Source organism: Pseudomonas sp. DR48 (assembly GCF_019823085.1).
Taxonomy (GTDB): Bacteria; Pseudomonadota; Gammaproteobacteria; order Pseudomonadales; family Pseudomonadaceae; genus Aquipseudomonas.
In genome coordinates this window covers 5817848-5875518 of sequence record NZ_CP081946.1, presented here as the reverse complement: position 1 = coordinate 5875518, position 57671 = coordinate 5817848, and the positions used below count along the sequence as shown (strand labels likewise).

Sequence of the window (57671 nt, the reverse complement as noted above, 5' to 3'; positions counted from 1 at the left end):
CCGAAATCGAGCATGAAGCCTGCCTTGGACAAGCCCTCGTAGAAGTCCTTGTCACGCTCCTTGATCGCATCAAAGATAGGTTTATGAAAGCTTGGCATCACCTTGTAGGGAATCGAGGCGAACAGCATGTCGGCCTTGTCCGTGGTCAAACCCGACTCCAGGGCGTCTTCAGAGTACAGTCCGCCAAAGACCAGATCCATCAAGCTGTCTGAACGCACGATGTGGGTGCTGGAGCGTTGCACCATGGTGACCTCGACACCGTTCTCCACCAGGTCGGCGCAGATATCGTGAGCCGAATTGTTCGCACCGATGACCACCGCGCGCTTACCGCGCCAGGCATCTCCGCCGGGATGGCGGCTGGAGTGATGCTGCTGGCCATTGAAAACCTCGGCACCCGGATAAACGGGAACGTTGGGTACGCCGGACATGCCGGTGGCGAGGATCAACTGGGTAGGCTGTAACGTCACACGCTCGCCATCGCGCTGCACTTCAACCTTCCAGGTGCCGCTTTGCTCGTCAAAGCTGGCGCTCACGCATTCTGTACGCGGCCAATAATTGAGCTCCATGACTTTGGTGTACATTTCCAGCCAGTCGCCAATCTGGTCTTTTGGTGTGAAGACCGGCCAGTGATCTGGGAAGGGCAGGTAAGGCATATGGTCGTACCAGACAGGGTCGTGCAGGCACAGCGATTTGTAGCGACCACGCCATTGATCACCAGGACGCTCGGCCTTGTCGACGATCAGCGTTGGCACGCCCATTCGCTTGAGCCGAGCAGCGAGCCCCAGCCCACCCTGGCCGCCACCCACGATCAGGCAGTAAGGTTGGGTGGTGATGCCTAGCGCACCTTCTTCATCGCGACGACGCTCCAGCCAGTTGCGTTTGTCGGCGTGGGCGTGACCGTGACTGGCACCCATTGGACGACGGCGGCCGCTGGGTTCTTCAAAGCCTTTGAGCTCGCGCATGGTCGTCAACAGCGTCCAGCACAGACCGTCCTTTAGGCGCACGTAGCCTTTACCTCGCGCCGCTTCGGTTTCCAGGCTGATCCAACCTTCGAGCACACCGTCATTCAGCGTCGCTTCACCTTCCAGTGTCCATCGCTCGGGACGAGTCTGGTCGAGGCGTGTTTCAAGCATGTCTCGGATCGCAGGCTTGCCTTCGAGGGTCACCAGGTTCCAGCTGAAAAGTAGCAGGTCACGCCAGTGACATTCGTCGGCAAACAATTCCAGTACGCCGTCGACATCACGTTGGGCGAGACGCTCGCCGAGGTTTTCGACCCAAGCCGCGAGCTGAGCAGTTGGCGTGTGCAGAGGTGTTTCAACAGCGATGTTCATGGGGCATCTCCGATCTTGTTGTTTTTGTACCACTTGCCCCAGAGCAAGGCTCGGGCCACCTTCGCGAAAGCCCCGTTTCAGAGCGGCTGCCGGGGTGTTGCTCAGGCTTGGACTCGCAGATCTGTCACGAATATGGAAAGGGCGGGTGACAGAGTGTCACTCGGTGCAAAAAGCGCTGGTTGCGGTCTTTTCATATAAGCTGCAAACAGACCCGTGTCCTGACCGTAACGGAGAACAAGAATAATGAAGCCGGCCTTGATCAACGCCCATGCACAACAAGTGCTGCAAGCCGTGCAGGGCACTCACGCCACCCATGGCCCTATTGCTGACTTGGCCATCACGCGATCCTGGCGCCGGTGCCTGGATCAGTATCAACTCGATCCTGCCAGTCGCCGCGCACCTAGCGTGGTTGAGCATCCACGCTTGCAGGATCACCGCGCGCCACTGGAACACATCATCGCTGTGGCGCACTGGCAGATGAGCAACTTGCACCAACAGCTCGGACGTGATGGCCACGTGGTGCTACTGACCGATGCTCGCGGTGTGGCAATCGACAGTGTGTTTAACGAATCCGAACGGACCGAAGTTCAGCGCTCCGGGCTATGGCTCGGCTCGGTGTGGAGTGAAGATTGCGAAGGCACTAACGGTGTCGGCACCTGCCTGGTCGAGCGAAAGCACGTCACCATCCGTCGTGACGAGCATTTCCGTGGCAAACACGTCGGTCTGACCTGTTCGGCGAGCCCGATATTCGATGCGAGTGGAGAGTTGCTGGCCGTGCTCAATCTCTCTTCCGTAAGAGATGACCACAGCCTTCAGCAACACTTCCAGGCCATGGCGTTGACTAACCTGTCGGCCAAGTTGATCGAGAGCTGTTTTTTCCTGGGGCATGATCCGCAGCGATATTTGCTGCGCTTGCACCCTGAGGCAGGCTTCGTGGGAATGCTGGGTGAAGGTCTGCTCAGTTTTGACGAGAGTGCCCGTATTTGCTCAGTCAACAATGCTGCGCTGGACCTGTTGGGCCTCAGCCGTGATCAAGTGATCGGCCAGTCTCTGACAAGGCTGCTGGAAACACCTATTGAGCAGTTGATGAGCCAGGCCAGCGCTCAGCCGAGTGTCTGTTGGCCAGTGCGGCTGGTGGACGGACGCCAGTTCTACGGGCAATTGCGAGAACCCGTGCACCATGCGCCCTTGGTCATTCCCGCGACCGAAAAAATCAACGACGTGCACGTGTGCCTGGAAGATCCGCGCCTGCAACGCGGCTTTGCTCGCGCATTACGTGTGTTGGAGCGTGACGTCCCGGTGTTTTTGCAGGGCGAAACCGGCACCGGCAAAGAGGCTTTTGCTGCGGCGCTGCACCGCGCCAGCTCGCGAGCGAACCAGCCGTTTGTGGCGATCAACTGCGCAGCGATTCCAGAAACGCTGATCGAAAGCGAGCTGTTCGGCTATCGCGGCGGCAGCTTCACCGGTGCGCGTAAAGACGGGATGATCGGTAAGCTGGAACAGGCCCACGGCGGCATATTATTTCTTGATGAAATCGCCGATATGCCACTGGCTCTACAGACTCGCTTGCTTCGCGTGCTGGAGGAACGTCAGGTGGTGCCCTTGGGTGGCTCGACGGCACGTCCGCTGGATGTTCGCCTCATCAGTGCCAGCCACCAGGATCTGCACGCCTGCGTGGCCGAAGGGCGCTTGCGCGAGGATCTTTTCTACCGCGTTGCCGGGTTCGCCGTGCACCTTCCACCGCTGCGTGAACGTTCAGACAAGGGGCTTTTGCTCGACCTGTTACTGCGCGAGGAGGGGGCAGGGGGCAAGATTCGGCTAGAACCGGGTGTCAGAGAACGCCTGTTGACGCAGCCTTGGCCGGGCAACGTCCGTCAGTTGCGTACATGCCTGCGCACGCTGGCGGCGTTGGCGTTTGAGGGGCGCGTCACCCTGGACGATTTGGCAGAGCTGTTGCCGGCAACGCCAGCATCAGTTGCGCCAGCCGAAAATCCGCTGGGCGTGTCCGAGCGGCAGACACTGCTTACATTGATTGAGGCGGAACATTGGCATATCGCTCATGTTGCCGCTCGCCTGGGGATCAGCCGCAATACGCTCTATCGCAAATTGCGTCATCACGGTATTTCACGACCTGGTTGAATGCCCGATGACAATATCGCCATCGTCTGTAGCGCGATGTTCAGACAGGCCAGCCTCGGAGCCGGATCGACGGCGCGCTCAGGCATTGCAAAGGGGCGGTTGAGCGTGCCGTTGAAGTCGGACGAATCAGCGATTCATCACAACATTGTGCCGCTAGTTTAGGCAGAGCTTTTTCCTAGTCTTTGTTGCCGACCTTGTTCTGAACGACTTCCTTGCTCGCCGCATTCAACTGCGGGGGTTCGAGCTTGACGACAAGTCTGTGCAGTGTACCGGTGAACGCAAACGGCACTTGGTAATCCTTGTCATCCACGGGGGTACCGGTATCGGAGCCGACATCGAAGCTTTCATCGACACCGAAGACGAATGGGACGCTGTGGGGGATCGTATGACTAGCCAGTTGCTTGCCATCCACTGACAGTACGCCGGTGCCGCCTTTGCCGAATCCCGGCCCGGCATATTTGAAATCAAAGCTGATGCTGTGCTTTCCGGGAGTGAGCGCCTCGGTCCCTTCCCAGCGGAATCGCGCAACGCCTTCAAGGTTATAGTTGAAAATCGGCTTGCCTTTCAGCAGGTAAAGGGCGTAACCACCGAAGCGGCCACCGTCGGTCACCAGCACACCGTCGCCGCCATTTTCCGGGACAGTAATGTCAGCCGTAATGACGTAGGACTTGTTCAAGATGCTGGGTTCGTTGCCGGGAAGAATGCCGCTCACTGGCGACAGATAATCGAATTCGGTCCGCCCGGCCACGATGCTCGGCCTCTGCGCAAGGAGGCGCGCCGAACCAGAAGCGTCGAGCGGCAACACTTGGTACTTGTTTGCTTCCACCCAGAACAAGTCTTGCAGCTCCTTGAGTTTTTCAGGGTTGGTGGCTGCAACATCGTCGTTTTGTGTCCAGTCCTTGGTGATGTCGTACAGTTCCCATTTGACGCCATTGACGATGTCCTTGGGTGGCTGGGCGGTGAGGTCCCAAGGTGCGCGGAAGGGCGTCGTTGAAGCCATCCAGCCCTCGTGATAAAGCGCACGCAAACCAAACATCTCGAAATACTGGGTGATGCGTGTAGAAGGCTTTTCGGCACTCTGTTTGTCGAAGAGGTAAGCCATGCTCGTGCCTTCGATAGGTTTTTGCGCAATGCCGTCAACTTGCAGTGGCGCATCAATGCCTGTGGCTTCCAGGATCGTCGGTTCGATGTCAATGACGTGGTGGAACTGGTTACGGATCCCGCCGGCATCCTTGATCCGGTTAGGCCAGGAGATGGCCATGCCTTGGCGGGTGCCGCCAAAATGCGATGCAATTTGCTTGGTCCATCTGAAGGGGGTATCCATGGCCCAGGTCCAGCCCACGGCCATGTGCGGATACGTCTGGTCCGACCCCCAGGCGTCTAGATACTTCAACTGCTCGGCAACCGGTACGTCGATTCCGTTAAAGGTGGTCATTTCGTTTGGCGTGCCGTTAGGGGTGCCTTCTGCACTGCCGCCGTTGTCGCCACTGATGTAGATAATCAGCGTGTTATCGAGTTTGCCCATGTCATCAATTGCCTGGATTACCCGGCCGATTTCGTTATCGGTGTACGCCAGATAGGCTGCATAGACTTCCATCTGGTGGGCATACAATTTTTTCTCGTCCGCCGACAGCTCATCCCATTTCTTCAGGGAGTCAGGCCACTGCGTGAGTTGGGCTTGCGACGGGATCACGCCAAGGCGCTTCTGATTGGCGAAAATCTGGTCGCGCGCGGCATTCCAACCCATATCAAATTTGCCCTTGAATTTGTCAATCCATTCGGGGGGCGGATGATGTGGCGCGTGAGTACCGCCGGGGGCGTAATAAAGAAAGAAAGGCTTCTTCGGATCGAGCGCGTTCAACTCATGGACGTAGCTGACCGCGTCATCCGCCATCGCGGTGATGAGGTTCCACCCCGGTTTGCCGACGTAAGGATGGATCGGCGTGGTATTGCGAACCAGATTGCCCGGCTGCCATTGGTTGGTTTCTCCACCCATGAAACCGTAAAAATAATCAAAGCCCATCCCAATCGGCCATTGATCAAACGGACCGGCCTGACTGGCCTGAAATGACGGCGTGTTGTGGTTTTTGCCAAACCACGACGTTGCATAGCCATTGTCCTTGAGGATTCTACCAATGGTCACCTTGTCCTTGGTGATGACGCTGTTGTAGCCGGGATATCCGGTTGAAGTTTCCGTGATCATGCCGAAGCCGACGGAATGGTGATTGCGCCCGGTAATCAAGGCCGCGCGTGTCGGTGAGCACAACGCCGTCGAATTGAATTGCGTGAAGCGTAATCCGGCTGCCGCGACGCGATCCAGGGCGGGCGTAGGGATGAGGCCGCCGAATGTACTGGGCGCGCCAAAACCGACATCGTCGGTGATGATCAACACCACATTGGGCGCGTCTTTGGGCGGGACGACGGTCGGCGTCCAGTAGGGCGTGGAGTTCGCGGCGTCGAGGTTGATAACGCCGCCGAATGCCGCTGGAGGGTTAGGGAGGTATCGCCCATCGATGGTCGTGGTCGCGCTGGGAGAGCCGGGCGTGCCATTGACTTCTTGTGTCGCTGCATTGGCACAAGAGAACGCAAGCAAGGTAACGGCCAGTCCAGAACAGACTCGCTGGCTCAGCCATAAAGGTTTATTCCAGTGTGCAATGGCCATGGCCAGCTCCTGTAAACCCCCGATCCCCAAACTCGGAGTGTAGAACCGTTTTTTTCTCGCGCCAGTCCATCTCAACGTTGATCCGAATGGCCGTTGACTTTGGAGGAGTGCTGTCTATACCTGATCTTGATATCAGGCAGGTTCAGATTGGCCGCAGACTGAATGCAAGAGGGGCGCAAATGCTTATCAGGAAACCGCATTTTGCTATCGCCATCGTCTGCGCCGGGATCGTGTCGATTTGCCTGGCGTTTGCGGTATCTCAGCATATTCGCGGGCCTAAGCCTTTGACGCTGGGTGATGGGAAAAATGGGCCCCTGGAAATGGTCTGGCTTCCTGCCGGCGAGTTTTTGATGGGGAGCAATCATAAGCAGGCTCGTCCCAATGAGGGGCCGGCGCACAAGGTCCGACTTGAAGGTTATTGGATCGATCGTTACGACGTCACCAACGCCGATTTCGCCCGTTTCATTTCTGAAACGCATTACGTCACCACCGCCGAACGCACACCCAAATGGGAAGATCTCAAAGTCCAGCTGCCGCCGGGGACGCCTGAGCCGAATAACAGCGACCTGGTGGCTGGTGCAATGGTTTTTGTCGGCACAGACAGACCAATCCCGCTCAATGACTTCAGCCAGTGGTGGGCGTTTGTCCCAGGGGCTGACTGGCGTCACCCGCTGGGCCCGAACAGTTCCATCGAGGGCAAGGAAGCCCATCCGGTCGTGCAAGTTTCACATGAAGATGCAGAGGCTTACGCAAAGTGGGCGCATAAACGTTTGCTGACCGAGGCTGAATGGGAATACGCCGCAAGAGGCGGGCTGGAACAAGCGGACTACGCATGGGGGAATGATTTCACGCCCGGCGGCCAAAAAATGGCCAACACCTGGGACGAGGTACAACCGTTTCCAGTGACCGGGGCCAGCAATAAATTCAAGATTGGCACCAAACCGGTTGGAAGTTACCAACCTAACGCTTACGGGCTTTACGACATGTCCGGGAACGTTTGGCAGCGGGTCGCAGATTGGTATCGTGCCGACGCGTTCAGAGTCGGGCTGACGCGTCAGTCTGCCGGTGACATCGTCGTGAACCCAACGGGCCCCTCTGATAGCTATGACCCCGAACTTGGGGTGACGGCCAATGCGCCGCAGCGGGTCATCCGAGGCGGATCTTTTCTTTGCAGCGACAGCTACTGCACAAGTTTTCGAACCAGTGCCAGGCAGGGCGCAGACCCTATGAATTCCATGTCGCATCTTGGCTTTCGCACTGCGATGAGTAATGACCAATGGGAAAAGAACCGCTGACCCCAATTCTGACACTTGCGGATGGTAAATCCTGAGCAATCAGGGTGGGCAGGTTTTCGGCGAGATGATCTGTTACCTGGCTACCATTTTTCACCCATTTGGGGCGCGCTGAGCCATTTCGTAGCACACGGCGAGTCGCACGCTGATCAAAGACTCATCGGTTCCTGAGTCGAAACTCCTTTCCAATGAAGACCTTGAAGCCGTGCTAAGTAAAGTGGCACGGTTTCTGCTTTTTTGAATCCATGGATAATTGGATACAAAACTGCAAAAGGTGACTTTATGCAATTCGCTCCCACCTACGTTGAGCGTCAGCCACTGACCGCCGAGGAAGAGGCTTACAACTTTCTGCTGGAAGCGATCTGTGGCGGTCGTTACCGCAAGGGCGATCGGCTGATCGCGGAGGACATCGCCAGCGAAATCGGCATGAGCCGGATGCCGGTGCGCGAAGCCTTTCGCCGTCTCGATGCGCAAGGCCTGGTCACCCTGAGACCCAACCGTGGCGCCATCGTCAGCGGCCTGAATCTCGACGAATTGCACGAAGTATTCGAGATGCGCAGTGCCCTTGAAGGCCTGGCCATCCGCGTGGCCGTGACCAGGATCGGTGAGCGTCAGCTGGCGGCTCTGGAACGCATGCTGGACGAGATGGATGACTACCGCGACGAGAGCGCCGAGTGGGTCCGACTTCATCGTGCCTTCCATGAACACCTGTGCAGCCTCAGCGGCCGCCCTCGGCTGCTGAAGCAGATCTCGGCGCTGTATTCGTTGATCGAGGCGCCAATGCGCCTGTGGCTGCAACACAGCGAAAAACCCTTGAGCGCTCGCCAGGAGCACGCAGTGATCCTCGACGCCATCCGCTCAGGCGATGCCGAGCGGGCCGAGGCGGTGGTGCGCGAGCACATCGAGGGCACGGTGCCGGCGCTGATCCAGTTTCTGCAATCGGAAAAATAGAATCGGGCATCAACCCGACAGTGTGTTTTGACTTTGAGTGCTGCCCCGTTCCCCAACAAATGGAGTATCTCGTCATGCATAAACGCCAAATGTTACTCGCCGCTATCTCCCTCGGACTCTGTACACAGTGGGCGGTTGCTACGCCACAAGTGCCGGAGCGACTGCAAAAGGCTGACAAACTCACGTATTGCTCGGGCATGGATTCGCCACCCCTGGTGTCTTTCGATGAGGCGCAAAAACCCAGGGGCCTGACGGTCGACCTGGGGCTGGAAATCGCCAAACGGTTGGGAGACAAACCGGTGCAATGGCGGGTCATTCCATTCTCCGGGTTGCTGCCGGCATTGCTCGCCCAGCAGTGCGACATGATCGTGGATCAGCTGTTCGACAAGCCCGAGCGCCGGGAAGTGATCGACATCGTCAACTACATGTATTCCAGCCAGTCAGTGGTCGTTCCCAAAGGCAATCCCAAGGGCATCAAAACCCTGGATGGACTGTCCGGGCACAAGGTGGCCGTGCTCAATGGCTCGACGATCAAAACCTTGCTGGACGCCGAGAACGAAAAACTGACCAAGGCTGGCAAGCCCCCAATGAAACTGGTGGTCTACAACAGTGACACCGACGCCTTTCAGGCGCTGCGCATCAGTCAGGTGGACGCCTACGGTACTACCGTGGAAACCGCCGGTTACTACGCTGCCATGGCGCCCGATCTGTTCGAGGAAGGGGTGCCGGCCTTCAGCCGGATACTCACCGGTTTGGGCGTTCGCAAGGATGATCCGCAGCTCACCGCAGCGGTACAACAGATCATCAGTGACATGCGCAGCGACGGCAGTTACGTGCAGTTGCTGAGCAAATGGCATGTTCCCAGCGACACACTCGACTGAGGCGAACACTCGATGAATTTCAATTGGGATGTGTTCTGGCAATACCTGTTGCAGCCCAGCGGGGTGTACCTCACCGGACTTTGGCTGACTTGCCTGATCAGTGTGCTGGCAATGGCGTTGGGCTGTGTGCTGGGGCTGGCGGCGGCGCTGATGCGCCTGTCGCGCAATCCGTTGCTCAACCTGCCTGTGCGGTTTTATGTGTGGCTGATGCGCGGCACGCCGCTATTGGTGCAGATCGTTTTTCTCTACACCGCATTGGCCGCGGGCGGCATCTTCCGTTTCGAAGACGTGACGCTGTTGGGTTTGGTGGTGCCGGGCAACATCCAGGCAGCGATCATCGCCTTGGGCCTGAACGAGGGCGCCTACATGGCCGAGATCATTCGTGCCGGAATCGGCGCCGTGGACAAGGGGCAGTACGAAGCGGGGCGGTCGCTGGGCATGACCTTCGCCAAACTGATGCGGCGGATCGTTCTGCCGCAGGCATTCCGGGTCATCGTTCCGCCGTTGGGCAACGAATTCAACGTGATGCTCAAGAACACGACACTGGTCAGCGTGATTGGCGTGCAGGAGTTACTGCTGAGCACGCAAATGGTCACGTCGGCGACCTTCCGGGTATTCGAACTGTACCTGGTGGTGGCGATTTATTTCCTGCTGCTGACCACCCTCTGGGGCTTCTTCCAGCGTTGGCTGGAAGCGCGTTTCGGACAGTCCGATCGACCCGCACCGCCAGCGGCTGGTAGTCGCATGTTTGGCCGCGGCACGTTGAAATTGCTGAGGGGGCGTTAAGCATGGCGCACAAAAGTGAAGAACTGATCATCGAGGCGCTGGACATTCATAAGTCCTTCGGCGACCTGGAGATTCTCAAGGGCATTTCCTTGCAGGTGCGGCGCGGTGAAGTCGTGGTGTTGATCGGTGCCTCGGGTTCAGGCAAGACCACCTTCATTCGCTGCATCAATCTGCTGGAGGACATTCAGGGCGGGCGCATTCGCGTCAACGGCCGAGCCATGGGGTATCGCGAACGGGCCGACGGCAGCCTGGTGCGTGACTCCGAACGCAACATTGCTCGCCAGCGTCGGGACATCGGGATGGTCTTTCAACGATTCAATCTGTTCCCCCACATGACCGCGTTGGAAAACATCATTGAGGCACCGATCCAGGTGCTCGGCGTACCACGCGCTGAAGCGTTGGAACAGGCTCGCGCCTTGCTCGCGCGGGTCGGACTGGCGGACAAGGCCATGCATTACCCCTCGATGTTGTCCGGTGGGCAGCAGCAACGCGTGGCAATCGCCCGGGCGCTGGCGATGAAACCTCAAGCCATGCTGTTCGACGAGCCCACGAGTGCCCTCGATCCGGAAACCGTCGGCGAGGTGCTGCAGGTGATGAAGCAGTTGGCCGATGACGGCATGACGATGGTGGTGGTCACCCATGAAATGGGGTTTGCCCGAGAAGTCGCCGACCGCGTGGTGGTGCTCGACCAGGGCGAATTGATCGAGCAGGGACCGCCGGAGCAGATCTTCAGTCGACCGACACACCCGCGAACCCAGGCCTTTCTCAGCCGCGTGCTGTGACCTTCTCATTCGGGTTTTTCACCCGGCATGGAACCGGACACCTGCGGCCAACGAATCCTTGTTTGGAAGAGCTTTTGCCATGTTGAAATTTTCCGCCCACGAATATCCCTATCCCTCGCAACGTCAGAGTGTGTTTGCCCGGCGTGGCATGGTCGCGGCTTCACAGCCTCTGGCCGCCGAAGCCGGTATCGAAATCATGCGCAAGGGCGGTAACGCCATTGATGCCGCAATCGCCACGGCGGCAGCGCTGACTGTGGTTGAGCCTACCGGCTGCGGCTTGGGCGGCGATGCCTTTGCGCTGGTCTGGAGCAAAGGTCAATTGCATGGGTTGAACGGTAACGGACAGGCGCCGGCAGCGCTGACGATCGATGCAGTCAAGGCGGGCGGTCACGAGCAGATGCCGCTTTATGGCTGGACGCCGGTCACGGTACCCGGTTGCCCTTCGGCCTGGGCTGAATTGTCCAAACGGTTCGGTAAGCTGCCCTTTGCCGACTTGCTGCAGCCCGCCATCAGTCTGGCCAGGGATGGTTTTCCACTGTCTCCGGTGGTCGCTCGACAATGGCAGACGGCTCTGGAGGAATTCAGCCCCCATCGAGACCCGGTGCTCGACGCCTGGTTCGACACGTTCCTGATCGATGGCCGTGCACCCAAGGCCGGTGAAATATTTCGCAACCCCGCGCAAGCCCGAACGCTGCAAGAGCTGGCTGACACTGCGTGTGAAAGCCTCTATCGAGGCGCATTGGCTCAGCGGCTGGATGCCCATTCCCGCGCCACCGGAGGTTACCTGCGCGCCAGTGACCTGCAAGACTATCGCGCCCAATGGGTGGACCCGATCAGCATCAACTATCGCGGCTACGATGTGTGGGAAATCCCCCCGAGCGGGCAAGGATTGGTCGCCCTGATGACCCTGAAAATCCTTGAGGGCTTTGACTTCGATCACCGCGACAGCCAGCAGACCTGGCATCGTCAACTGGAAGCCATGAAGCTGGCCTACAGCGACGGCCTGCACTACATCACCGATCCACTGCACATGCGCGTGGCGGTGGCTGATCTGCTCAGCGATGCCTATAGCAGCCATCGTCGCCAACAAATCTCTGATCAGGCGCGTGAACCCAAACCTGGTGATCCCCATGCCAGCGGCACGGTTTACCTGGCCACGGCGGATGCGGAGGGCAACATGGTGTCCTTCATCCAGAGCAACTACCACGGCTTCGGTTCCGGCGTGGTACTGCCAGACAGCGGCATCGCCTTGCAGAACCGCGGACAGGAGTTCAGTCTCGATCCTGACCACGCCAACTGTCTGGCACCGGGCAAAAAAACCTTTCACACCATCATTCCCGGTTTCATCAGCAAAGGTGACGCGCCGGTGGGGCCGTTCGGCGTCATGGGCGGCTACATGCAGCCCCAAGGCCATGTGCAGATGGTCATGAACCTGGTGGATTTTGGTCTCAACCCCCAAGCCGCGCTGGACGCGCCGCGGTGGCAATGGCTTGGAGAAATGAAGGTCGGCATCGAACAGGGAGCATCTCGGGATCTGGCGGCTTCGCTGGCGCGGCGCGGACACCGGATTCAGGTCGATTGCGACCTGATTAATTATGGGCGAGGGCAGATCATCATCCGGGACCCGGAGACTGGTGTGCTGTGCGGCGGTACCGAGCCGAGGGCCGATTCACATATTGCTGTGTGGTAACGAAAGACGACTCGGCCGCTTCTGCACAATCAATATGCTCTGCGTCAGTTCGAGTAACGGATGCAGAGCGTGCCCCTGAGTCTCTGCGAATCTGTTTGGGCGTTCGGCCCGGTTTCATGCATGTCGTAGCGTCGTTGGCGATGCCGGCTGCCGGGCTTCTGTCCTTTCAAATGATTGGCACACGCTGAGGAGATGAAGATGAAAGGTTATCTAGTGATTTTCTTTACCCAGCAGAACCGTCGTTATCAGGGAAAGATGCTGGGCGAATGGATCGTCGACGTGGCTAAAGAGATGGGATTGCGCGGCGCGACCCTCTGCACGGGAATCGAAGGATTCGGGCACACAGGGAAATTGCACTCATCGCACTTTTTTGAGCTGGCGGATCAGCCGACGGAAATTCGAATGGCTATTACCGAGGATGAGTCCGAGAGGTTATTCAAGCGATTGGACGCTGAAGAAATCTCTGTGTTCTACATAAAAACTCCCGTCGAGATGGGCACCGTCGGCAAAAAGGCCAATCCTCCGAATCCTTCCTGACTCCGTGGAGATAAGACGGCCTAAGGGATCAAGTTCATATCGCGCAGTTTGTCGAACACATCGAAAAATGCTTGATCGCTCGCTTGGTAGTCGGTGAAACCCATAGCCCGGCTTTTTGACATATCGGTGACAACTTCGATGGGTCGACCGAGGTCAGCGTCGGTGTGCCACGGGGAGATCAGGCGCCCTATATCGGATTCTTTCAAACCGTGTTCCGCTACGATTTGCGTCCAGGCAACTTGATCGTCAGCCATTTGCTGTTCAAGTGGGGAGAGGGTGGCGGGGTAATCGGCCGGAGGCACGCCGAAATAGTCGGCGATTCTGCTCCACATCCATTTCCAACGAAATATATCGCCGTTGGTCACATTGAATGCCTGATTGGCCGCAGCCGGTGTGGTGGCTGCCCACATTTGTTGTTTCGCCAGCTGACGCGCGTCGGTCATATCGGTGAGGCTGTCCCACTGCACCCTTGATCCTGGAAACACAAAAGGACGACCGGTTTTTTTGCAAATCGATGCATAGACGGCGAGGGTGGTGGCCATGTTCATTGCGTTTCCTACGGCAACCCCGGTAACGGTATGCGGGCGGTGCACGCTCCAAGTGAAGCCGTCCTTTTCAGCGGCGGCGAAGAGTTCGTCTTCTTGGGCGTAGTAGAAATTTTCGATGTCCAGACGACCCTGCTCTTCGCGAAAAGGTGTTTGAGGAAGGCTACCTCTACCATACGCTTCGAACGGGCCGAGGTAGTGTTTGAGGCCGGTGACCAGTGCTACGTGCTCAACACTCTTGGCCGGGCGAATGGCGGCGAGTACGTTGCGTACCATGGCGGCGTTGACGCGAATATTCTCGGCCTCCGTGGCTTGCCTTGACCATGTGGTAATGAATACATGAGTGGGTTTCAAATCCGCCAGCGCATGTTCCAGCGACGCCGGATCCTGAAGATCTGCCGCGATAGGGATCATTCCGGGGGCCTGTGACGGATGCCGCGACAGCGCGGCGACCTGCCACTTGTTGTCGATCAGTAACTGACTGATGGCGCTGCCAACGATGCCGCTGGCGCCCACGACCAATGCTGTCTGAGTCATACGTTTCTCCTGGATGTTGAGTTGGGAGCCCGCATTAGCAGCAGAGGTTCAATCTAAGGCGGATACGCATTGGCGTTCCCTATGTACCTGGCAGATTATTCGCATCGAATAGTCGCTTGGCCAACCACCGCCTTCGAGTCCTGCCTGATGGTGATTGTCGGGTTGGGTACAAAAGGGCCCTTTGAGGGCCCTTGGTTAGTTGGGGAGAAAGAGGAGTACGAACGAGAGTTGGAAAGCAGCGATTGTCTTTGGCGGCCCAGGCAATCTGCGCCGGTGGTTCAGCGCGTTGGGACTATCGATTGAAGCGCTCGACCAACGAATATTGAGTTGCAGCTGTCTTGGTCAACTCCTTGCTTAGTTCTGCTGAGTGATGAGCTTGCTCCGACGTCTGATCCGCCAGCTGGGCGATGGTGGTGATGTTCCGGCTGATTTCCTCGGCGACGGCGGTTTGCTCTTCAGTGGCGGCCGCAATCTGCGTTGTCATATCAGTGATGTTGGCTACGGCTTCACTTATACCTACCAACGCCTTGTCCGCCTCGAGTACCCACGCCACACCTTCTTCGGCTTGACGATGACCTGTTTCCATTGTCTGTACGGCGTTGTTAGAGGAAGTCTGAAGCTTGGTGATCAAGTCATGGATCTGCTTGGTGGACTCAGACGTGCGTTGTGCCAACTGGCGTACCTCGTCGGCCACCACCGCGAACCCTCGACCCATATCGCCAGCGCGCGCGGCCTCGATCGCGGCATTCAGTGCAAGTAGATTGGTTTGATCGGCAATACCTTTGATTACGTCGACCACTGTTCCGATTTCATTGCTGTCCTTGGCCAACTGCGCGACGGTTTCCCCCGTTTCACCCACCACTGCTGAGAGGCGCTGGATCGCTTCGCGGGTATCTCGGGCAATTTCGCGTCCGCGTCCGGTCAGCAGGTTAGCCTCCTGGGTGGCGTCAGCGGTGCGCTGGACGTGGCTCGCAACTTCTTGCGTGGTCGCCGCCATCTGATTGACCGCAGCGGACACTTGCTCGGTCTCGACGCGCTGGCGATCAAGTCCAGTTGAACTCTCGGAGGCCAGTATGTCGGATCTCCCGGCTAGCCCACTGAGTTGCTCTGCGGTGTCTTGCAGGCGTGTAAGGCAGGTTTTCAGGCGCGCGGCCTGGCTCACAAAGGCAGTTTCCAAACGCGCCTGAGGCCCACGCTCATCACTGTACATCTGTGCAATCAACTGATCAGAAGTGGAGGGCTCAGCCATCCGCAACAAACGCATGGTTCCTTGCTTTTGCCAGCGAGAGGTCATCAGTCCGAGCGGAACGGATATACCTACTGTGGCGACAATAGCTATGGATGAATTGAGAGTCAGGCCACTCAAGGTGCCCACCAGGCCCATGACGACGTACGGCAAGCAGTCCAGCAGAGAAGGCAGCCACTTGTCACGAGTGGGAATGGCAGGTTTTCCCTGACTGATGCGCCTGTAGAGGGATTCCGCGCGTCGGATCTGCTCAGCGGTTGGTTTGACCCTGACCGATTCAAAGCCAACCACTTGGCTGCCTTCAAAAATCGGTGTTACGTAAGCGTTGACCCAATAGTGGTCGCCATTCCTGGAGCGGTTTTTGACGATCCCCATCCAAGGGGTGCCTAGCTTTAGAGCGCCCCACATATGGGCAAATACGGCGGATGGGACGTCAGGATGGCGGACGATGTTTTGAGGAGCTCCGATCAGATCAGCTCGGTCGAAACCGCTGATCTCGACAAAGTCATCATTGCAATAAGTAATCACTCCTCGAGCATCTGTTGCTGAGATGAGTTTTTGTTGAGGTGCTAGCGCAATTTCGCGCTGCGTTACTGGTTGATTGTTTCTCATTCCTACTGCTCCTTGTGTCCTGTTAAAAGCCATCGGCAGATGCCAGGAAAAGGTTAGTAGGTGTTTCAAAAAAATCTATTAATAACAATGAGTTGTATTGAGCTTTTTTTGGTTTTGATCGATCCGATTTTGGCCTTTTCTATATTCTTTTTATGTATTAGATAAGCAGCTTTTGGAGTGTCAGAACGCTTTTTTTTGGCCCTTTCGAAGTCCGTAACGAAACGGCGCGCCGTTAGGCAGGCGTCTCCCTTCTCCTGCCAACGTCCTTGTGGACAGCAGTAAAGCCATTCGTGGCGTTAGCCTGGAGTTCGCGATGCAGTGCCAGCGGCTCGGTTTATTGCGGGAGATTTTCGATCTGCTGGACGGTCATCTACATTCGTTGACAATACGAGCATGTGCTCTTAAATTAAATCACATAGGGGCATATGCTCTTATGTTGGATTTTCCAAGGAGCATTAGCTCCAGCTAACCGAGAGAGCCAAGATCATGAGCGCAGCTGAAATTCTTGTTAGTGGTGCAACGGGGCGTACCGGTGGAGCTACCATCGATGAGCTGCTGAAGTTGGGTAAACGTGTCCGCGCTTATGTGCGCAAGGACGATGATCGAGCCGCCGCTCTAAGGGCGCGTGGCGTTGAAATTGCCATCGGCGATTTCACCAATATCGATGACATTCGCTCTGCGATGGAGGGTATCCGTTCGGCCTATTTCCTTTATCCGTTGGCATCGGGAATCATCCAAGGGGCGGCGTATTTTGCTCAGGCCGCGAAAGAGGCCGGGGTAGATGCGATCGTGAACATGTCGCAGATTTCCGCGCGACGCGAGTCCAAGAGTCATCTGGCGCAGGATCACTGGATATCTGAGCGTGTCTTCGACTGGTCGGGTGTGCCAACCACTCATTTGCGTCCTACGTTTTTCGCCGATTGGCTCGCGTACCCTCATTTCGCCAAGGAAATCCGGGCCAGTAAAAAAATCGAGTTCCCCTTTGGAAATGGCCGTCACGCCCCCATCGCTTCGGATGATCAGGGACGTGTGATCGCCCATATCCTGGCCAAACCCGCAGGGCATGAGGGTAAGATTTACACTCTCCATGGCCCGGTCGAGATGAATCAAAACGAAATCGCGGCGGCCATGAGTGAAGTGCTGGGTGAGAAAATCGAGTACGCGCCGATATCGATTTCAGAGTTCGAGCGTAAAATGACGCACGAGTACCAGTTCCCGGCCGCTTTGACACAACATCTGGTTGAGGTCGCTCAGGATTACCAGGTTGGCGTTTTCGCCGGTGTGAATGACGTCGTTGAAAAGATTACCGGTACACCTGCCTTGTCCGTGCAGGCCTTCGTCGAAAAGTACCGGGACGCCTATGCGTAACCAGCCCCGGGCACTTGAAATAATTATCAGTGGTCACGAGGAAATACACACATGCTGCCGGTTAGCCAATCGTTAGGGATCGACCAGTGCAATTGTTCCGCGATAAGGAAAGCCAGCCGGCAGATCACTCGTTTTTACGATGCTCAGCTTGAGCCATCAGGTCTGCGCATCACCCAGTACCTGACCTTGGCCGCTCTCCATGAGATGGGGAGCGCATCCATCAATACCCTTGCTGAGCGTCTCGATATCGAGCGCACGGCAATGGGGAAAATGGCGGGTTTTCTGGAGAAGGGCGGATTAATTTTGGTGAGACCCTCACCCACGGACGGCAGAAGTCGCCTGGCAGAGCTAACCGAGGAGGGCAGGAGCTTGTTCAAACGAACCGCTCCTCTCTGGCAAGAAGCCCAGCGTCAGTTCGAGCAATTGAATGGCACTGAAAACGTGGCTTCGCTCCGGCAGGATCTGGCTCAAGTGAAAGTCGGTGATGTGAGAGGAATTTCGGATGAGTGAGATGCTTCTGGGTGACCAGGTATCCCGTGTCTTAGCGGTGCAAGTCCCCAATCCAGCGCCTAGCCTTCATCGGTGAATTTGGTCACCGCAACCTCGGGGCCGAATACTTCGCGGCGTACGATCTCGTCGTCATGCTGCGCGTCGGCCAGCACCGTTGGCTCGAAGTGCTTGGACTTGAAGATCGGGATGATCTTGTGGTGTTCAACTGGATTGAGGGCATTAGGGCGGAGCGTCTTCGCATAGACGTCACTCCTGTTTTTGAGCCATGGAGCGAGTACTTCAGTTTAGGAGAGGAGTGGCGCAGCGGTTGGTGTTTGACGATTTGGAATCCACGACGACGCTTGCTCAGCGCGATTGCTGCCTGCGGGGCTAGTCGAGAACAGTACGAACGACTTGATCACTTGCGTGATACGTAATGTGACCTTGGGAGGAGGGGATATTAATGCGGGTTACAGCTCGCCCCCCTTTTGGCGTAGTGCTTGTGCAGGCGGGGCCCCTCAAGCCGCCTCGCGCTCCTTGGCCAGGTAGATGGGGAACCAAGTCATAAAGAACCATGTGATCGAGGTTATGCAGTATTGGGCCAGGAAAATCTGCTTGGGATTTTGAAGGGATTGGGACAGTCGACATTGCGAATCACAGAGCTGGCTTGACGTAGGCTTCCCTGGGCGATGGCTCACCATTCGTCAGCAAGAGGCCGTGCCTCTTCTTGACAGCCATGTCGTCTGGGGAAATACTCGTCACAATATTCATATAGATGACTAGACAACAAGGTGAATAAAGTCGATGAATTCTCTATCCAGTGATGTTCGCCTGCCGCTTTACCAACGCCTGCGTGACCACTTGGCAGAGCAAATCGCCAACAATCGCTGGCGTCCGGGCGAGGCCATTCCCACCGAAGCCGCGCTTTCGGCGGAGTACCAACTGTCCACCGGCACTGTGCGCAAAGCGGTCGACGCGCTCGTCAGTGAGGGCATCCTTGAGCGTCAGCAAGGCCGAGGCACTTTCATTCGCCGGCCACAGTTTCAATCTTCCCTTTTTCGCTTCTTCCGTTTTCAGACCGCTGCCGGCGAACGCCAGGTGCCGGAGAGTCGTATCCTGTCGATCGAACCGGTGGCTGCGCCCTCGGCGGTGGCCCAAGCGTTAGGGCTGCCTGCCGACGCACCTGTCATCCGCATTGTTCGCGTGCGTTTGCTGGATGTTAAGCCGGTACTCGCCGAAGAAATCTGGCTGCCGCGCAACCGTTTCCAGCCGCTGCTGGAGATCGACCTGAGCCGCAAAGGGCCACTGCTTTATCCGATCTACGAAGAAGTTTGTGGCCAGGTCGTCGCGTCTGCCGAAGAAACGCTCACCGCCGAATCGGTGAATGAGGTGCACGCGCGATTGCTGCAAGTCCCGATCAACAGCCCTGTAGTAGTGATTGAGCGCCTGGCGCGTGATTACGCCGGAACGCCGCTGGAGTGGCGACGCTCTCGCGGACATGCCGAGCATTTCCGCTACAGCGTGGATATCCGCTAAACCCTTGCCTGGATAGTGGATCGCTCAGCGACGACTCGGTCGTTGCTGATTTCATTGTTTTGATTACCACAACTGGCCCGTAGCGGCGCGGTTTGTTCTCGGCTGCCTCCCGTTCCACTTATAAGGATAAGAATCATGTTCAGCTGGTATCGCCAAATCACTCCTCGGGAGCGCAAAACGTTTTGGGCCTGCTTCGGCGGATGGTCGCTCGACGCGCTGGAAGTACAAATGTTCGGCCTGGCGATTCCAGCGTTGATCGCCGCGTTCGCCTTGACCAAGGGCGACGCGGGGCTGATCAGTGGCGTCACCTTGGTCACATCCGCCATTGGTGGCTGGGTCGGAGGCACGCTGTCCGACCGCTACGGCCGGGTGCGGACGCTGCAGTGGATGATTTTGTGGTTCTCCTTTTTTACCTTTCTCTCCGCGTTTGTCACCGGTTTTAACCAGCTCTTGATCGTCAAGGCGCTCCAGGGTTTCGGCATCGGCGGAGAGTGGGCAGCCGGTGCGGTATTGATGGCCGAAACCATCAATTCGCAGTATCGCGGCAAAGTGATGGGCACTGTCCAAAGCGCTTGGGCCGTGGGTTGGGGGCTGGCGGTCGGGGTGTTTACGCTGATTTACACCTTCGTGCCCCAGGACATGGCCTGGCGTGTGATGTTCCTGGTCGGGTTGCTGCCGTCGTTCCTGATCATCTGGGTTCGTCGCAACGTCGAGGAACCGGACAGCTTCCAGCGTCTGCAAAAAGAAAACGCCATCCCGCAGAGTTTCTTCAAATCCCTGGCAGGCATTTTTCGTCCCGAGCTGATTCGCGTGACGTTGTTTGGCGGTCTGTTGGGGCTCGGTGCACACGGTGGCTATCACGCGGTGATGACCTGGCTGCCAACGTTCCTCAAGACCGAGCGAAACTTGTCCGTGTTGAACTCAGGCGGTTATTTAGCGGTGATTATCCTGGCCTTCTGGTGCGGTTGCGTTGTCAGCGGATTTTTGATCGACCGGATTGGCCGTCGCAAAAATATCGTTTTGTTCGCGCTGTGTTGCGTGGTCACGGTGCAGTGTTATGTGTTTCTGCCACTGACCAATACCCAGATGCTCTTCCTGGGGTTCCCGCTCGGCTTCTTCGCGGCCGGTATTCCAGCGAGCCTCGGCGCGTTGTTCAACGAGCTGTACCCGGCAGACGTACGCGGCGCCGGCGTCGGCTTCTGCTACAACTTTGGCCGAGTGCTTTCCGCGGTGTTCCCGTTCCTGGTCGGTCACATGAGCGACTCCATGTCGCTCGGGTCTGCGATTGGTATCGACGCCGGGATTGCCTATGGCGTGGCGGTGATCGCGGCACTTTGTCTGCCGGAAACCCGTGGACGCAGCCTCGAAGCTTCGAGTGCATCGGTGCCAGCAACGGTCAACGGCAACGAGAGTGCGCGGGCCTGATGCCCTTTACCTTCTATAGATGAACGCTATGACTGACACCTGTTCTACGCCGATCACCGGCATCGACTCCCATGCTCATGTGTTTAGCCGTGATCTATGTCTGGTCGGTGCACGGCGCTATACCCCCGATTACGACGCCACGCTTGAGCAGTATCTGACGCACTTGCACGCTCATGGCCTGAGTCATGGCGTATTGGTGCAACCGAGCTTTCTCGGCACCGACAATAGCTACTTGCTGGCGGCGTTGAGACAAGCGCCGCAGCAGTTGCGAGGCGTGGTTGTGCTGGAGCCAGGCGTCAGTCGCGCCATGTTGAATGACATGGATCAGATGGGCGTGGTCGGCGTTCGCTTGAACCTGATGGGTAAGGCGTTACCTGATTTTCGTAACAGTGCCTGGAGAGAGTTTTTCAGCCACATTGCTGATCTTGACTGGCATGTCGAGTTGCATCGGGAGGTAAAGGATCTGCCGGGACTGATCCATCAATTGACGCCGTTTGGTTTGAAGTTGGTGATTGATCACTTTGGTCGGCCGGATGCCAATTCGGGCGTCGAACAGCCCGGGTTTTGCGAGTTACTGGAGTTGGGATCGAAAGGTTCGATCTGGATGAAGGTATCGGGAATCTATCGTTTGGGAGGTACGCCGCAGCAGAACATCAATTTCGCTCGAATGGCATTACCGCTGCTGGAACAAAGTTTCGGCCTTCGCCAGTTGGTGTGGGGCAGCGACTGGCCGCATACGCAGCATGAGCAAAGCATCGGTTTCAGCACCGTAGTCGATCAGTTGCAAGCCTTGGAGTGTTCGACGCAGGTTAGCTATTCGTTGCTGGTGCAAGCCCCTCGAAGGTTATTCGGTTTTGCAAAAGGCGAAGGCTGAAACTTACGTCTGCATTTGCCGATGACCATTCATCTCACCCATTTAAACGAATACATACAGAACGTTCAAAGTGCGACGTTGCAGTCAAACCTCTCGTGCCGCATCGAGAAGTTCTGCGTAATAGCAGCTATTCCAATTACAAGAGAGTGGTTTCCATGAACACGTCATCCAATGCCGAAGTTAAAAGCCCCCAAACGATGTTTGGTTTATCACGTGCGCCGACAGGCGTTACGGTTTCAAACTTCTCTTTCAAATCTGAGTGCAGTTTGAGCGCCAGCCCAACCGAGATCCTTTCATGACTCCCTTAGATGTAGACCTCTTACTGACCGCATTGGTGAGCGTCCTGGTGCTGGTGGGGCTCATCGTGTCGCGTCTCAAAATGCACCCGCTCCTGGCCCTGCTAGTAGTTTCCGTTGGCGTTGGCTTTGCAACCAGTATGGAGCCAGAAACCATCGTCTCCCACTTGATCACCGGCGCCGGAAAGACACTGGGGGCAGTAGGGGTCGTAATCGCGCTTGGAGCGATGCTAGGCAAAATTCTTGCTGACGCAGGCGTCACAGAGCAGATCGCGGAGGTCATCCTCAAGCGAACATCGGATCGGATGATTCCTTGGGCCATGATGATGGTTGCATTTGTAATTGGCATTCCGATGTTTTTCGAGGTGGGCTTGGTGATCATGCTGCCGCTGATATTCAGCGTGGCGCGAAAGCTGGAAAGCCAGGCTCGCTTCAAAGGTTCAGCGTATGTGTATGTGGGTGTTCCGGTGATTGCGGCACTTGCAGCCATGCATGGGATGGTACCGCCGCACCCTGGCCCCTTGACGGCCATCGCCGCGCTCAAAACCTCGGTTGGGCCCACAATGCTCTATGGCTTCCTTGCGGCTATTCCTGCAATGATTTTAGGCGGCCCGCTTTATGGCGCATTCATTTCGCCGCGCATGAGCACTCGGCCCGATCAGGTTTTGCTGGATCAGTTCACCCTGGCTGAAAAAGCCGACGATCAACCAAGCACCAGCATATGCCTTGGCGTGCTGGCAGCCTTGCTGCCGGCGATCCTGATGCTGATTCATGCCGTCGCTGAGATGGTATTACCCAAGGACAATGCGATCCTGAAAATAGCTAGTTTCCTGGGCAATCCCCTGATAGCCATGCTCCTGGGCGTGCTGTTCGCAGGGGCAAGTCTGGTACTCGCACGGGGCGGCGATGCGGGGCAATTGCGCGACTCCCTGGGCAAGAGCCTCAAGCCAATCGCCTCAATCATCATGATCATCGCCGGCGGTGGTGCCTTTCAGGAGCTGCTGACCAGCGCCAAGGTGGGCGATGCCATTGTGCACCTGACTCAGCAGTCTGCGTTTCCTCCGCTGATCTTGGGTTGGTTGATCGCCATGTTGCTCTCGGTATCTACCGGTTCTGCCACTGTAGGCATCGTTGGTGCTGCTGGCTTGCTGGCGCCGCTTGCAGGTGCTGATCCCAGCCTCAACCTGCCTCTGCTTGCCTTGTCCATAGGCTGCGGCTCGCTGTTCTTCAACTATGCGAACCATGCGGGCTTCTGGATGGTGAAGGAATCCTTCGGCATGACTATGGGCGAAGCCACCAAGACCATTTCGGTGGTTCAATCCATCGTAGCCGTGGTCGGTTTGATTGTGGTGTTGATGTTGAATGCGGCTGTCACGGTGACTTGAGTCAGGATCTGTTCCCTGGCAGTAAAGAATGGAAAGCGGAACACGGCTCCGCGACCGTTGAATCCTGGCTAACCGAGTGATTTTGATTTGAGTACAAAAAGGCCCGTGAGGGCCTTTTTTGTTAAAACACGACGAGTGAATAGACTTAGGTATTGGTATCGTCTCGGATAGCCTTGTACGAGGCTGCTTTGATTTCACTAATCAAGTCATCAACGGCGGCAAGCATGAACTCAATCGTTTTTTCATCAATGAAGCTGCCGTCCTGGATCTTTTCATTGACACTCGGAATGACTATCTGAGGGCCGCGAATGACTCTGGAAAGGGTCGCTGATAGCGTCTCTCTCAATTGTGCCTGGGCGCGCACCCCGCCAAGCACGCCTGGTGAAGACGTCATGATGAGCACGGGTTTATTTTTCAACGGTGAGTTAAAGCCCGGGCGAGATGCCCAATCCAGTGCATTTTTCAGCACGCCGGAAGTGCCGTAGTTGTATTCAGGTGAGCAGATGATCAAGCCATCGGCTTGTGCGATAGCATCTTTCAGCACCGCCACCGAAGCAGGCAGCATCTGCGCTTCAAGATCTGAATTGTAAAGGGGGATCTCATTCAGTGCGAAGAGACTCATTTCTACCTGATGGCCCAACCGATTGGAGAGGGTCTTGAGTACCGCTGTATTGGTTGATTGTGAACGCAGGCTGCCTGAAATACCGAGTAGACGATGAGCGACAGTGGCCATAAAAATCCTTCAGAGAGATGGATAATCAAAAAACTACACGACCTGTTTCTCTGGAGATGACACGCCGATCATCACAAACAATGCTCGGGCAATCCCCTCACTTTTGTTTCGCCACGCGTGTCGTGTGCCATTTTGAATAACGATGTCTCCCGCCTTTACGAGACGACTTTGACCGTTATCCAGCTCCAGCCACATCTCGCCCTCCAGAATGATTCCGTAATCGATGGTGGCCGTGGTGTGCATACCCGGATTTTCCGGTTCAAAGCTTTCGATCAAGCCAGGCAGAGCCGCCCCCAACTCTTCATAGGCCCGCACACCATCGACGGGGTTCTGCATCACCGAGTCCGGTGGGAAATCGAACATGGCGATGCTGGTACCGCCCTGAGGAGGAATCAGTGAAGAGTTGCCTAGCGTGGGATCACGTTCCTGCTCGAGGCGTACCGGATTTGCTGGGGTCGCCCACAACTGCGCCATGGCATGTCCAGGGATTGAGGCAAAAGATTGAGTTCTTGGGGCGTAGTCATCTGAAACGAACACGGAGTTCCCTTGTTCGTCGTGACCGGTCACGATTCTTCTTATCTTCATTTGGATTACTCAACGAGAAGTCAAAGAGGCAGCGAGGGGAGGGCGAACCGCTCCACTCGCTGCGTGCGTCAAGGACAAATGACGTAGTTGCTGAAGCCGCCATGGCGGTTTTCGATACCGGTAATCGCGTTGTTGACGTCTTCTAGCTTGAAAGCCGTATTTTCAAAAAATGAAAGATCCAGCACACCGGACTCCACCATGTCAGCCATGGCTTGCCCTTGTCCGGCTGTGAACCAGGCTGACCCGCTGATCTGGATATCGTTGTCCATGATCCAGTGAAGATCGATGGGGACGTCGCCTGCGATGGCGCCGATATTAACCAGATGCCCGCCGCGGTGGATTGATTTAAGAGCTTGAGTCAGGCTCTCATGCGGCGCACCTGGGCCCAATGCATCTATGACGACATCAACACCTTCGCCGTGGGTCACTTCACTTACCCACTCGTTTGTAGGTATTGCGCCGAGCGTGTGAATTTCGATCCGACCCGGGGCTGCTAGGTCTTTTACCTTTTGGAATAGATCCTGGTTTCTGGCGGTACCGAGGATTTTACGAGCGCCCATGGCTAGCGCTAGGGCGACGGCGCCAAGGCCAAGTGTCCCGCTGATCCCGTTGATGAGCACGGTGCTGGTGGGGCCAACGTTGGCCTTTAGCAATGCTTTGTAGGCGGTTCCCAGATACCCCAGACGTGCAGCGGTTTCGAAGCTGAGGTTATCGGGCAGTTTGACCAAGCTGTATTGCGGCGCAGGGATGTACTCGCAAAGTCCGCCGTAAGGGTAGTCTTCGAACATCCGCGGGCTTTTGGCAGTAAACCCGAAGTAGCCATTGAAGGTGTAGGCGGTACAGGCAATGGTGTTTCCCGCGCGACAGGCACGGCACGAACCGCAGTGCCGGCCCGGGTTGACGTAAACCCGGTCGCCGATCTTGAAGTCGTAGACCTGAGAACCGACGGCTTCGACGACACCTGATGGATCCAGACCGAAAATGGCAGGGAGCTTAGGCAGCGGACTCTGTGGAAACCATTTGACCCAGTTGGTGAGGATGTTGTGCAGATTCGGCACGATACCGCAGGCCTTGACCTTAACCAGCACTTCGGTCGGACGAATCTCGGGTACGGCTACTTGCTCGATGACCATGGGTTTGCCGCCTTCATACAGGCGAGCGGCGCGCATAGTTTTTGCAGTCATGATGTTCTCCAACACATATTGTTTTTGTAGTGTTACGTAACCTTGGAGCACGCTTTAAATCATAGGTACTAACGCAATCCGTCTTCGCCCTTCACTTCGGAGGCAGCCAATCCACCCAATCGTGCATGGATCCGGCCGCCTGTTGCCATAGCTAGGCCAAATGCAATTTCCCCACGGCGAGGGCCGTCCCATACGGTCATCTCAGCTACGCCGAAGTGGCTACGAACATAGGCCGCCTGTATGTGCCCCAACGGAATCATGACCCGGCAACCTGGGCCGCCGATGGTCTTCGCCGCTGGCACGATCGCCTTCGGATTGCCGAGTGCTTCGCGCATTGCCCAGCCGCCCGCTTCGTGCCAGACCGCGCCGTGCTCGAGCTCGCCATCTTCACCGACGATTGCACCCTTGCCGTAAGCCTGGACGTGCTTTGCACCACCCAGCGCATGGATCAGTTGCTCGGATAGTTGTGCGCCTAAAATTCTCAATTCCTGCATAAACGGCAGTAGGTCTTCTACATATTTGCCTGCGTAGGGATTGGCGACCACGGCGGTTGCTACCGCAATCCTGAGTGGGACTGATGAGCGCGGCCCGCCCTCATGGAACACTTCTTCTATGTCCAGTTTGATCTTACGAACCATCACTAGCGACATGCGTAACCTCCAGAACCGAGAGCCTCATGGGCTCGCTATTTTTTTTAACCGGCCTTTTGCATTATGCATTTAATGATGTATGGTGCAAGAAGTTAGTTTTTATGCACAAAAATAGGAGAGGTAAGATGAAGCTAATTTCGTACCGTAAAGAAGGAGAAGCCCATTTCGGTGCCGTGTCCGGTGATGGAGTGGTTGAGCTGACCAACCGTTTCTCGGAGGTTCGAGATCTCGCGACATTTCTGAGCAATCCGTCCTTGCTTCAGGAGGCGCGCAAGATCCTTGATGCTGCGCAGCCTGATTACCCATTCTCGAGTATCCAGTTGGAGTCAGTAATCCCCAACCCTGGAAAGGTGATTTGCGTAGGCATTAACTATGTTGCTCACGCTGAAGAAGCGGGCCGAAAGGTCGGCGAGTTCCCAGTGATTTTTCAGCGGTTCGCCGAAACTCTTTTGCCCCACGGCGAACCCTTGGTAAGACCCCAAGTCTCTGAGCAATTTGACTTCGAAGCCGAATTGGCGGTTGTGATCGGGAAAGGTGGTGCACATATCGATCCGGTGAACGCGATGGATCACGTTGCGGGTTACACCTGCTTCAACGATGCCAGCGTCCGCGATTGGCAGTTCCATACGCACCAGTACGGTATGGGCAAGACTTTCAGAAAAACCGGTGCGCTAGGCCCATGGCTGGTTCCGGCTTCAGAAATTCCCGATTACCGTAAGCTGGTTGTGCGGGGGGTACTTAATGGCGAGCAACTGCAGGAAGGCAGTCTTTCGGAGTTGGCCTTCGACATTCCGCATTTGATTTCGTACGTCTCAAAGGCACTGCCATGGAACCCGGGCGACATTTTGGCAACCGGTACACCGAGCGGGATCGGCTTTAAGAGAAATCCACCCATTTTTCTGAAGCCCGGTGATGTTTTCGAAGTGGTGATCACCGAGATCGGAACGCTATCGAACGGCGTTATTGACGAAGCCTAAGCGTTGCCCTCTACACAATCATAAGAAACTGGAGGTTCCAAATGCCCGCGTTACCTACAATCAATTTCACCCACTCCGGCGTGTTTTGTGCTGACCTCGATCGCATGGTCGACTTCTACTGCCGTACTCTCGGCTTCATCGTGAGTGACAAAGGTGTCGCGTCAACAGGGCATCGGTTGTTTTTCATGACGCAGAACCCTGAGTTGCATCACCAAGTCGTGCTATTTGACGGTAAGCCTGTCGACTTACCTTTCAACCCGATCAATCAGCTGTCGTTTTTACTGAATTCGCTGGATGACTTGAAGACGTACTACCAATTCGCCAAAAAAAGCGGAATTGAAGGGATTGCTCAGGTGGATCATGGGAACGCCTGGTCGATGTACTTCAAAGACCCTGAAGGCAACCCAATCGAAATGTATGTCGATGCGCCGTTTTACACCGCACAACCCTGTAAAGAACCACTTGATTTGGAGTTACCGACTGAAGTCATTCTGGCCCAGACCGAAGCCATGTGCAGACGCCGTCCTGGCTTCCAGACTCGTGAGCAATGGATGGACTCAATTCGGTCGAAGATCGAAGAGCAGCGAGTTCGAATCAATTGATGGCGCAGGGAAGGGGTGAATAGCCCGTTCCGATTCTTTCGGTGTTGAAGTCTGGTTGATGGGCGTGAGCAAGTCAGTTCATCAACCGGAAGTCGCAATAGATAAAAACAAAAAGCGGAGTAGACGATGGACTACGATGTCATCATTGTTGGAATGGGGCCAGTGGGTGCTCTGTGCGCAAATCTCGCCGGCATGTGGGGGCTAACCGCTCTCGTCGTGGATAAGTCCGAAACGGTGTACACCAATCCTAGGGCTATGGGTTTTGATCACGAAGTGATGCGTGTATTCGGCAACATTGGTTTGGCCGATGACATTGCCGAACATGTCATGCCTTATCGTCCCTCTGAGTACCGCACTACAGGCTCTCAGCTGATCAAACGTATTGATGCCGCCAAACCTCCCTATCCGCTGGGTTGGGCGCCTAATTATGTCTTCTCACAGCCTCCCGTCGAGCGCGCCCTGCGCAGTAAGATTGCGGATATGAAGTCCGTCACCGTGGAACTCGGTTCAGAGGTTTTGTCGGTAGATTCCAACGGTTCACAAGCGGTTGTTCGCATCCAGGCGAAGGATGGAATCGAGCGTACAGTCACTGCGGACTATGTGTTGGCGTGTGACGGAGGCACCAGTCCAATCCGCACTCGCTTAGGGTTGAAAATGGAGGATCTAGCCTTCGACGAGCCATGGCTCGTGGTTGACGTAATCCTCAACGAAGGGGCGGGAGAGCATCTACCAAAGACCAACGTGCAATTTTGCGAGTTGGCCAGGCCATGTACCTTTGTCGTCGGGCCGGGTCAGCATCGACGTTGGGAGTTCATGATTAACCCTGACGAACAGCCGACGGAAATCTCACAACCCGAAGCGATCAAAAAGCTGATCGCCCGTTGGTTGCCTGAGGGCGACTATCAGCTGTGGCGTGCGTCTGCCTACCGATTCCATGCTCTGATTCTGGAGCAGTGGAAGTCCGACCGGGTGTTTTTCCTCGGAGACGCAGCGCACATGACGCCCCCCTTTCTGGCACAAGGCATGTGCCAAGGGATTCGCGACGCATTGAATCTGGTCTGGAAACTAGCGCTTGTTAAAGGAGGCCTGGCTGCTCCGGCATTCCTGAATACCTACCAGACCGAGCGTATTCCTCATGTCCGTCAAACCACGATGGCGGCAAAAGAGTTCGGTGGTGTCATTTGCGAGCGTGACAGCGAGAAAGCCGCTATCCGGGATGCGCGCTTGATTCAGCAGATGGAGGAAAACCCGGGAGGCACCATCAGGCAATCGCTGATTCCTGGCCTGAACCAAGGCTTTGTCGCCAATGTTCCACCTGCCGGCGAGCTGTTTCCGCAACCGATGGTGATCAACCATGCGGGTAAGAAGGCACTCCTGGATGAGTTTACCGGCCAATCCTTTCGAGTGGTCATTGCGCCAGGGTTCGACGCCAGCGCGCTACTGAGATGCCTGCGCAGTAGTCAATCGCTTAAAGGCCTGCCTATCCAGGTCGTGAGGTTGGTCAACGACCAACAGTCTGGCTCACGCGCTGTTGATGATTATGAAGAGGTCGACGGCGTACTGACGCAATGGCTTGAGCGTCGAGGCTGCAATGTGGTCATTGTGAGGCCGGATCACTACGTTTACGGCGGGGCGGTCACCGTCGCCTGGGCGATGGAGATGCTTGAGGGAATGGAACTTGCCTTGTGGTGCAAGGATCCTGAACAGGCTAGGCAAAGTAGCGGCGGAGCTTGCGACACGACAATCAGGTTTGCGCAGGCGTAAACCTGCAAGGGGCTGTAGAGCCTTCGCGTTGCACTGTCCACGAAAGCGGTTGTGATGCGAAGGTTTTTTTTGAGTTTGAATTCGACGCTGAGAACTCGAGTGTCGCCCCGAATGGGGGGGGCGACAGGCTATCGATTCAGTTATTGGAGCGTGGCTTGTTGGCGTTCGATAGCTTCGACAGTTCGGCCCAAAGTGCCTTGGATGTGATTGCGCAAGAGCGTCACCGCTTTGTCTGAATCGCGTGCAAGCGCAGCATCCATCAGTTCTTGATGCTCATTGCCCTTGTGCCTTGGTGTGATCCGTTGCTTGGCTGAAAAACGTCTGTAGCGTTCTGCCCGGTCAAAAAGGGAGTCCACCATTTTCAGCAGCAACGGTGACGGGCTGGCCGAGAACAGCGCAAAGTGGAAAGCCTTATGCCGGATAGACCACTCATCATCGAGCACGAGCACACCGCTTCCGAGTTTTTTCTCAATCAGATTGAGGCGGTGAAACGCACCCAGTACATCGGCTTCCCAGGCATCGTCGCCATACTGGATGGCATCGCTTAGTGCTTCGCATTCGAGCAGGCAGCGCAATCGCGTAATGTCGCGAAAGTCTGTCGTAGAAATCGGCGCGACCCTGAACCCCTTGTTATCGCTGGCTTCGACGACACCGTCCTGAGTCAGTCGATTGAGGGCTTCACGAATGGGGGAGCTACTGAGTCCATACGTTTTGGACAGTTCGGCCACTTTGAGCTTTTCGCCCGGGGCCAGCTCGCAACAAACAATCGCCTTTTTCATCTTCGTCAACGCGACATCGATCAGCGGGCTGCCGGGGGAGGTGATCATGGTCGGAGTCATCCTAAAATTTGCACTAAATCAATTTTATGCGCAAAACATCCTTTAGTGCAAAGGATGTGTGCGTGAATTGCGCGTAAATTTTCCCGAGCCGCATGCGAAGAATCGTTGGCCACTCTGTGAGCAGCTTTGATTCACCTGCGCCTCTATTGCTCCCGCCTGCGCCCCTCCCAGATCCACCTCTCTAGGTTGATTTCAGAATATTCCGTCCTTTGAAACATCCCCCAGTCGGTTGGCATCGGATGCCTTTTTCCCGTTTCGCCTTATCCATGTAGCAAAAAATGCGTTGGAGAATCTCCTTGACTTTAAATTTGCCCAGGATTACGTTTTGTGCACAAAGTGATTCGTAGTGCAGTAAACATGTTTTTATGCATGAATGAGTCATGTATAGGCTGACCACAAACCATAGGTTCAAGAGGGGCGTGATGAAAACGAAGCGGGTACTCGAGTTGGCTGACGCCGAATTGATGCTTGTGGCCTCCATGGAAAAAGCCACCCGGGAAAACTGGAAGGTTTCCATGGCCGTGGTTGACGAGGCGGGCTGCCTCATGACGTTTAGAAAGCTTGATGGCGCATCCGTCTCGTCTGTCCAAACCGCCATTGAAAAGGCCCGCAGCGCAGCTGTCACACGCCGACCGACGAAGTTTTTTGAGGACATGGTCGCCGAAGGCAGATCTGGCGCTTCGATGATCCATGGGGTCTTCCCCATCGAAGGGGGGCTTCCAATCGTTGTCGAGGGCGAGGTCATAGGAGGGTTTGCTGTCAGCGGGTTGAAATCTCAGCTGGACATCGTCCTTGTGGAGACGGGCTTACAAGCGCTGGCAGCTCATCAGGGACGGTAAGTGGTTAAGAAAGAAGCCGACAGCACCACGCAGTACGCAGATGTATTCGCAGCTGATGGTGCGAGTTGATGACCTTTTACAAAAACAAAAAAATCAGGAACATCTTCATGAAAACAGCTAACCAGCGGCTCTGCCCGTTGCCGGTTTCAAGCATCGCCTGTGCAGTCAGCGCAATGGCGCTGTTGAGTCTTTCTACTCAATCGCAAGCCTTCCAAATCGATACTGGTAACCCCGACCTTTCGGCGACTTGGGACAACACGATCAAATACAGCAATGCATGGCGTGTGAACAAGCTGGATCACAAGGTTGCGGCCGGCCCAGGCACTTCCAACAGTAATCCAAATCTGGATGACGGCGACCGAAACTTCGATCGTGGGCTCATATCCAATCGTCTGGATCTCCTGTCCGAGTTCGACATCAAGTACAAGGATGTCGGTGCCCGTCTCAGTGCGGCCTCCTGGTACGACAATGTTTACAGTCATGACAACGATAACGATTCACCGGCTACGGCGAACTCGGTGAGCGTCGATCACGATCAGTTCACCAGCGACACGCGTCGGATCCACGAAACGAACACTGAAATCCTCGATGCCTTCATCTATGGCTCGAAGGAAATCGGCAGCACTTCGTTGTCTGCCAGATTGGGGCAGTTCACCCAAATTTACGGTGAAAGCCTTTTCTTCGGTGCCAACGGTATTGCAAATGCGCAATCCACCGTTGACCTGGTGAAGCTGCAGTCGGTACCCGGCTCCCAGTTCAAAGAGATTCTGATGCCGACGAAGCAGGTCTCGGGCAACTGGCAGTTGAGCGATTCGGTCAGTGTCGGTGCCTATTACCAATTTGAGTGGAACAAAACTCGTCTTCCTGCAGCAGGGAGCTACTTCAGCGGTGCGGACTTTGTCGGCGAAGGAGGCGAACGTGTATTTTTCCCTACTGGTGCGCTACTTCACGGCAAGGACATTGATGCCAAGGACTCAGGCCAGTTTGGCGCTCAGCTGAAATTCGCTATCGAAGACTGGGAGTTCGGTCTATACGCGGCTAAGTATCACGAAAAAACACCGGTGTTTTACTTCCGACCAGCAGCACTGGTGCCTGGAGCAGATGACACTTTCGTCAACGTTTATCCCGAGGACATCAAAGTCTTTGGCGCAAGTTTCAGCACCTTGGTCGGCGAAGCGAACATTGCCGGTGAAACATCAATCCGGCTCGACACCCCGCTGGCGGGTGTTGGCGGCACCATCATTACCGGCCTGGATTCCGACAATGATTCCAACCCGGCTTACCCCATTGGTCGCTCTTGGCATGCTCAGGTGTCAGTGGTCAATGTCTACGGCGGATCGGCACTGTGGGACGGCGCTTCGTTCATCGGTGAGCTGGCTTTCAACCGGCGGTTGAGCGTGACCAAAAATGCCGACCAACTTGATCCGAATACCACTCGCGATGCCTTCGCGCTGCGTTTTACCTTTGAACCTCAATACTTCCAGGTCTTTCCCGGGATCGACGTTCAAGCCCCGATCACTCTTGGCTACAACCCGTCCGGACGATCTTCAGTTACGCCTCAAGCATTTGGCCCGGAGCATGGCGGTGACTTAACCCTGGGTCTCAAGGCTGATTACAAGAAGCAATGGTACGCCTCGCTGAGCTACACCAATTTCTTTGGTGAGGCGGGGCCAGTCATCAACTCCTCCAACTCGTTCACCTACCAGCAAAACATGAAAGACAGAGATTTCGTGGCGTTCTCGATCCAGCGAACCTTTTAAGCAAAGAACAGGCGGGCCCTGATAATGACAAAAATTAAACTGCTACTGCTTTCCACCCTGTCTATCTCAATGTGCGCTAGCACCGCATTCGCAGCCGTAAGTCCCGACGAGGCGGCGAAGCTCAAGACCACTTTGACCCCCATGGGCGCCGAAAAAGCTGGTAATGCTGATGGTTCCATTCCCGCTTGGACAGGCGGACTGACCAAGGAGGTGGCCGGGGCAAAATCCGGCGATATGCCAGCCGATCCGTTCCCTGGTGAGAAGCCGCTGTTGCAGATTACCGCGAAGAATGCGGCGCAGTACGCGGACAAGTTGAATGAAGGCACGAAAGCCTTGCTGGCGAAATATCCCGACACCTTCCATCTGGATATTTACCCGACTCATCGTACGGCCGCGGCACCTGACAGCATTTATCAAAACACGTTTGCCAATGCGACCCGCTGTAAGACGACCAGCAACGGACTGTCGGTGGAGGGGTGCTATGGCGGCATCCCATTCCCGATCCCTAAAACCGGCAATGAGGTGATCTGGAATTTCCTGCTGCGGGTAGAAGCGGAATCCATTCAGATGGGGTATGCCAACGTCATTGGCAATGCGGATGGAACTCGGACTCTGGCCAGCCGTGGTGTGGAGAATTGGCAGTACCCGTATTACTACAAAGACGGGAGCGCCGATAAGTGGTCAGGGCAATATGCCCTGCTGCGATTTTTGACTAACGAGCCGCCGTTCAAGGCCGGTGAGTCGCTGGTGACCCACGACAGCATAAATGCGCAAGAGCCGCGAGAAGCGTGGCAATACTTAGTAGGCCAACGCCGCGTGCGCCGTGCGCCTACCGTTGGTTATGACACCCCGGATTTTGTGGCTTCAGGCGCCAACTATTTTGATGAAGTACATGGCTTCATCGGTCACCCGGATCGCTACGAATGGAAGCTGGTAGGCAAAAAAGAGCTGTACATCCCGTACAACGACAACAAATTCAACGCAGAAAAACGCGACGATGCCTTTGTGGCCAACCACCTCAATCCCGACAAGGTGCGCTGGGAGCTGCATCGTGTATGGGAGCTTGAGGCCACTGTCGCCCCAGGCAAACGCCATGCCGTACCAAAGCGCAAATTCTTCATTGATGAAGACAGCTGGACGGTTTCGCTTGTGGATGGGTACGACGCCGAAGGCAAACTGTGGCGTGTCTCCCAAGTGCTTCCATTCGTTGTGCCTTCGATCCCGGCGGTGGTGGTGAAACCGGTGGTGATCTACAACCTGCAAGCCAAGACGTACAGCGTCGTGCAAAGCCTGAACGGCGAAACTTATAGCGTCATATCGCGCAAGCCCGAGAACTTCTTTACCGGTAACTCGGTAGCGTCCGGCTCGGTGCGCTGAACCTCGCAACAGCATGTTCACATTTGAATTCTGTGGACGCCGTGCCACTGACGCGGCGTCCACAGAACTGCATCATCGAGGCTCGAAAATGCGTATTCAAACTCCCAGGCTTTTATCTCAGCATGCGTTCAAGGCATTCATGCTGAGCGTGTCGATCATGACAGCGCTCACCGGCGCTGCGGCGGCACAAACCGATGGGCTTCCGATGCAGCCATCAATCACCAGCGCCATGGCGGCGCAGTCGGTCATGCTGAGTGTTGCCCGTGCCGGCGATCGACTTGTGGCCGTTGGTGAGAGAGGATTCATCATTGTCTCTGATGACAATGGCCGCACCTGGAAGCAAGTCAATTCTCCCGTCAGCATGACGCTGGTCAGGGTTCGCTTCATTGATGACCGCGAAGGATGGGCCGTCGGGCACGCAGGGGTTGTCTTGCACAGCCAGGATGGTGGCCTGAGCTGGAGCAAACAGCTTGATGGCGTCCTGTCGGCCGCGATCGAACTGCAGGAAGCCAGGCAGGCCATAGACAGCTCCACCGATGCCGACAAGGCTCAGGAGCGTCTATCTCAAGCACAACAACTCGTGGACGAAGGCCCCGATAAACCCCTGCTCGATCTACTATTCGTGGATGCCAAAAATGGGCTGGTGGTGGGCGCTTATGGTCTGGCGTTTGTCACCCATGACGGCGGGCTCAGCTGGCAATCGATCCGCTCCCGCATCGATAACCCAAACGGGTTACACCTCTACAGCATCGAACGGGTGGGGACGGATCTGTTCATCGCTGGTGAACAGGGCACGCTGTTGCGCTCCAGTGATGAAGGCCTGACTTTCGAGTCGCTGGCGTCACCTTATGAAGGCACTACCTTCGGTCTCCAAGCGACCAGCAGTGGTTCGATTCTGGCGTTTGGTCTACGCGGCAAAGCCTACGAGTCTAAGGATCGCGGTGATACCTGGCAGCGCCTTGACACCTTGCAGCCAATCACGTTGACCAGTGGCCTGCGTCTTGAGGATGGCACGGTACTGCTCACCGATGAGTCGGGAAGAGTGCTGCGCTTTAAAGAGGGCGATACCAAAGCATCTGTCCTGAAGATCACTCAACCCAGTTATTTCACAGGTATGACGCAGGCCGCGAACGGCAACCTGATCATCAGTAGTGCACGGGGCATGCTGTCGTCCGCAGGTGCAGTGGAATCGCCGGAGCATGATCAATGAATAGTTATACTCGTTCTGCAGAGCATCAAACCATCCCTAAGCCGGATGTATTCGATCCATCCTCCGGCACTCTGGTTGAACGGCTTTTGTTCAATCATCGCAGCATCGTCTTGGCCGTCTGCGTGTTGCTCAGTCTGATACTGGGCTACCAGGCACTGAGCTTGAAGCTCAATGCCGCCTTCGAAAAAATGATCCCAACGGATCACCCTTATGTGCAGAACTACCTGAAAAATCGCGGCCAGCTGGGCGAGGGGGGCAACACCTTACGCATTGCGATTGAGGCCAAGCAGGGCAGTATTTTCGATACTGCCTACCTGGAGACGGTCAAGAAAATCAACGATGAGGTATTTCTGCTCCCCGGCGTCGACCGTTCGTACATGAAGTCCCTTTGGACTCCCGCGACCCGTTGGATCGGCGTGACCGAGGAGGGCTTCGACGGCGGCCCGGTCATCCCTGACAACTACGACGGTTCTGCCGGCAGCCTGGAGCAGGTTCGTCAGAATGTCGAACGCTCGGGGGAAGTAGGACGGCTTGTGGCTGCTAACTTCAAGTCCAGCATTGTGCTATTACCTCTTCAGGACATCACGTCGGACGACGGCAAACCACTGGACTATAACGCGCTCTCTGGCCAACTCGAGCAGATCAGGGCCAAGTACGAAACTGAAAACATCAAAATCCACATCACAGGCTTTGCCAAAGTGGTGGGAGATCTGATTGATGGCATGCGTCAGATGCAGCTGTTTTTCGCCGCGACGCTGGTGATCTGCGGCATCGTGTTGTTTTGGTACACCAGATGCGTGCGCAGCACTTTGTTGGTACTGCTGTGTTCGATCATTGCTGTGGTCTGGTTGCTGGGATTGCTGCCTACACTGGGGTTTGATCTCGATCCGTATTCGATTCTCGTGCCCTTCCTAGTGTTTGCCATCGGGTTAAGCCATGGCGCGCAAAAAATGAACGGGATCATGCAGGACATCGGGCGCGGAGCTGAAAAATTCGTGGCCGCACGCTTCACTTTTCGCCGGCTATTTTTGACTGGCCTGATGGCGCTGGTGGCCGACGCCGTAGGCTTCGCGGTGCTGATGATTATCAAAATTCCGGTCATACAGGATCTGGCCGTCGCCGCGACGATCGGCGTTCTGACCCTGATTTTTACCAACCTGATTCTGTTGCCGATTCTGTTGTCATACACCGGAGTCAGCAAAGCGGCGGCTCAACGTGAAGCAGCAAACGACAAGTTCTCACAGCTGGATGCTCAACACGCCCGGCACCCATTTTGGGCTTTTCTGGATCGATTCACCGAACGCAAATGGGCGAGTGGTGCAATCATCGGCGCAGTGATACTGGGGGTAGCTGGTTTCGCTGTGAGTTTGCACGTGAAGATCGGTGATCTGAATCCCGGAGCACCAGAACTGCGGCCGGAATCGCGCTACAACACCGACAACCGCTTCATGGTCAGCAACTTTTCCGCCAGCAGCGATAAGTACGTGGTGATGGTGAAAACCCCCCAATACTACTGCGCCAATTACCAGACCCTGGTGTCAGTCGATGCGCTGGAAGCGCAGCTTCAGCAGTTGCCAGGTGTGGTGTCCACGACGTCTTTAGCCGCACTGAGTAAGCAGGCAGCGGCTGGCATGAATGAAGGCAGCATGACCTGGTACGAGATACCCCGTAACCAGGGATTGTTGAATGCAATCATCACCCGGGCGCCACGAGAGCTATTCAACCAAAATTGCGATCTGCTGACGGTGTATGTCTATCTGAAGGATCACAAGGCGGACACGCTCACCAGCGTGGTTCAGACAGTCGAACAGTTCGCGGCGACCCATAACTCCGATCAGATCCAGTTCCTCAATGCGGCGGGCAATGCCGGGATCGAAGCGGCGACCAATATCGTGGTGAAGCGTTCGAACGTGCAGATGCTGTTCATGGTCTACGCCGCCGTCATCGCCCTGTGCTTTATCACCTTCAGATCCTGGCGCGCTGTCGTGTGCACGGTACTGCCGCTGATGCTGACGTCTATTTTGTGCGAAGCCTTGATGGTAGGGCTGAACATCGGCGTCAAGGTGGCGACGCTGCCCGTGATTGCGTTGGGGGTAGGCATCGGGGTGGATTACGCGTTGTACATCCTTAGCGTGACCCTCACCAATTTGCGCAACGGCTCAAGCCTGTCCAATGCTTACTATTTGGCCCTGCTCTCGACAGGGAAAGTAGTGGTAATGACGGGGATTACCTTGGGCATCGCCGTACTGACCTGGGTGCTGTCGCCGATCAAGTTCCAGGCCGATATGGGCATTCTGCTCGGGTTCATGTTCATCTGGAACATGGTGGGCGCGCTGGTACTGGTTCCGGCACTGGCGCACTTTCTGCTCAAGCCAAAATCTTTTCCTGTAACAGCGTAATTTCCAAGCACGAGTGCGGATTCAGTGGCGCTGAATCCGCTTTTCGTAGTGCAACTCAAACACGATGGCTTGATTAACTGAATGATCAAATATGCAGCGAACCTCACCTTGCTCTTCACCGAATGGTCTTTCGAGGATCGATTTAGCGCCGCTCGGGATGCTGGCTTTGAGGCTGTTGAGTTCAGTTTTCCTCGCGACATGGCGGCAGCAGAAATAGCTGGGACTCTACGTCGCACAGGCCTTCAACAAGTATTGGCAACAGTACCACTACGACCTGGTAGTAAGGGGCTAGCTGCTCAGTCCGGAAAGGCTCGGGACTTTCGTGAGGATTTCAACCTGGGACTTGAATATGCCGTCGAAGGAGGAAGTCCACTGCTTCACGTGCTATCTGGAGTGGTTGAGCAGAAAAATTACGCTGTATCGGGTAGTCAATTTGTCGACAACATGAACTGGGCCATCGAGGAGGCTGCCCGCCATGACGTAAAGGTTGTGATTGAAGCCATCAATCAAATTTCAGTGCCAGGGTATTTTATTCGAACATTGGCGGGGGCCGTCAGCTGGACGCAAAGAATTGAAGGGCTAGGCCTGATTCTGGATCTTTATCATGCAGCGATGGAGCGGCTGGATCCTCTTGCTTGCCTCGATCTCCTTCTTCCTCAAACCGACCATTTACAGATTGCTGGCTACCCAGGGCGGCATGAGCCTAATATCGGTAATTTGAACCTGTCCGGAGTTCTTGATTCGATAAATTCACCTTCTTATACGGGGTGGGTTGGGTGTGAATATCAACCTGCTATCGGCACGCTCGAAGGTATAAGTTGGCTTGATCGTTTTTTTGCGAGTTAAGAAGCCAGTAAAGCGGGTTGTTGGTATAAGTGTGAAAATTCATCCGCAACAGAGAGTTTGGTTGACTGTGCTGTTTCTCAGTGACTAGGGAATACAACGATGAGCGCCAACCGCTACGCGCTTTGCTTGCTGAGTACGGCTACAGCTTGAAGGATGTGATCAATTTGCTGGATCCGCAGGCGGGCCGTCGCGCTCCAGCCGTTGAGTCCAAAGCCGGCAGCCGCAAGCCACGCCAAGTGAAGGTCTACAAAAACCCGCATACAGGCGAAGTCGTCGAAACCAAAGGCGGCAATCACAAGACCTTGAAAGAATGGAAAGCAGAACACGGCTCCGCGACAGTTGAGTCCTGGCTGACCAAGTGAGTTTGGTTTGAGCACAAAAGGCCCGAGAGGGCCTTTTTTTCTATGTGGATTTATTCAGAACCGGTCTTTACCTGGTCACTGATAAGTTGAGCCAGTATCTGCACAGGTTCGGTAAAACTTTGCCGAGCCCGATGGACGAGCCCAATATCACGGTGGAAGGTGTGCTGTCCGAGGTCGAGCGCTCGTACACCTGTTGGCCATTCCTGGTGGGGTGCTGTCTGCGGCACCAACGCCACACCAACGCCATTTTCCACTAGCTTGATGATGGCCTCCAATTCATCCAGTTCGCAAACCTCACGCAAGGTGAAATGCATCTGCCGCAGGAAGCGATCCACCTGCCTGCCCCCGAAGGATGATCGGTCATACCGAATGAACGGTTGGCTGGAAAGTAGTTCCGACCAATCTTCTCCCGGCACATCGCGTGGAACGATCAGACGGTAGGGCTCGAGCGCCAAAGTCGTCCAGCGCAGATCGCTTTGAAGCGAAAAGGGTGGGCGAATGATTACGGCCATGTCGATCTCGCCGGCATCCACGAGGTTGACCAACTCCATCGATAGTCCTGGGATTACACGGGTGCGGCACTGCGGGCACTGTTGGTGAAACGTGGCTAACGCATCCGGTAGATAGGAGCGCTGCACGGAAGCGATGGCACCGATGTTCACCAGGACGCTCGCAGGAAGTCCAGCCGTGGTGGAGCCCAGATTATCGTAAAGCCGAAGCAGCTCTTGCGCTTGCAGGAGTATCTGGTGGCCCATCCTGTTGAGGTGAGCTGAGCGTCCCTTCCTGTCGAATATCTCAAAGCCGAGTTCGGCCTCCAGACGCTGGATCTGGGCGCTCACCGCTGCCTGGGTGAGGCCGATTTTATTCCCGGCAGCGGCAAACGTACCTTCCCGTGCAACGGCGATGAGTGTCTTGAGTTCTTTGATCATTCACAAATATTAATTGTGTTTCTAAGAAATATATATTGATTTTTATGTTTTGTTTGCCGCTCTACGATGCGCCCATCCCCCGGCAACTGCCTGAACCCAAACGCCGATGTCGGTGGGACGGCGGAACTTGAAGCGTCGCACAAAACCAACGGCCGGCATTAATACGCTGCTCCGTCCTTCACCAACAAAAATACTGTCATTGGAGTTCTGATGAGCCTCTCGCCTTTCCACCTCGCAATCCCGGTTTACAACCTCGCTGGCGCACGCACCTTTTACGGTGAAGTGTTTGGCTTGGAGGAAGGTCGTTCCAGCACCCAGTGGGTCGACTTCAACTTTTATGGCCACCAGCTGGTTATTCATGAACACCCAAAAACTGCTTCCCAGGAGAGTGTCCACAGCAACCCGGTCGACGGCCACGACGTACCGGTTCCTCACTTCGGCATCATCCTTGGGTGGGAAGAATGGGAAGCGCTGGCCGAGCGTCTGAAGTCCTTCGGTACTGAGTTTGTGATCGAACCCTACATTCGCTTCAAGGGTCAGGTGGGCGAGCAAGCCACCATGTTCCTGTTTGACCCGTGCGGAAATGCCCTTGAATTCAAAGCCTTCAAGGATATGAGCCAGCTCTTCGCAAAATAAGAAACGTGTTGGCACAACAGCGTTGTGCCATTTGATCTCAAGTGAGCTGGAAGCTCATGACTCTAGCAACTGCCAATGAACGCAGTCCTTTCATTCCAACAAGAAGGCTAGACATGAAACGTATTCCCTTGGTGTGGCAAATCATTGCCGGGCTGTTGCTTGGCGTGCTCGTCGGTTGGTATTTCAATACCCATCCGCAGTATCAATCGTGGGTTAGCGCGGAAATCCTGAAACCGCTTGGCGATATCTTCATCAAGATGATGAAGATGGTCGTTGTTCCAATCGTGTTTTGTTGCATGATCCTGGGCATTGCAGGAGGCGGAGATAACAAATCATTTGGTCGCATGGGCATAAAGTCGCTGGGGTATTTCTTTGCGATTACTGGCCTGGCCATCGTGATGGGGTTGTGTTTCGCGAACATCTTCGAGCCTGGCACGGGCACTGATATTTCGGGCATTACGCATAGCTCTGCGTCCATCACAATGGAGCCTTCGAAGGGCGCTCTCGTGATTATGCAGAACATCGTCCCGGATAACGTCTTTGTTGCGATGTCCGAAGCGAAGCTACTGTCGGTGCTGTTCTTCGCGGTGCTGTTCGGCATGGCATTGAACTCGTTGCCGAGGGAGAAGAGCGCGCCGGTGGTCGCGGTGGTTCAGGGTATTTCGGATGCGATGTTCAAGATTGTCTCAATCGTCATGGCCTACGCACCGATAGGTGTATTCGGCATGATTGGCGCGACTGTTGCGACCTTTGGGTTCGCCTCGTTATTGCCCTTGCTCAAGTTGATTGGCGTGGTTTACCTGGCCCTGATTGTCTTTGCATTGGTGGTGCTTGGGGGGATCAGTTATCTGATCGGCGAGAACATCTTCAAGCTGATCAAATATTTCCGAAGTGAGCTGATTCTTGCGTTCTCGAGTGCTGCATCCGCAGCGGTCATGCCCCAACTGATGAGCAAGCTCGAGAGCTATGGTGTGCCGCGCCGGATCGTCAGTTTTGTGGTGCCGGTGGGGTATGCATTCAACCTGGATGGCGCATCGATTTTCCTGGGTGTGGCGACGATTTTTGTCGCTCAGCTTTATGGCATTGATCTGTCGTTGTCTCAGGAGATCTTACTGGTGGTCACCATGGTGCTGACTTCCAAAGGTGCTGCCGGGGTACCCGGATTTGCCATCATCATCTTGTCAGCCACGTTGGCGTCCGCCGGCCTTCCGCTGGAAGGCGTGGCACTGATCGCGGGCATCTTCAGGATTATCGATAGCGGTACCACCACCCTGAATGTGTTGGGTAATGCGATCGCACCGTTGGTTATCGCCAAGTGGGAGAGGGTGGCCCTTGAGCCTTCACGAGCCAAACCGATAGAGCAACATGCAACAGCACATCATTGATGTTGCGAAGTCGCTGATGACCCAAAAAGACTACAACGAGGTTCTTATCATGATTGATCACTCGCTCGACACCGATCTTTTCTCGCCCATGCGCATGGGCGCTCTGCAACTGGCCAACCGTATTGTCATGGCTCCCGTGACCCGCAGTCGGATGGCGGAGGACGGTGTACCGAATGAACTGCACGCCACTTACTATGCTCAGCGCGCCGGCGCGGGCCTGATCATTGCCGAGGCGACAAACATTTCGGCTCAGGGACGTGGCTACGCCATGACGCCGGGGATCTGGTCGGAAGAGCAGGTGGCAGGCTGGAAAAAAGTCACCGACGCCGTACACGCGGCGGGTGGCAAGATTGTCAGCCAGCTTTGGCATGTGGGCCGTTTTTCCAGCGTCGAGTTACAGCCTGATGGCGAAGCACCCGTTGCTCCGTCGGCGATCAAGGCCGAAGGTAGCACCTACACCGAGAAAGGCTTTGTCGAAGTGTCGATGCCCCGTGCGCTGGAGACTTCGGAGATTCCCGGAGTCATCGAGCAGTACAAGCGCGCCGCAGAAAATGCCAAGCGAGCCGGTTTCGATGGTGTGGAAGTCCATTCCGCCAACAGCTATTTGCTCGACCAGTTTCTGCGTGATTCCACCAATCAGCGCACTGATCAGTACGGCGGTTCCATCGAGAATCGCGCTCGTCTGACGCTTGAAGTCACCGAAGCAGTGGTTTCGATCTGGGGCAGTGACCGGGTCGGCATCCGTCTTTCGCCGGTGACGCCTGATGCAGGTAATACGCCTCCCGACAGCAATGTCATGGCGACTTACGGTTACCTGATTCAGCAGCTTAACTGGTTCAATCTGGCCTATCTGCACTTCGTCGAAGGCGCCACCGCCACCTCCCGCACTGTTCCTGAACGCGTTGATCTGGATGCACTGAGTGCTCAGTTCGAAGGGGCGTTCATTGGCAACAACAACTACAACCTGGAGATGGCATTGGAGCGTCGGGCGCAAGGTCAGATTGACGCGGTGGCGTTCGGTCGCTTGTTCATTTCGAACCCTGACCTCGTAGAACGCCTGCGTTGTGGTGCTGAGCTGACCATCGCGCCACGTGAAAGTTACTACGGCGGAGGCGCCACCGGCTACACCGATTGGCCAACGGCTAACTATTGATTTGTACCCCCTGCGCCAGCCAGGCGCGGAGAGGCTCCGTCGCGAAGGGCGTAAGGCTGCTCAGGAGCTGAACCGGATTGCCATTGCGCCTCACGATATCGCGCGAGCCGTGATTTACGCACTCAACCAGCCGGAAAACGTCACCGTCAATGATCTGATTATCTCGCCGACTCGCCAGGATTGGTGATCGTCAGTTGGCCATGCCGCGCCCACCTAGAACTAGCAGTCATCGGAACATCATTCAACCAGGAGTACATCATGAGCAATCCAACCTACGTCCAGGAATACAACGCAATCGTCGACGTGCTTAGCCAGTACAACGAGGGTGGAGCCAAGGCTGACAGCACTTTGATGAAGCCCGCGTTCAACGAGCAGGCCACCATGTTTGGGGTCGACAGCGGCAAGCTCGTCGGCGGCGCGATCCAGAATCTGTACGACGTCATTGACAACGTTTTCCGCCCATCTCCCGAAGCCAAAGCCGCAATCGTTCGTATCGACATTGTGGGCACTGCTGCCAGTGCTCGGGTCGATACCGACAACGTATCGGGATTTCGTTTCACCGACTTCTTCAACCTGCTGAAGGTAGAAGGCAAGTGGACGATCGTCAGCAAGATTTACCACACCCACCCGAGCGCTTGATCCCTCGATCGCCTCTGGCGAGGTGTGCTGAACCTCGCCTTCAATGAAAGGAGAGAGCCATGTCAAAGAACATCAAGGCAGTACCAACCTCCGAATACAACACTGTTATCGCCACCGCCAATCAGTACGTTGAAGGTCTACGGATAGCGCACGGCTCCGACAGTGTCGAGTCCTGGCTGACCAGGTGATTTTGGTTTGAGTACAAAAGGGCCCTTCGAGGGCCCTTTTTATAGGAAAAGATGGATTGAGGCCGTTAACCCTTAAAGTTGCGTTTTAAAGCGTAGGCGCGCTGATGTGCAATCGGGCGGTACGCTGACTTAAAGTGGTTGTTAATTATTGCGGAATTGCGAGTTTTGGGGCGTATGGGTGTCAGAGCTTGATCCACGTGGCTTTGAGCTCGGTGTACTTGTAGAAGGCGTTGACCGACGGTGTGGCACATCTCAATGACTTGCTCCAAGCTCGCGCTCAAGTCGAGCTTGAGGCGCAGAACACGCAAATTGTGGAGAGCCTCAACCAGCGCGCGCAAACGCAGATCAAGATTCAAAAGGCCGTGGAAGGGGTATCGGTGATTGCGATCACCTACTACCTGTTGAGCCTGCTCAAGCTGATCTACCAGGGCGGTGAAGCCCTGGGGTTGGTGCTTTCCAGTCAGGTGGCAGTCCTTATCTGCATCCCGGTGACTATCCTAGTGCTTTGGTATAGCCGGCATAAAATCAATAAGGTCTCAGACGGAGCAAGTCTAAGTCTAAGCGCCGGCATCCTCGGAGGCACCCAGCCTTCTTCGAATATGTGCCCTCCTGGAACTCGCTTGTTGTTCTGAAGCCCTGTCAGAACCGGCACGACGTAATCAGTTCACACGTTTCGTGCACCGTAACTGCAACCCAGCGTCCTTTTTTGCACCTTAGTCGTGCAGAACGTGATGCTAATCCGTACCTCAAACCCTCGATAAATGTGCAAATAGTACTCTGGCATGATGATTGCTTTGATGATCAAAATACGAACGACTGTTCGTACGGTTTTCAAAGCCATCCTCGTCGAGAAAGGAGCGCAAGGGCGCTCTTGCTAGGGAGAAAAGCCCATGTCAGCCAAATTTCCGACCGTAGCAATAGTGGGAAGCGGCCCCTCGGGTTGTTATGTCGCCCAGTTCCTTCAGAAGAAATGGAGCGCGGCGCAGATCGCGATTTTTGAGGCATTGCCCGTTCCTTATGGATTGGTGCGATATGGTGTCGCCGCAGACCACCAAGGCAGCAAGGCGGTAATCCAGCAATTCGAGCGGATGTTCGAAAAGGGTGGTGTTGTTTTTCAGGGCAACGTAAGCGTTGGAAGGGACATTTCTTTTGCGAAGCTAGCGGCGTCATTCGACGTAGTGGTGCTTGCGACGGGGCTTAACAATGACGCGGTTCTAGACATCCCTGTCGACCCGGTGGCGCCAGTGATGGGAGCGGGCGTCTTGCTGAAAGCTTTGAACGGCCACCCCCGGATTGAGCTACCAAAGAAAGCTGACGGAGTCGTTCGAGAACTGGGAAGAGATATCGCGGTGATCGGCAGCGGCAATGTTGCCATTGATGTCTTGCGCATGATCGCTAAGTCAGATCCGGAGTTGGTTGGGTCTGACATTTCCGATGGCACCCGGGCAGACCTAGGCACCAGTAAGGTTAGAAGCATAACCCTGGTAAGCCGTTCCGGTGCCGCCCAAGCTAAATGCGATGAATCGATGATGGTTGAGCTGCTAAGTTTGCCGGGCGTTGGTATTACTGTGGAAGGCCTGCGAGATAACGAGGAGGGACGTATTCCTGAACTTTTACTAGCCGCATCGAAATCTGCATCCTCTGATACGCAAACGCGCCTATCAATAAATTTTTTATTTAATGCGGCTCCACTCGAGATAGAAAAATCTGCTGGGGGCGCTCAGTTGACGGTTACAGATAAGCTTTTTGAAAATAGTGAAAAGCTAGAATTCGATACGATTGTAACTGCAATCGGATTTAGTAATGGCTCAGCAATCGAATCAACTATCCCACCTTCTAGCCTCAGTGGAGAGTCGATCTATACCGTCGGCTGGTTAAAGCGTGGCCCCAGCGGAACAGTTGCAGAAAATAGGAAGGATGCTAAATCCGTCGCGGATAACATTATTTCAGATTTCGACAGTGGAGTTCTCAGAGCTGGGAAGCTAGGTCTGGTGTCGGTGGCCCATGAGCTGTCTTCGGGCACTGTCACGCATGCAGATTGGCGCCGGATTGATGAGTATGAAGTGATGAGCGCCGGGCCTGGAAGGTGTCGGAAGAAGATTGAAAAAGTCAGAGATATGTTGAGAGTCGCTCGTGGTGGTGATGTCTCTCTTCGCTCAGTGATCGAACAAAAGAACCATATCGAAGAACTGGTGTAATGGTAGGGGTTGATAAGATGTCTGATATTTTGGTTGTTTATGGGACTGAGAGTGGTAACTCTGAAATGGCTGCTGATGATATCGCTGCGTCTTTTAGTGGTCGAGGCGTCACCGCAGAGGTGAAGTCAATGGAAGATGTTTCGGTTTCTGATCTGAGTTCGGTCTCACAGTTGGTTGTCGTGACCTCTACCTACGGTGAGGGGGAGTTGCCAGAAACTAGCGCGCCATTTTTTGCCGATCTGGAAGCAGAGCAACCTGATTTGAGTGGTGTGCGTTTCTTTGCATTCGGTTTGGGTGATAGTACTTACACCAAGTTTAACAACGCCATCGATATTATGGTGAGTAAGCTTTTAGAGCTTGGGGCTGTACAAGTGGGCGAAACGGGCCGTCATGATGCCGCAAGCGGGAAGTCCGTGACTCTGGTTGCAAACGCTTGGGTTGAACAAGTTTATAACTAATTTTTTTGGTAGGCTGCAATGAATATTACACATGAAGTTCTTCCTTGGGCTCATCCAGATTTTCGCCGCAATCCTTATCCATGGTATGCCCGGCTGCAGCGTGACTATCCGATCTATCAAGAGAGCGAACGTTCCTACATTGTATCTCGGTATGAAGACTACATTAAGTTCGTGAAGCATCCAGCCATGAGTATGGTAGAGCCCGAGTGGGTACAATCGCACCATTGGCGCGTATTTTTAGATACCATTTTGTTCTACGATCCACCTAAACATACAGCAGTGCGTCGACATACGAATAAGTGGTTTACTCCTAAGCTAGTGAAAGAATGGGTGAAACACACAACGGAAGTTACTCGTGAAGCTCTTAAGTTGATTGAGGAGGATGGCTACATTGAGGCTCATCATCACATTTGTGTTGTGCCTACGCACATCACCATGTGCCGGGTACTGGGCATTGCGGAAGATGACATTGAGCTGGCAACACTCAATGCATTGAAGATCGTAGGGATGCAAACACCTGCGGCGACACAGGGTGATAAAGATCGTGCTAGGGAGGGGTTCGACTGGCTGTTCTCGAAATGCCAAGCGATGATCGAGGAGAAGCGGGCGAACCCTGGCGATGGCCTACTGGACGCGATGCTGGCACTTCAGGATTCCGGCGATATGAGCCCTGAGGAAGTAATCCAGACATTGGTGCTTTTTTATTTCTCGGGTGCACCGAACCCTGCCTATGTTCTCGCGTCCATCCTGGAGCATTTCGCGAGGGAGCCACATCTCTACGATCTCTACCGCAATGAGCCTGAGTCTCGATCTGCGATGATCAACGAGTTCATCCGGTTGAATCCTCCAGAGCAGTCTTTCACTCGCTATCCGACTGAGGAAGTAGAAATTCGAGGAGTTAAAATCCCTGCGGGCTCTTCAATTCGCTTTATGACTGCGGCGGTGAATCGTGACGAGACCGTCTTCAAGCGGCCCAACCAGTTCGACCACACCCGTCCTCAAGAGGCTAGCCAGCATGTTTCGTTCGGTATCGGCGTTCATGCGTGTGCGGGCCAGGTGATCAGTAGGGCAGAGATTGAGGCGTCGTTGAACGTTATCGTGGAGGCCTACTCTGGAATCGAATTGGCAGAGGAACCTGTAACCTTGAATGACGATCGTATTCGGAACTACATCACCCTGCCTTTGATATTCAAAAAATAAAAGTACAACACGTATGTGCGCTCCTTCTCTTTGTGGGGGATTGTGGAAAATCATTGGTGATCATTTCACGTCTTGTGATGTGTGAGGGAACTATGAGCGATATGCTAAATTTAGCCTGCAAAGGGAAGGCGCTGTTTTTGCAATACATGCGGATGGTTGTGTCAATAATGATGTGCGAAGTGTATTCAAATCTTCGCTAGCGCGTGTTCTAAAAACAACAAAGATAGTTTGAAAATCTCATCTGCCAAAATTCGTTCACGAAAGTTATCCTGGGAGACTTCAGCATGACGATAACTGCAGAGGCAAAGGTAGTGGAGAGTTCTTCATCCTCGAATCATGTAAAGCTTACAGGGCAGATGGGGGCCTTCAGCTTGGCACTGACGGTGCTGGCATTTTCAGCTCCGCTCACAACAGTATCTGGTTATATTCCGGTTGCATTGTCATTCGGCGGAATCGCCAGCCCTCTGGCCTTCATGTTTGTTACCGCAATGATTCTGATTTTCGGAATTGGCTACGTGACATTGAATGCGGCTGTGAAGCGCCCTGGCGATTTTTACGCATTCATAAGCTACGGCTTGGGGAAAGAAGCGGGGCTGGGATCGGGATTGATGGCTGCTGTGTCGTATTTTCTCATCCTGACTGGGGTTGCCGCATACTTTGGAGTGTCATGTGCTGATCTTCACCAGGAAATCTCTGGATTCTCTCTACCTTGGTACTGGTACGCTCTGGGCTGCTGGCTGGCAGTGGGAGTTCTTGGCTACCTGAACGTTGAGCTGTCGGCGAAGGTCTTGACCTGGGTGATGGTGGCTGAGGTAGTGGTATGTTTGATCTTCGCAGTGGGCGTTCTCAAAAATGGTGGTGACTCCACCATAGCTACGGCTGCGCCATTCTCCGTGGGAGAGCTTGAGAAGCCAGGTGTGAATCTCCCCTTTGCGATGCTTTTCGTAGTTTCATTTTTCATGGGGTTTGAAGCGACCGCACTTTTTCGCGATGAAGTACGCCTTCCAGATAAAACTATCCCGATCGCGACATACGGAGCGATTATTTTTATCGGTGCAATCTATACTTTCTCCGCCTATGCGATGATCATGGCATACGGCAGCAATGTCCAAGAGGTCGCTGCACAGTCTCCTGCCAATATGTTCACGATGGCGTTCTCTAAGTTTGTCGATGGCCGGTTTCATGTATTGACATCCGCCTTGATTTTGACATCTGCTTTCGCTTGTATTCTGTCTATCCATAACGTGTTGTCACGCTATTTATACAACTTGGGCACTGATGGCGCACTTCCGGGCTTTTTGAAGCGAGTGCACCCAAAGCACGCATCGCCTTACAAAGCCTCCGTGACAGTTTCATTATTGGTGCTGGCGGTGCTCTGCCCATTCATTGTGCTTCAAGTTAAGCCTGAGCTTCTATACGGACAGCTATCTGGGGTAGGGACAGCGGGGGTGATATTTCTGCTGACGCTGGTGAACTTTTCTGCTTTGACATGGTTTTTCAGGAAGGGACGGCATGAAAAGGCGAGTATTTTGAAGTCATTCATGGCACCGGCTATTTCTTCAGTCTTCTTCGTTAGTCTTGTCGTGCTAGTTGCCAAGAATTTTGAATTGTTGGCGGGCGGTGAGCCCGGCGAACGCGTCTGGATGCTGTACAGCTTATTTTTTGTTCAAGTCATAGGTATGTTGCTGGCTTGTTACTATAAAAAAGCCAAGCCAGAAACATTCGAGAAACTGGGGCGAGCGCATAACTGATAACGCTTGATTATCAGGACTGAGTGAGGCAAGTTCTCACTCAGATTTAATTCTAAAAGAGTATACGATGACCTTCGTCTTGCATGAGAGGGTATGGTAGCGTACGACCCAAATAGATGAGTGTGCGTAAAGGCGGTGTAGGGAGCATGGGTGGGATTGAGAATACGACTGGTATGTTGACGCGGCTTGATAAGTACCTGCATACCTTTGATTGGGATGGCCTGACTCGGAGCAAGCAGGTCATCTTGGACTCGTTCCTACGTGTCGCGACACGCGAGGGGATTGCAAGCGTCTCCATGCGAAGTCTCGCAGCTGCGGCAGGTGTCAAACCGCCTACCATCTACTCTCATTTCCCAGAGGGGAGAGATCAGGTAGTCGCTGCGGCGATGCGTTGGCACTACAATAATTTTGCGCAGTCACTGTGTGAGACATTGAGCCGGTGCCGTACAGCAGAAGAATACTGGGCCAGCTTAATTGGTTTCCACGTACGACAGCAGCTCCAGCGACCTGAAAACGACATATGGGATGCTCTCATTGCGACAGATAGAATCGCGAAGGTGCTTCCGGACTCTTTACGTAAAGAAATCGATGACTGGGAAGATTTTTGCGACTACATGTACTGCTCAATTGCTCAGGATCTGGGCGTTGAGGACGCCACTCTGGATGCTAGAGCTTTAAGGAAACTTATCGATAGCATCGGAGCTTGGTGGCGCTGGGATGGCACTGAACATAGCCTGGAGGCAGCGGTTGTCCACGCAGTTGAGTTGTCGAAACGCTTGATGAAAATATAGTTTGGCCGATGTCATGCACATGCTGCATGGCAACTTGATTGCACTGAGCAGTAAAAAGCGCTTGGCTTCTTCCATGAGCATATTCAGCTCGGTGCTTTCATCCTTCCTGTTTTAACTCGGCATTTTATAACTGCCAAGTGTTCTGTTACTCGCTATTCTGTGAGGGAAGCATCGTGTCCTGGTTTCGAAATAAGCAATTTCTTGTTGAATTCGCCCTCATCGTAGGTGTGTTTTCGGTCTGCACAGGTGAATTCGCAATGATGGGTCTAATATCCACATTGTCGGAGGCGTTTCACCAACCAGAAACCAGTGTTGCCCATCTGATCAGCGCCTATGCAATTGGCGTTGTGATTGGTGCTCCCGTCATGGTGTTCGTGGGCGTCTATCTGAAAAAGAGAAAGTTGATTATTTTTCTGCTGGCTCTTTATACCTGTGCCAACGCGCTGAGTTTGATGTCCCCTAATTATGAGCTGTTATTGTTTTCCCGACTGCTCGCCGGGTTTCCTCACGCTGCGTATTTCGGCGTGGCCGCCGTTGTTGCTGCGTCGATGGCACCGTTTAATAAGCGAGGCAAAGCAGTTAGTCGGATTCTTCTAGGCGTGACCGCTGCGATTCTCGTCGGTGCGCCTGGTGCCACCTATCTTGGGCAGGTCTGGGGATGGCGGACGGTTTTCGCAGGCATCACAGTGTTTAGCCTGTTAAGTCTGGTTCTGCTCTACAGGAGCGCTCCAGAGGTCGAGGATGATCGGCCATTGAACGTCAAAGAGGAGCTGGCTTCTTTCACTAGCGTGCAAGTGTGGCTCGGGCTTGCGATCGCAGCCGTTGGCTTTTCGGGAATGTTTGGTGTCTACAGCTATCTGGCACCGATTCTCTTGAATGTCACAAAGCTGGGAGAGCATTGGATTGCGCCGATGTTGGTGCTTTTCGGGCTTGGGACGATGATCGGGAACATCGCAGGCGGCTGGCTCTACGACCGAGTGAAGTTCTTGTCGGTGAAGTACATCATGTTGTTCAGCTTCGTTGCGTTATTCGCTTTCCCTGTATTGTCTCAATCGCTCATCGGGATTTCGGTGGCGACGCTGCTTTTGGGGTGCATGGTTGCGCTGTCGCCTGCGCTTCAGATGAGGTTGATGGACGTCAGTAAGCACGGGCAATCATTGGTTGCGGCTTCGAACCATGCAGCACTCAATTTCGCTAATGCGCTCGGGCCCTGGATGGGTGGGCTTGCCATCAACGCCGGCTGGGGCTGGACGTCCACTGGGTACGTAGGGGCCTTTATGGCATTCATTGGGTGCTTGATTTACTGGTTGGCCCAACGTTTGGAGCATCGTACTTCCTGATTAACAAACATCCAGGCTCGTCGCTCGCCAAGCCGTCACTAAAAGCCAAAGGCAATGAAAAATGGCAAAGAGGAATTTCGAGAAGCCAGCATTGTCTGCGTCGAACCCAATTGCAATTTCGACCCAAGACAGCGCCGGGTTGGAGAGCCATCGCAATAGAATGGCCGGTGCTTTGCTTGGCATCTCGATCGTTTGGGTGGCGACCGTCGTGCTCGTTGCGGTACATGCTCCTGAGATTATGACCAGGATCAAAGTGCTCAACACGGGCGTTCAGGTCTGTTACGCGGTCATTGCATTGGCATTTATCCTGCATCGGCACCACTTGAGACGGCTGATGGTGTCGGCATCGACGTTCGTACAGGGTATGAATACCGATATCGGTATGGCCAAGAGATTCAATAACATTGAGCTCCTGAAGGCTGTTACCACCTACGCCTTGGTCTTTGTCCCCGCGTTACATTTTTCAGGATTATTCGACCCGGTGTTCATCTACTTTGGTTTTACTCCTTCGTCGGTTACTAATAGCGCAGTGCAATGGCTGACCAGCGCGATTGCGTTTTTTGCGAGTAATGCTTTGGCAGGCATCATTGGTGGTATCGCTTATGACCATTTCAGGCGTAATCCCCCAAAGTCTGCTACCGAGTGACGAAGCTCATTAGATACGATCTAGATTTCTTCTGCTTGAGGGGTAACTAGCTTGTGAAGAGTAGAAACCGAATAGCCTAACCTCGTGCAGGTAAATAGACAGTTTGGGAAAAGTTGGTGCCTGGGATCTATAACGTTATGATTTTGAGTTAGGATGAAGGGAGAATAGCTCTTTGAGCATGTGGTTGCGCCCTGCCAGCTATGACAGGGCGGTGGGTTGTCCTTTGGTCATGCTATCGATTACATATGAAAGCTTCGCAATCTACAGCTTTATTTTTTGATATAGTCATACACACTTTTAGCGATATTTGAGAAGTGCGTGCTTTTTTCCAAGAGTTCCACAAAAAATTTTTGATCAAAAGGCCTCTCTGGGTACAACGCGACCTGAGGATCTTCATACTCCCTTACGTATCCCATGCTGGCGGCTCCCATCTCGTAGCCAATAAGGCGCTGGAGGTCTTCCGGGAAACTCCTGGCTACTTCCAAAGGAATTGAGAGATACTGGTTTTCTTCTTGGCGTACCCATCCCACGCAATAATCAATATTAAGGGCGCGACGACTTGCTTGCGACTTATTTTCTCCCCCTCCATGGATCGTTTTTCCGGTGTAAACCAACACTGAGCCTTTTTTCATTTCTGCAGCAAGAGAGTCTGCTTGGGTGAAGGAGAGCGGCAAGAGATTATGCTTGTGACTGCCAGGGATAACGCGCGTCGCCCCATTTTCTTCGGTGAAGTCATCCATCGCCCAAATAGTGCTAACTTCCACATGGTAGTGAACTGGAAAGTGATCGTACCAATCCCATGCTCCCTCATCACGATGTAGGAATTGCGCCTTTTGGCCTGGGTCGATACAGATCAGTTGAGTGAGGTTGAGCTGAATGTTTGACGCGTTACGTCCGAGAAATTGGCGCGTTGCCCCAAGGACAGTCGGGTGCATGACCATTGCATGAGAGGCGGATGACCTGGCTGGAATCGCACCGCATCGGCGTGTGAGTTTTCCGATCGCATTATTTTCACCTTCCGGCGTACGCTCGAGATAGGGTTGAATTTGATCGTTTACCGCGTCGATGATCTCGTCAGATACCGCATTATCAATAATGCAATATCCGTCAGTATCGAGCGCTTTTACTACTTCCTCAATTGACGCATTGGACGGTAAGTGAATGAGCGACATTTAAAGTGCCTATACAGGTAAGTGATGGTTGTCGTTCTGCCGATTAGGCTGACCTAAGTAAACTAGCTGGATGTTTTTTTTATTGCGTCAACCGAAAGGTGGAGATATAGGGTAGTGATGTGTGTGGCACGTATCATGCTGGAAGGAGCGTCATCACATTTTCCGTTAATGGAACTGAATAGATTGCACTGATACAGAGCGCTCAGGGCAGATCACGCTCGTAAATGAAGCGCCAGCATGAGAGGGGTAGGATTTTGAACGCGAACCCAAAACTGAGCACAAGGTGTAATGAATATGCGCATCAGACCGTGTCTTTTCTGAAGCGCTCCACGCGCTCCTCCGCCGTTGTGTTCACTTGGTATGAGCCCGGGGCGGAGCATCCCCCTCATATCCAGTTAGGCGCGGACGAGCGGATGATTCGTGAATACTACGAACTCTACTATCACAAAGATCCAATGCGTGCTGAGGTGCTTATACGCGGTGAAAAAACCGTCGAAACATTCGAGAATGCCGTGCTCAGCTGTGATCAAAACCTTCTCGAACAATATCGTCCTTTTCTGCGTAAGCATAGCGTGGTTGATGAAATTGATTTCGTCTTGTGGGCAGGGGGAAATGCTGTCGGATCGGTCGCGCTGTTATTCCACCAAAGCGACACACTCAGTGTTTCTAAGGAAAGCCTTGCGGGTATGCAGAGCTATTTGCAGTATGCCTTCTCTTTAATGCCTGCTGTCAAAGCTCTGGAGCTCAAGTCAATCCTTCAAGATACCTACGGCCTGACCACAAAAGAACGTGAGGTCGCTGAGTTGATGATCATGGGGGAGTCTAACAAGGGTATAGCGAGCATGTTGGGGGTGGAGTTGGCGACAGTTAAAACACATTTAGTCCATATTTTTCAAAAAATGGAAGTTAAAAGTCGAAGCAAAGCAATCGCGTTGCTTGTGGCTGAGTGAGTGCTCGATAATGGTTCGTTTTTGTGTGGATTGCTCTGTGATGGGGCGTGTTTGATTTTGTGAGCTAAACCTTTTGGTTGATGTGCTGTGGGTGGTTGTGCATTTAGCATGAGCTTGCTCTAACTGTTGCGGTTGATAATTATAAGAAGGCCGTGCGTGCACAAGACAAATTAACCTACTGCCATCTACCTACCGCTCCACAAAGGTATTGCGCATGACGAGTTTGGATTCTAATCAGACGATAGCCGCTGCTACTAATTCATTGGTATCGGGAACTACACCAGTTCTTCAAGGAAAAATGACAAGTTGGGAGCTTTTGTGCTCCGTACTGGCTTTTGCAGCGCCAGTTACTTCGGTAAGTAGCCTGATTCCATTTGTTGTACAGGGAGGCGGGATTGGAGCGCCAGTAACTATCCTGGGGGCAATGGTTCTCATGCTGGTATTCAGTGTTGGATTCCTTGCAATGACAGGGAAGGTTACCAAGCCTGGTGCTTTTTACGCTTATGTAATGGAGGGCTGTGGAGTTAAGATGGGGCAGGGGGCGGCCTTCGTGGCGGTGTTTGGCTACTTCACGTTAGGATTGTGCACCGCTGCACTGTTAGGGCCAACAATCTCTAGCTTCGCTAGCGAGGTGCTAGCGGTAAAAGACATACCTTGGTATATCGGTAGTGCTTTGGCAATTTCTCTTAGTGGCTTATTGTCGTATCTAAGGATTGATCTATCGGCTAAGGTTTTGACAGTTGCAATGTTTGTAGAGGTTACGATAGTTTTGCTGTTTGATATCGTTATTCCTGTTTCTGACAAGTCCCCATCAATCTCGTTTCAGCCACTTTCTCCAAGTCATTTCTTTGATGGAAATTTTACTGTTGCGTTTTTGTATGCAATCATCATATTCATCGGATTTGAATCTACTGCGATATACAGAGACGAAGTCAAAAATCCCCAAGTTGTGATTCCTAGGGTGACGTATATAGCAGTTGTTTTTATCGGTGTTTTCTATGCCTTGAGCGCCTGGATGACAATCGCCGCGTTTGGGGATGTTGCTGCGGTGGCGGCAGCTAAGGATGATGCGGCTAATATGTTCATGCTGGCGATGAATAATTACGTCGGTAAGGTAGGAGTAGATGCAACCAAAGGTATTCTTATTTTGTCTGCATTTGCTTCACTTCTCTCTCTACACAATGTGCTGGCTCGATATATCTATTCGCTTAGCCGTAATGGCGCTATTCCTGCTCTTCTTGGAAAGACACACGCAGTCCATAAGTCCCCATATGTCGGCAGCCTAGCTTGTACGCTGGGGTGGGCGGTAGTGCTGATGATGTTGTTAGGTAGTGATCCTTCAACTCTCTATGCAAAGATAGGTGGAGTGGGGACTTATGCAGTTTTAATCTTGATGCTGCTGACTAGCTTTTCCGTCATCATGTACTTCTGGAGGCGGCGTTCGTTTGGATTCCAGACATTTTGGAGCCCATTGATAGCATTCGCTGGACTTCTCGCTTTCACAGTACTCACTACGTTCAATTTTCAGTACCTCATTGGCGGTGAGAGAGGCGATGGGGTGTGGCTGCAACTGCTGATATTGGGGATGTTCTTCTACGGCTATTTTATGGCTAGCGCTCAGGAGCGTAAAAGGACGACACCGCTCGATAACATCGCATGAGTTCGTGATGCATGAATGCGCCTCGGCAGCATTGCACTGCCGAGGCGCTGGCTTACCAATTACACCAAGTGGTAAGGGAACCCGCCTGTCGGTCAGCTATTCAAGCTGAAAGATAGCCTCAATCTCTACTGCCATGCCGGATGGGAGTGACGACGCGCCAGTAGCGATTCGTGCATGCTGGCCTGCGCTACCCAACACCTTTGCGATGAGATCCGACGCGGCGTCCAGTACCTGAGAATGCGCGGTGAAATCTTCAGCGCTGTTGACCACGCCGGCCAACCGAACTGCGGCAACCACCTTCGATGGATCGTCTCCAGTTGCGTAAGCCAGATGACTGAGCACGTTCGAAGCGCAAATCTGCTTGGCTTCCCGCCCTTGGTCGATCGACAAGTCTCGGCCGACTCGGCCAGAGAATTTCAATTCCCCGTTTACGCGTGGAGCCTGCCCTGCGATGAAGAACAGGTCGCCTGCTTTCGCTGCAGGAACATAGCTGCCACGAGGCTGGTTGACGGCAGGAAGAGCCAAGTTCAGTTCTTTCAGTGCTTCAGTAAAGGTGCGGTAACTCATTTGATCTGCCTCCAGTCGCCTTGATCGCCTTTCCAGTTAATTGAATGCCCCATCGCACGCATGACGCTGCCGCGCAGAGATCTCACCATTCCTTCGTACTCACGCATGGCGATGCCGTCGTGGGCCGGCTCCGGCCCCATGAACATTCCATCGACACCTCCGTGCCAAGTGCGCCAAGCGACATTGGCGGCCCAAGCCGATCAGCGTTTGGCTACGTTCACGAGCAATGGGTAGTTGATGCGGTTGCTCTCTCCACTGCCTAGAATTAAGCCCTGGCTATCCATGACGTTGACGTTATAGGGCAGTATCGTCATTGCGCGATCAACAATGTCCTGGGCTAATTGGTGATCGAGTTCGAACATTTGGGGTGCTTTGCTCAAGTGGCGTTTGTCCCCAAAATACATCAAATATCCCTTTTGTCATCGCGCCAAACGGATTTGATTTGAAGGCCACGTGGGCTCCTCTCTCCCCAAATGCTCCAGCCTGAGCTGAGACAATTTATTACAGGGCGCAATGA

The 57671-nt window shown here is 54.4% G+C and carries 51 protein-coding genes and 4 pseudogenes (1 of these 55 cut by a window edge); 41 read left to right on the top strand and 14 right to left on the bottom strand.

Annotated elements, in window-relative coordinates:
- Nucleotides 1-1331 carry the 5' portion of an NAD(P)/FAD-dependent oxidoreductase gene (locus K5K95_RS26545; RefSeq protein WP_222586839.1) on the bottom strand. It extends 493 nt beyond the left edge of the window, so 1331 of the gene's 1824 nt are visible here — the first part of the coding sequence; the start codon lies at nt 1329-1331; its stop codon lies off the left edge, out of view.
- Nucleotides 1332-1574: 243 nt separating this feature from the next.
- Between K5K95_RS26545 and K5K95_RS26540 the strand changes: the two genes are divergently transcribed.
- Nucleotides 1575-3470: a sigma-54-dependent Fis family transcriptional regulator gene (locus K5K95_RS26540; RefSeq protein WP_222586838.1), complete on the top strand. Its 1896-nt coding sequence runs from the start codon at nt 1575-1577 to the stop codon at nt 3468-3470.
- A 175-nt stretch (nt 3471-3645) separates the two neighbouring features.
- Here K5K95_RS26540 and K5K95_RS26535 read toward each other — a convergent pair whose 3' ends face one another.
- On the bottom strand, nt 3646-6132 hold the full coding sequence (locus K5K95_RS26535) for an arylsulfatase (protein ID WP_222586837.1): 2487 nt from the start codon (nt 6130-6132) through the stop codon (nt 3646-3648).
- A gap of 86 nt (nt 6133-6218) precedes the next feature.
- Here K5K95_RS26535 and K5K95_RS26530 point away from each other — a divergent pair, with 86 nt between their 5' ends.
- The 7 genes from K5K95_RS26530 (at nt 6219) to K5K95_RS26500 (ending at nt 13051) form a co-directional block, all read left to right on the top strand.
- The gene (locus K5K95_RS26530) at nt 6219-7427 is read left to right on the top strand and encodes a formylglycine-generating enzyme family protein (protein ID WP_222586836.1); all 1209 of its coding nucleotides are present in this window, start codon (nt 6219-6221) and stop codon (nt 7425-7427) included.
- A gap of 279 nt (nt 7428-7706) precedes the next feature.
- Nucleotides 7707-8375: a GntR family transcriptional regulator gene (locus K5K95_RS26525; RefSeq protein WP_222586835.1), complete on the top strand. Its 669-nt coding sequence runs from the start codon at nt 7707-7709 to the stop codon at nt 8373-8375.
- A gap of 74 nt (nt 8376-8449) precedes the next feature.
- Nucleotides 8450-9256 (top strand): ABC transporter substrate-binding protein, encoded by an 807-nt coding sequence (locus tag K5K95_RS26520; RefSeq protein ID WP_222586834.1) that lies wholly within the window; start codon nt 8450-8452, stop codon nt 9254-9256.
- Nucleotides 9257-9268: 12 nt separating this feature from the next.
- Nucleotides 9269-10042, top strand: coding sequence for an amino acid ABC transporter permease (locus tag K5K95_RS26515; protein ID WP_222586833.1), 774 nt, complete (start codon nt 9269-9271; stop codon nt 10040-10042).
- 2 nt (nt 10043-10044) lie between these two features.
- Entirely contained in the window at nt 10045-10824 is a 780-nt protein-coding gene (locus K5K95_RS26510; protein ID WP_056739793.1) for an amino acid ABC transporter ATP-binding protein, read from the top strand.
- A 79-nt stretch (nt 10825-10903) separates the two neighbouring features.
- Entirely contained in the window at nt 10904-12514 is a 1611-nt protein-coding gene (locus K5K95_RS26505) for a gamma-glutamyltransferase family protein (RefSeq protein WP_222586832.1), read from the top strand.
- A gap of 198 nt (nt 12515-12712) precedes the next feature.
- Entirely contained in the window at nt 12713-13051 is a 339-nt protein-coding gene (locus tag K5K95_RS26500) for a DUF190 domain-containing protein (protein WP_222586831.1), read from the top strand.
- Nucleotides 13052-13071: 20 nt separating this feature from the next.
- Here K5K95_RS26500 and K5K95_RS26495 read toward each other — a convergent pair whose 3' ends face one another.
- The gene (locus K5K95_RS26495; protein ID WP_222586830.1) at nt 13072-14133 is read right to left on the bottom strand and encodes an SDR family oxidoreductase; all 1062 of its coding nucleotides are present in this window, start codon (nt 14131-14133) and stop codon (nt 13072-13074) included.
- A gap of 292 nt (nt 14134-14425) precedes the next feature.
- Complete coding sequence (locus K5K95_RS26490; RefSeq protein WP_222586829.1) at nt 14426-15991, bottom strand: methyl-accepting chemotaxis protein; 1566 nt, start codon at nt 15989-15991, stop codon at nt 14426-14428.
- 486 nt (nt 15992-16477) lie between these two features.
- On the opposite strand from K5K95_RS26490, the gene K5K95_RS26485 reads away from it, so the two are divergent.
- Both K5K95_RS26485 and K5K95_RS26480 read left to right on the top strand, forming a co-directional pair.
- Nucleotides 16478-17359 (top strand): NmrA family NAD(P)-binding protein, encoded by an 882-nt coding sequence (locus K5K95_RS26485; protein WP_222586828.1) that lies wholly within the window; start codon nt 16478-16480, stop codon nt 17357-17359.
- Nucleotides 17360-17410: 51 nt separating this feature from the next.
- Entirely contained in the window at nt 17411-17869 is a 459-nt protein-coding gene (locus K5K95_RS26480) for a MarR family winged helix-turn-helix transcriptional regulator (protein ID WP_222586827.1), read from the top strand.
- A gap of 65 nt (nt 17870-17934) precedes the next feature.
- Here the strand turns inward: K5K95_RS26480 and K5K95_RS26475 are convergent.
- A pseudogene (locus K5K95_RS26475) lies at nt 17935-18033 on the bottom strand (aldehyde dehydrogenase family protein); the annotation flags it as partial.
- Here K5K95_RS26475 and K5K95_RS26470 point away from each other — a divergent pair.
- From K5K95_RS26470 to K5K95_RS26450, 5 genes are all read left to right on the top strand, one after another.
- Nucleotides 18001-18285: a hypothetical protein gene (locus K5K95_RS26470; RefSeq protein ID WP_222586826.1), complete on the top strand. Its 285-nt coding sequence runs from the start codon at nt 18001-18003 to the stop codon at nt 18283-18285. The pseudogene K5K95_RS26475 and the gene K5K95_RS26470 overlap by 33 nt on opposite strands.
- A gap of 367 nt (nt 18286-18652) precedes the next feature.
- A complete protein-coding gene (locus tag K5K95_RS26465; RefSeq protein WP_222586825.1) occupies nt 18653-19384 on the top strand; it encodes a GntR family transcriptional regulator in 732 nt (243 codons plus the stop codon).
- A gap of 135 nt (nt 19385-19519) precedes the next feature.
- Nucleotides 19520-20809, top strand: a complete 1290-nt coding sequence (locus K5K95_RS26460; protein ID WP_222586824.1) for an MFS transporter — start codon at nt 19520-19522, stop codon at nt 20807-20809.
- Between the two features lie 28 nt (nt 20810-20837).
- Nucleotides 20838-21683, top strand: a complete 846-nt coding sequence (locus K5K95_RS26455; RefSeq protein ID WP_222586823.1) for an amidohydrolase family protein — start codon at nt 20838-20840, stop codon at nt 21681-21683.
- Nucleotides 21684-21978: 295 nt separating this feature from the next.
- A complete protein-coding gene (locus tag K5K95_RS26450) occupies nt 21979-23364 on the top strand; it encodes a GntP family permease (RefSeq protein ID WP_222586822.1) in 1386 nt (461 codons plus the stop codon).
- A 145-nt stretch (nt 23365-23509) separates the two neighbouring features.
- On the opposite strand, the gene K5K95_RS26445 is transcribed toward K5K95_RS26450, so the two are convergent.
- The 4 genes from K5K95_RS26445 to K5K95_RS26430 form a co-directional block, all read right to left on the bottom strand.
- Nucleotides 23510-24097: an NADPH-dependent FMN reductase gene (locus tag K5K95_RS26445; protein ID WP_222586821.1), complete on the bottom strand. Its 588-nt coding sequence runs from the start codon at nt 24095-24097 to the stop codon at nt 23510-23512.
- Nucleotides 24098-24130: 33 nt separating this feature from the next.
- The gene (locus K5K95_RS26440; protein WP_223530927.1) at nt 24131-24571 is read right to left on the bottom strand and encodes a cupin domain-containing protein; all 441 of its coding nucleotides are present in this window, start codon (nt 24569-24571) and stop codon (nt 24131-24133) included.
- Nucleotides 24572-24750: 179 nt separating this feature from the next.
- Complete coding sequence (locus K5K95_RS26435; RefSeq protein WP_222586819.1) at nt 24751-25866, bottom strand: alcohol dehydrogenase catalytic domain-containing protein; 1116 nt, start codon at nt 25864-25866, stop codon at nt 24751-24753.
- A gap of 68 nt (nt 25867-25934) precedes the next feature.
- Nucleotides 25935-26516, bottom strand: coding sequence for an amino acid synthesis family protein (locus K5K95_RS26430; protein WP_222586818.1), 582 nt, complete (start codon nt 26514-26516; stop codon nt 25935-25937).
- Nucleotides 26517-26641: 125 nt separating this feature from the next.
- Between K5K95_RS26430 and K5K95_RS26425 the strand changes: the two genes are divergently transcribed.
- From K5K95_RS26425 to K5K95_RS26415, 3 genes are all read left to right on the top strand, one after another.
- On the top strand, nt 26642-27493 hold the full coding sequence (locus K5K95_RS26425) for a fumarylacetoacetate hydrolase family protein (protein WP_222586817.1): 852 nt from the start codon (nt 26642-26644) through the stop codon (nt 27491-27493).
- Nucleotides 27494-27534: 41 nt separating this feature from the next.
- Nucleotides 27535-28095, top strand: a complete 561-nt coding sequence (locus tag K5K95_RS26420) for a VOC family protein (protein WP_222586816.1) — start codon at nt 27535-27537, stop codon at nt 28093-28095.
- A gap of 126 nt (nt 28096-28221) precedes the next feature.
- Nucleotides 28222-29859, top strand: a complete 1638-nt coding sequence (locus K5K95_RS26415; RefSeq protein ID WP_222586815.1) for a bifunctional 3-(3-hydroxy-phenyl)propionate/3-hydroxycinnamic acid hydroxylase — start codon at nt 28222-28224, stop codon at nt 29857-29859.
- 140 nt (nt 29860-29999) lie between these two features.
- On the opposite strand, the gene K5K95_RS26410 is transcribed toward K5K95_RS26415, so the two are convergent.
- Complete coding sequence (locus K5K95_RS26410; RefSeq protein ID WP_222586814.1) at nt 30000-30686, bottom strand: GntR family transcriptional regulator; 687 nt, start codon at nt 30684-30686, stop codon at nt 30000-30002.
- Nucleotides 30687-31078: 392 nt separating this feature from the next.
- Here K5K95_RS26410 and K5K95_RS26405 point away from each other — a divergent pair, with 392 nt between their 5' ends.
- The 7 genes and pseudogenes from K5K95_RS26405 to K5K95_RS26375 all read left to right on the top strand — a co-directional run.
- Entirely contained in the window at nt 31079-31537 is a 459-nt protein-coding gene (locus K5K95_RS26405; protein ID WP_222586813.1) for a GlcG/HbpS family heme-binding protein, read from the top strand.
- Nucleotides 31538-31644: 107 nt separating this feature from the next.
- On the top strand, nt 31645-33297 hold the full coding sequence (locus tag K5K95_RS26400) for a DUF1302 domain-containing protein (protein ID WP_222590436.1): 1653 nt from the start codon (nt 31645-31647) through the stop codon (nt 33295-33297).
- Nucleotides 33298-33321: 24 nt separating this feature from the next.
- The gene (locus K5K95_RS26395) at nt 33322-34674 is read left to right on the top strand and encodes a DUF1329 domain-containing protein (RefSeq protein ID WP_222586812.1); all 1353 of its coding nucleotides are present in this window, start codon (nt 33322-33324) and stop codon (nt 34672-34674) included.
- Nucleotides 34675-34762: 88 nt separating this feature from the next.
- Nucleotides 34763-35884: a WD40/YVTN/BNR-like repeat-containing protein gene (locus tag K5K95_RS26390; protein ID WP_222586811.1), complete on the top strand. Its 1122-nt coding sequence runs from the start codon at nt 34763-34765 to the stop codon at nt 35882-35884.
- Complete coding sequence (locus K5K95_RS26385) at nt 35881-38283, top strand: efflux RND transporter permease subunit (protein ID WP_222586810.1); 2403 nt, start codon at nt 35881-35883, stop codon at nt 38281-38283. Before K5K95_RS26390 ends, K5K95_RS26385 begins: the two co-directional genes overlap by 4 nt.
- A gap of 81 nt (nt 38284-38364) precedes the next feature.
- On the top strand, nt 38365-39129 hold the full coding sequence (locus K5K95_RS26380) for a hydroxypyruvate isomerase family protein (RefSeq protein WP_222586809.1): 765 nt from the start codon (nt 38365-38367) through the stop codon (nt 39127-39129).
- Between the two features lie 113 nt (nt 39130-39242).
- A pseudogene (locus tag K5K95_RS26375) lies at nt 39243-39491 on the top strand (histone-like nucleoid-structuring protein, MvaT/MvaU family); the annotation flags it as partial.
- Nucleotides 39492-39541: 50 nt separating this feature from the next.
- Here K5K95_RS26375 and K5K95_RS26370 read toward each other — a convergent pair.
- The gene (locus K5K95_RS26370) at nt 39542-40420 is read right to left on the bottom strand and encodes a LysR substrate-binding domain-containing protein (protein ID WP_222586808.1); all 879 of its coding nucleotides are present in this window, start codon (nt 40418-40420) and stop codon (nt 39542-39544) included.
- A 210-nt stretch (nt 40421-40630) separates the two neighbouring features.
- Between K5K95_RS26370 and K5K95_RS26365 the strand changes: the two genes are divergently transcribed.
- From K5K95_RS26365 to K5K95_RS26310, 14 genes and pseudogenes are all read left to right on the top strand, one after another.
- Nucleotides 40631-41056 carry a VOC family protein gene (locus K5K95_RS26365; RefSeq protein ID WP_222586807.1) on the top strand — a complete coding sequence of 142 codons (426 nt, stop codon included), beginning with the start codon at nt 40631-40633 and terminating at the stop codon, nt 41054-41056.
- A 113-nt stretch (nt 41057-41169) separates the two neighbouring features.
- Nucleotides 41170-42441: a cation:dicarboxylate symporter family transporter gene (locus K5K95_RS26360; RefSeq protein WP_222586806.1), complete on the top strand. Its 1272-nt coding sequence runs from the start codon at nt 41170-41172 to the stop codon at nt 42439-42441.
- Nucleotides 42442-42490: 49 nt separating this feature from the next.
- A complete protein-coding gene (locus tag K5K95_RS26355; protein ID WP_222586805.1) occupies nt 42491-43594 on the top strand; it encodes an alkene reductase in 1104 nt (367 codons plus the stop codon).
- Nucleotides 43595-43637: 43 nt separating this feature from the next.
- Nucleotides 43638-43781 (top strand): annotated as a pseudogene (locus K5K95_RS33695) (SDR family NAD(P)-dependent oxidoreductase); the annotation flags it as partial.
- 71 nt (nt 43782-43852) lie between these two features.
- A complete protein-coding gene (locus tag K5K95_RS26350) occupies nt 43853-44233 on the top strand; it encodes a nuclear transport factor 2 family protein (RefSeq protein WP_222586804.1) in 381 nt (126 codons plus the stop codon).
- 59 nt (nt 44234-44292) lie between these two features.
- Nucleotides 44293-44421: a hypothetical protein gene (locus K5K95_RS33275; protein ID WP_261398205.1), complete on the top strand. Its 129-nt coding sequence runs from the start codon at nt 44293-44295 to the stop codon at nt 44419-44421.
- 242 nt (nt 44422-44663) lie between these two features.
- The gene (locus K5K95_RS26345; RefSeq protein ID WP_261398077.1) at nt 44664-45053 is read left to right on the top strand and encodes a DUF3422 domain-containing protein; all 390 of its coding nucleotides are present in this window, start codon (nt 44664-44666) and stop codon (nt 45051-45053) included.
- A gap of 258 nt (nt 45054-45311) precedes the next feature.
- Nucleotides 45312-46619 carry an FAD-dependent oxidoreductase gene (locus tag K5K95_RS26340; protein ID WP_222586802.1) on the top strand — a complete coding sequence of 436 codons (1308 nt, stop codon included), beginning with the start codon at nt 45312-45314 and terminating at the stop codon, nt 46617-46619.
- Between the two features lie 17 nt (nt 46620-46636).
- Nucleotides 46637-47077 (top strand): flavodoxin family protein, encoded by a 441-nt coding sequence (locus tag K5K95_RS26335; protein ID WP_222586801.1) that lies wholly within the window; start codon nt 46637-46639, stop codon nt 47075-47077.
- 18 nt (nt 47078-47095) lie between these two features.
- Complete coding sequence (locus K5K95_RS26330) at nt 47096-48277, top strand: cytochrome P450 (protein WP_222586800.1); 1182 nt, start codon at nt 47096-47098, stop codon at nt 48275-48277.
- A 284-nt stretch (nt 48278-48561) separates the two neighbouring features.
- A complete protein-coding gene (locus K5K95_RS26325; protein ID WP_222586799.1) occupies nt 48562-50028 on the top strand; it encodes an APC family permease in 1467 nt (488 codons plus the stop codon).
- 116 nt (nt 50029-50144) lie between these two features.
- Entirely contained in the window at nt 50145-50819 is a 675-nt protein-coding gene (locus tag K5K95_RS26320; RefSeq protein WP_222586798.1) for a TetR/AcrR family transcriptional regulator, read from the top strand.
- A 173-nt stretch (nt 50820-50992) separates the two neighbouring features.
- Entirely contained in the window at nt 50993-52159 is a 1167-nt protein-coding gene (locus tag K5K95_RS26315; protein ID WP_261398075.1) for an MFS transporter, read from the top strand.
- A gap of 61 nt (nt 52160-52220) precedes the next feature.
- Nucleotides 52221-52805 carry a hypothetical protein gene (locus tag K5K95_RS26310; protein WP_222586797.1) on the top strand — a complete coding sequence of 195 codons (585 nt, stop codon included), beginning with the start codon at nt 52221-52223 and terminating at the stop codon, nt 52803-52805.
- Nucleotides 52806-53074: 269 nt separating this feature from the next.
- Here K5K95_RS26310 and K5K95_RS26305 read toward each other — a convergent pair whose 3' ends face one another.
- Nucleotides 53075-53977: a phytanoyl-CoA dioxygenase family protein gene (locus K5K95_RS26305; RefSeq protein ID WP_222586796.1), complete on the bottom strand. Its 903-nt coding sequence runs from the start codon at nt 53975-53977 to the stop codon at nt 53075-53077.
- Nucleotides 53978-54390: 413 nt separating this feature from the next.
- Between K5K95_RS26305 and K5K95_RS26300 the strand changes: the two genes are divergently transcribed.
- Nucleotides 54391-54927 (top strand): helix-turn-helix transcriptional regulator, encoded by a 537-nt coding sequence (locus tag K5K95_RS26300; RefSeq protein ID WP_222586795.1) that lies wholly within the window; start codon nt 54391-54393, stop codon nt 54925-54927.
- 214 nt (nt 54928-55141) lie between these two features.
- Complete coding sequence (locus K5K95_RS26295; RefSeq protein ID WP_222586794.1) at nt 55142-56587, top strand: APC family permease; 1446 nt, start codon at nt 55142-55144, stop codon at nt 56585-56587.
- A 96-nt stretch (nt 56588-56683) separates the two neighbouring features.
- Here K5K95_RS26295 and K5K95_RS26290 read toward each other — a convergent pair whose 3' ends face one another.
- Together K5K95_RS26290 and K5K95_RS26285 are read right to left on the bottom strand one after the other, a co-directional pair.
- Nucleotides 56684-57154, bottom strand: a complete 471-nt coding sequence (locus tag K5K95_RS26290) for a RidA family protein (protein WP_222586793.1) — start codon at nt 57152-57154, stop codon at nt 56684-56686.
- Nucleotides 57155-57387: 233 nt separating this feature from the next.
- Nucleotides 57388-57516, bottom strand: a pseudogene (locus tag K5K95_RS26285) (sugar diacid recognition domain-containing protein); the annotation flags it as partial.
- Nucleotides 57517-57671: the final 155 nt, after the last annotated feature.

Excerpts from the sequence above, each read along its gene's own strand:
- K5K95_RS26340 (WP_222586802.1), top strand. The coding sequence starts at position 45,312 with ATGTCAGCCAAATTTCCGACCGTAGCAATAGTGGGAAGCGGCCCCTCG.
- K5K95_RS26440 (WP_223530927.1), bottom strand. The coding sequence starts at position 24,571 with ATGGCGCAGTTGTGGGCGACCCCAGCAAATCCGGTACGCCTCGAGCAG.
- K5K95_RS26305 (WP_222586796.1), bottom strand. The coding sequence starts at position 53,977 with ATGTCGCTCATTCACTTACCGTCCAATGCGTCAATTGAGGAAGTAGTA.
- K5K95_RS26425 (WP_222586817.1), top strand. The coding sequence starts at position 26,642 with ATGAAGCTAATTTCGTACCGTAAAGAAGGAGAAGCCCATTTCGGTGCC.
- K5K95_RS26405 (WP_222586813.1), top strand. The coding sequence starts at position 31,079 with ATGTATAGGCTGACCACAAACCATAGGTTCAAGAGGGGCGTGATGAAA.
- K5K95_RS26495 (WP_222586830.1), bottom strand. The coding sequence starts at position 14,133 with ATGACTCAGACAGCATTGGTCGTGGGCGCCAGCGGCATCGTTGGCAGC.
- K5K95_RS26465 (WP_222586825.1), top strand. The coding sequence starts at position 18,653 with ATGAATTCTCTATCCAGTGATGTTCGCCTGCCGCTTTACCAACGCCTG.
- K5K95_RS26515 (WP_222586833.1), top strand. The coding sequence starts at position 9,269 with ATGAATTTCAATTGGGATGTGTTCTGGCAATACCTGTTGCAGCCCAGC.
- K5K95_RS26295 (WP_222586794.1), top strand. The coding sequence starts at position 55,142 with ATGACGAGTTTGGATTCTAATCAGACGATAGCCGCTGCTACTAATTCA.
- K5K95_RS26535 (WP_222586837.1), bottom strand. The coding sequence starts at position 6,132 with ATGGCCATTGCACACTGGAATAAACCTTTATGGCTGAGCCAGCGAGTC.
- K5K95_RS26320 (WP_222586798.1), top strand. The coding sequence starts at position 50,145 with ATGAGTGTGCGTAAAGGCGGTGTAGGGAGCATGGGTGGGATTGAGAAT.
- K5K95_RS26525 (WP_222586835.1), top strand. The coding sequence starts at position 7,707 with ATGCAATTCGCTCCCACCTACGTTGAGCGTCAGCCACTGACCGCCGAG.
- K5K95_RS26460 (WP_222586824.1), top strand. The coding sequence starts at position 19,520 with ATGTTCAGCTGGTATCGCCAAATCACTCCTCGGGAGCGCAAAACGTTT.
- K5K95_RS26420 (WP_222586816.1), top strand. The coding sequence starts at position 27,535 with ATGCCCGCGTTACCTACAATCAATTTCACCCACTCCGGCGTGTTTTGT.
- K5K95_RS26410 (WP_222586814.1), bottom strand. The coding sequence starts at position 30,686 with ATGATCACCTCCCCCGGCAGCCCGCTGATCGATGTCGCGTTGACGAAG.
- K5K95_RS26520 (WP_222586834.1), top strand. The coding sequence starts at position 8,450 with ATGCATAAACGCCAAATGTTACTCGCCGCTATCTCCCTCGGACTCTGT.
- K5K95_RS26485 (WP_222586828.1), top strand. The coding sequence starts at position 16,478 with ATGAGCGCAGCTGAAATTCTTGTTAGTGGTGCAACGGGGCGTACCGGT.
- K5K95_RS26290 (WP_222586793.1), bottom strand. The coding sequence starts at position 57,154 with ATGAGTTACCGCACCTTTACTGAAGCACTGAAAGAACTGAACTTGGCT.
- K5K95_RS26450 (WP_222586822.1), top strand. The coding sequence starts at position 21,979 with ATGACTCCCTTAGATGTAGACCTCTTACTGACCGCATTGGTGAGCGTC.
- K5K95_RS26510 (WP_056739793.1), top strand. The coding sequence starts at position 10,045 with ATGGCGCACAAAAGTGAAGAACTGATCATCGAGGCGCTGGACATTCAT.
- K5K95_RS26350 (WP_222586804.1), top strand. The coding sequence starts at position 43,853 with ATGAGCAATCCAACCTACGTCCAGGAATACAACGCAATCGTCGACGTG.
- K5K95_RS26325 (WP_222586799.1), top strand. The coding sequence starts at position 48,562 with ATGACGATAACTGCAGAGGCAAAGGTAGTGGAGAGTTCTTCATCCTCG.
- K5K95_RS26490 (WP_222586829.1), bottom strand. The coding sequence starts at position 15,991 with ATGAGAAACAATCAACCAGTAACGCAGCGCGAAATTGCGCTAGCACCT.
- K5K95_RS26360 (WP_222586806.1), top strand. The coding sequence starts at position 41,170 with ATGAAACGTATTCCCTTGGTGTGGCAAATCATTGCCGGGCTGTTGCTT.
- K5K95_RS26390 (WP_222586811.1), top strand. The coding sequence starts at position 34,763 with ATGCGTATTCAAACTCCCAGGCTTTTATCTCAGCATGCGTTCAAGGCA.
- K5K95_RS26380 (WP_222586809.1), top strand. The coding sequence starts at position 38,365 with ATGATCAAATATGCAGCGAACCTCACCTTGCTCTTCACCGAATGGTCT.
- K5K95_RS26505 (WP_222586832.1), top strand. The coding sequence starts at position 10,904 with ATGTTGAAATTTTCCGCCCACGAATATCCCTATCCCTCGCAACGTCAG.
- K5K95_RS26500 (WP_222586831.1), top strand. The coding sequence starts at position 12,713 with ATGAAAGGTTATCTAGTGATTTTCTTTACCCAGCAGAACCGTCGTTAT.
- K5K95_RS26355 (WP_222586805.1), top strand. The coding sequence starts at position 42,491 with ATGATTGATCACTCGCTCGACACCGATCTTTTCTCGCCCATGCGCATG.
- K5K95_RS26400 (WP_222590436.1), top strand. The coding sequence starts at position 31,645 with ATGAAAACAGCTAACCAGCGGCTCTGCCCGTTGCCGGTTTCAAGCATC.
- K5K95_RS26480 (WP_222586827.1), top strand. The coding sequence starts at position 17,411 with ATGCTGCCGGTTAGCCAATCGTTAGGGATCGACCAGTGCAATTGTTCC.
- K5K95_RS33275 (WP_261398205.1), top strand. The coding sequence starts at position 44,293 with ATGTCAAAGAACATCAAGGCAGTACCAACCTCCGAATACAACACTGTT.
- K5K95_RS26470 (WP_222586826.1), top strand. The coding sequence starts at position 18,001 with ATGCTGCGCGTCGGCCAGCACCGTTGGCTCGAAGTGCTTGGACTTGAA.
- K5K95_RS26455 (WP_222586823.1), top strand. The coding sequence starts at position 20,838 with ATGACTGACACCTGTTCTACGCCGATCACCGGCATCGACTCCCATGCT.
- K5K95_RS26385 (WP_222586810.1), top strand. The coding sequence starts at position 35,881 with ATGAATAGTTATACTCGTTCTGCAGAGCATCAAACCATCCCTAAGCCG.
- K5K95_RS26335 (WP_222586801.1), top strand. The coding sequence starts at position 46,637 with ATGTCTGATATTTTGGTTGTTTATGGGACTGAGAGTGGTAACTCTGAA.
- K5K95_RS26330 (WP_222586800.1), top strand. The coding sequence starts at position 47,096 with ATGAATATTACACATGAAGTTCTTCCTTGGGCTCATCCAGATTTTCGC.
- K5K95_RS26310 (WP_222586797.1), top strand. The coding sequence starts at position 52,221 with ATGGCAAAGAGGAATTTCGAGAAGCCAGCATTGTCTGCGTCGAACCCA.
- K5K95_RS26540 (WP_222586838.1), top strand. The coding sequence starts at position 1,575 with ATGAAGCCGGCCTTGATCAACGCCCATGCACAACAAGTGCTGCAAGCC.
- K5K95_RS26395 (WP_222586812.1), top strand. The coding sequence starts at position 33,322 with ATGACAAAAATTAAACTGCTACTGCTTTCCACCCTGTCTATCTCAATG.
- K5K95_RS26370 (WP_222586808.1), bottom strand. The coding sequence starts at position 40,420 with ATGATCAAAGAACTCAAGACACTCATCGCCGTTGCACGGGAAGGTACG.
- K5K95_RS26300 (WP_222586795.1), top strand. The coding sequence starts at position 54,391 with ATGATTCGTGAATACTACGAACTCTACTATCACAAAGATCCAATGCGT.
- K5K95_RS26415 (WP_222586815.1), top strand. The coding sequence starts at position 28,222 with ATGGACTACGATGTCATCATTGTTGGAATGGGGCCAGTGGGTGCTCTG.
- K5K95_RS26435 (WP_222586819.1), bottom strand. The coding sequence starts at position 25,866 with ATGACTGCAAAAACTATGCGCGCCGCTCGCCTGTATGAAGGCGGCAAA.
- K5K95_RS26365 (WP_222586807.1), top strand. The coding sequence starts at position 40,631 with ATGAGCCTCTCGCCTTTCCACCTCGCAATCCCGGTTTACAACCTCGCT.
- K5K95_RS26530 (WP_222586836.1), top strand. The coding sequence starts at position 6,219 with ATGGCCGTTGACTTTGGAGGAGTGCTGTCTATACCTGATCTTGATATC.
- K5K95_RS26430 (WP_222586818.1), bottom strand. The coding sequence starts at position 26,516 with ATGTCGCTAGTGATGGTTCGTAAGATCAAACTGGACATAGAAGAAGTG.
- K5K95_RS26445 (WP_222586821.1), bottom strand. The coding sequence starts at position 24,097 with ATGGCCACTGTCGCTCATCGTCTACTCGGTATTTCAGGCAGCCTGCGT.